The organism is Streptomyces sp. Y1, from assembly GCF_041053115.1.
Taxonomy (GTDB): domain Bacteria; phylum Actinomycetota; class Actinomycetes; order Streptomycetales; family Streptomycetaceae; genus Kitasatospora; species Kitasatospora rubellomurina.
In genome coordinates, this window is the sequence record NZ_CP163445.1 from 1594288 (window position 1) to 1648277 (window position 53990).

Sequence of the window (53990 nt, forward strand, 5' to 3'; positions counted from 1 at the left end):
CGTCATCGGCCTGGTGACCGTCATCGCGGTCGCCGTCGCCTCCTGGCGGATCAGCCGCTCGCTGCGCCGCCGCATCGGCGAACTGCACACCCAGGCCGAGGAGATGGGGCGCACCCTGCCCGAGGTGGTCGACCGCCTCGGCCGCGGCGAGCAGGTCGACGCCCGCACCCTCGCCCCCGAGGTCCGGGACGGCGCCGCGGGCCGGGCCCGCACCGACGAGCTCGCCCGTCTCGGCGACGCCCTCAACCTGGCCCGCTCCGCCGCCCTCGCCGCCGCCGTCCGGCAGGCCGAGCAGCACCGCGGCTTCGAGCGGCTGCTGCAGCGCATCGCCCGCCGCACCCAGCTGCTGATCGGACGCCAGCTGCGCAAGCTGGACGAGCTGGAGCGCAAGCACGAGGACCCGGAGGTCCTGGAGGGCCTGTTCGACCTCGACCACCTCACCGCCCGGCTGCGCCGCTACGAGGAGAACCTCGTCATCATGGCCGGCGGCCAGCCGCAGCGGCGCTGGCGCAAGCCCGTCCAGCTGCTGGACGTGCTGCGGGCCGCGCAGGGCGAGGTGCCGGACTACCGCCGGATCGTGCTGGAGGTCGAGGGACGGCCGTGGCTGTCCGAGCGGGCGGTCGGGCCGGTGGTGCACGTGCTCGCCGAGCTGATGGAGAACGCCACCACCTTCTCCAAGCCGCCCACCCCGGTGGACGTCCGGGCCGCCATGGTCGGGCGCGGGCTGGCGATCGAGATCGAGGACCGCGGCCTCGGCATGGAGCCCGACCAGTACCTCGCCGCCAACGAGCTGATGAACCGCCCGCCGCGCACCGACGTGCTCACCCGGGCCGAGGACGTCCGGCTCGGCTTCCACGTGATCGCCCGGCTCGCCGCGCACACCGGGCTGAAGATCGAGTTCCGGCCGTCCGCGTTCGGCGGCACCCGGGTCGTCGTGCTCGTCCCCGACGAGCTGGTCATCGACGGCGACACCTGGCTGCCGGAGGCCGTCCCGAGCGAGCCGGAGATCCCGCTGGTGGCGCAGTCGCGCCGGGAGCTGCTCACCATCGACGAGGACGGGGCCGGCGCGCCGGTCGGGCCGCTCCTGTCGCCGCTGGAGGCCACCCGGCGGCCGGACGGGCCGTCGCGGCAGCCGGCGCCGCAGCCCGCGAAGGCCGCCGAACCGGGGGCGCTCGGGGCGGCCCGCACGCCGGGGAAGCCCGCGCAGCCCGAGCAGCCGATCCAGCACAGCTCCCCCGCCTACCCCGACATCGCCTACGCCCGGATCACCGACGCCGAGGCCCCCTACGCGGACGAGCAGTACCGCCCCGCCGACCACTACCGGCTGGCCGAGCGGCGCACCGCCGAGCCCCCGCCCCCGCCGCCGCCCGGCCCGGTCTTCGGCGGGCAGCCGCCGCTGCCGCAGCGCGTCCGCCAGGCCAGCCTGGCCGCCGAACTGCGCGTGCCGCCGGCCACCCAGCAGTGGGTCGACGAGCCCGCCCCGGCGGAGGCGCCGCCCCAGCACCCGGTGCGGCGCTCCGGCGCCACCATCGGCGCCTTCCAGCGGCAGTCCCGCGCCGCCCGCGGCCGGGGCGGGGCCGCGGACCCGGACGGACTCCCGGCCACCGGGGCCGGCGCGCCCGCCCCCTCCCCGCGCGCCCACGCGGCCGCGGACCCCGGAACCACACGAACGGATGAGCAGGAATGAACCGCACCACCGCCACCCCGCAGGACCTCGACTGGCTGCTGGACGGACTCGTCGACGACGTGCCCGGCACCCGCAACGCCGTCCTGCTCTCCGACGACGGCCTGGTGGTCAGCCACTCCCGCAGCATCGAGCGGGCCGACGCCGAGCGGCTGGCCGCCGTCGCCACCGGCCAGCAGTCCCTCGCCCGGGGCGTCGGCCAGCTCTTCGACGGCGGGCCGGTGCACCAGGTGATCGTCGAACTCGCCGAGTGCTGGCTGTTCGTCATCGCCGCCGCCCAGGGCACCCACCTGGCGGTGATCGCCTCCCAGGAGGTCGACGCCGAGGTGATGTCCGTCGCCATGCACACCCTGGTGCAGCAGGTCGGGCAGAAGCTCACCACCCCGGCGCGCGACGGGGCCGGCTCCTTCGACGCCTTCGCCGCCCGGGCCCGGGGCTGACCCGGGTGGGCCCGCACGAGCCGGAGGGCCCGGACGGCGCGGTCGGCGCGGTCGGCGCGGCTGGCGCGGACGGGCGGGACGGCGCGGACGCTGACGCAGCGGACCGGGCCGTCCGGCCGCCGCACTGGAGCGAACTGGCCGAGCAGGACGCCGAGGACGACGGCGGCATCATGGTCCGCCCGTACACCATCACCCGCGGCCGCACCGCGCCCGAGCGCGACGACCTCACCCTCATCACCGTGCTGACCACCAACGGGGAGGCCGCCGACGCCGCCCTGGCCCGCGGCAGCCGGTCCGGGCCGCGCGCCCTGCAGCCCGAGCACCGGCAGATCCTCGACCGCTGCCGGCGCCCGGCCGCCGTGGCCGAACTCGCGGCCGCCCTCGACCTCCCGGTCTCGGTCACCAAGATCCTTCTCGGCGACCTGGTCGCCCAGGGCCTGCTCACCGCCCGGGCACCGCTCGCGGTGGCCCGCGCCGCCGGCGACGGCCGCGCGGGTACGGGCGGGGGCGCGGGCCGGGGCGCGGCCGGCCTGGACCACGGCCTCCTATCGGCCGTACGCGACGGACTCCGGAGACTCTGAACCACCATGGCAACACCCCACCCCAGCACCACCGTCGAAGCACCGGCCGCCGTCAAGATCCTCATCGCGGGCGGCTTCGGCGTCGGCAAGACCACGATGGTCGGCGCGGTCAGCGAGATCGCCCCGCTGCGCACCGAGGAGTACCTGACCCGGGCCAGCGTCGGCATCGACGACCTCGCCGGCGTCGACCAGAAGGACACCACCACCGTCGCCCTGGACTTCGGGCGGATCACCGTCAGCCCCGAGCTGGTCGTCTACCTGTTCGGCACGCCCGGCCAGGAACGCTTCTGGTTCATGTGGAACGACCTGGTCAACGGCGCCCTCGGCGGCGTCGTCATCGCCGACACCCGGCGCCTGGACACCAGCTTCGCCTCGATCGACTTCTTCGAGGGCCGCGGCATCCCCTTCGTGGTCGCCATCAACTGCTTCCACGGCCACAACACCCGCACCCCGGAGGAGGTCCGGGCCGCCCTCGACCTCGACCCGCAGGTGCCGATGCTGATCGGCGACGCCCGCGAACGCGCCTTCGGCCGGGACGTGCTGCTCGCCCTCGTCGACCACCTGATCGACCTCGCCGCCGCCGTCCCTGCCGTCCCCGCCGGCTGAGCCCGCCCGCCCGCTGTCGACCGTACGGAGAACCACCGCCCCATGACCCCACCCCTGCGCGTCCTCGTCCACGGCGGCGGCATCGGCGGCCTCACCGCCGCCACCGCCCTCGCCCGGAACGGCCACCACGTCGACGTCGCCGAACTGCGCGACGGGCCGGAGGCCCTCGGCGTCGGCATCATCCAGCCCTCCAACGCCCTGCACGTGATGCGCGAGATCGGCGTGCTCGACGCCTGCCTCGCCGCCGGCTTCGCCTGGGAGGCACTGACCGTCTGCGACCCGGCCGGCGCCGTCCTCGCCCGCATCCCCCAGCCCCGGATGGGCGAGGCGCCCGCCGCCAACGGCATTCCCCGCCCGGCCCTCGCCCGCGTCCTCGCCGAGGCCGCCGCGGCCGCCGGCGCCGCGCTGCGCTTCGGCACCACCATCGCCGAACTCGCCGAGGACGCCCGGGGCGTGGACGTCACCCTCACCGACGGCCACCACGCCCGCTACGACCTGGTGGTCGGCTTCGACGGCATCGGCTCGCCGCTGCGCCGCCGCCTCCACGGCGACGCCTACCGGCCCGAGTACACCGGCTTCGCCAACTGGCGCGTCACCCTGCCGCGTTCGCCCGGACTGGACGGCGTGCTGATGTCCACCGGCAACCTCAAGGCGAAGGCGCTGCTCACCCCGATCAGCGACGAACTCATGTACCTGGGCTCGGTGTTCGCCGAGGCCGAGGACTTCCGCCCCGACCCGCAGCGGGCCCACGAGCAGCTGCGCGAGCGCCTGGCCGGCTTCGGCGGCCCGATCGCCGACGCCCTCGCCCAGGTCACCGACCCGGCCGCCGTGGTGTACTCGCGGATCTCCCAGGTCACCGTCGAGGGGCCCTGGCACCTCGGCCGGATCGTGCTGGCCGGCGACGCCGCGCACGCCTCCACCCCGCACCTCGCCCAGGGCGCCGCGATGGCCGTCGAGGACGCCCTCGTCCTCGCCCAGGCCCTGGACGCCGCCCCCGACGTCCCGTCCGCGCTCACCGCCTGGGAGGAGCGGCGCAGGCCGCGCGCCCTGTGGGTCCAGGCGCTCTCCCGGGCCGTCCTCAAGCAGGAGACCGGCACCCCCACCACCGAGGAGGAGGACGCCCTGCTCGAGGTCGGCGTCCCCGGCGCGACCCACGTCCTCGTCCAGCCGTACTGAGGCCGGCCGCACTGAGCCCGGCCGGCCTGCTGACGCACCCCGGGGCTCCCGCGCGTACTTGCCACCGCGCGGGAGCCCGTAGCAGGCTGGCGGGCGACCTGAACGGCCATCAGTCCGGGGGGTTTCCGGTGACGCAGGCGTCCCTGTTCCGCATGCTCGACCTGCACGAGGAGATCGAACGCGAGCGGCAGCGGCCCGGCGGGCGGCTGTTCGTCTCCGACTACAACGGCGGCCACCCCTTCGTCGCCGACTACCTCGGCCCGCTCGCCGACACCCCGCCGCACCGCCTCACCGACGTCACCCGCTACGCCGCCCTCGACGAGGACCACGCGCTGCGCGCCAAGATCGCCCGGCTGCACAGCCGTTGGGACGGCGTGGCGATCGGCCCGGAACAGGTCATCCCGGCCGCCGGGTCCAGCGGCCTGCTCGGCACCTTCTGCACCTGGCTGCGGCTCACCGGCGTGCGCCGGGTCCACTACCTGCCGCCCGTCTACTACAAGTTCGCCTACTTCTTCCGACAGTTCGGCATCGAGCCCGTCCCGGTCAGCCCGCTGCACGCCCACCAGCCGGGCTTCACGGCCGAGTTGCCCGACGAGCGGAGCGTCCTGCTGCTCACCGACCCGCTCTGGTACACCGGGCGGCCCGTTCCGGCCGGGCTCCTCGCCCGGATCGCCGAGTGGCAACTGGCCACGGGCTCGACGGTGTTCGTCGACGGGACGTTCCAGTACCTGCGCTGGGACGGCGGCCGCCGCGAGGAGAGCGCCGCACTGCCCGCCGACCTCACCCTGCGCCTGGTCTGCCCCACCAAGTCCCTGTCGATCCACGGCTACCGCTGCGCCCACCTGATCACCCCCGCCGCCCTGCGCGAACCGCTCGCCGAGCTGCACCTCAACCTGCACGGGGACGCCACCGCCGCCGACCGGCTGTTCGCTCACCGCGCCGCCGACCTGATGCTCGACGGCGAGGGCAACCGGCGGCTGATCGAGCACGTCCGCGCCAACCACCGCCGCCTGCTGGCCGGTGGCGCGCTGCTCGCCGACAGCCCGGTCGACACCGGCTACTTCCTGTTCGCCCGCCCCGCCGCGCCCGCCGACCGGCTGCTCGCCCTCGACCAGCGCCACTTCGAACTCACCGGCCACGAAGGCTTCGTACGGATCAACCTGCTCAACGAGCCCGCGCTGGAGGGGCTTCGCACGCTCGGAATCCTCGGAACCATCGGAACCCCCGGAACCAACACTCGGGGCGCGCTCAGCGCGGGGTGATCTCCGCGCGCCGCCGCCACACCGCCGCCGAGACGCGGGCGAGCAGGCGGGCCGCCGGGTCGGTGCGGTCGCTGCCGTCGGCGAGCGGGCCGGTGTAGCAGACCGCGAGGAGGTAGGGCGGGCAGTCCGACGGGTGCACCAGGCCGACGCAGTGCCGGGCGCCGGGGACCCAGCCGTTCTTGAAGGCGATCCGGGTGCCCGGCGGCAGCCCGGCCGCGACGTCCACCCGGAAGGCGTTGCGCTCCAGCAGGGCCAGCAGCTCCGGCTCGTCGGCGAGCGAGCGCAGCAGCCGCACCAAGTCCCGCGCGGTGACCAGGTTGTGGATGCCGGCGGAGCGCGCCGCGTAGTCCTCGATGCCGCGCGGGCTGGCGCTGCGGGTCGCCCCGGCACGGCGCCACACCTCGGCCACCGCCCGCTGGTCGGTGCGGGTGAGGCACAGGTTGGTGGCCAGGTTGGAGGAGTGGGTGATCATCCGCTCGGCGAGCAGCCGCAGCGGGGCCCGGCCGCCGAGCAGCCGCCAGGGCAGCTCGTCGCTGTCCCAGTCCCGCAGGTTGCCGAACTCCCCGCCGACGACGGACTCGAAGCGGTTCTCCACCGGCACCTCGGCGTCGAGGTCGGCCCCGCCGCGGTGCAGCGCGGCGAGCACCGCGACCTTCATGGTGCTCGCCGCGTCGTACAGTTCGTCCGGGTGCCGGGTGAACACCGGCTCCGCGTCGCCCGCCCAGGGGGCCACCACGATGGACAGCATGGCGGCCAGCGTAGTGCGGGTGCGGGCGACGGCGGAAGGAGGCGCGAGGGCCTCAGCCGGCGCTCGGGCGGGCGGACGGGAGCGCCGCCGAGCCGCCGAGCAGCGGCCATTCGCGGTGGAACGGCGGCAGCGGGATCTTCTTCTCGAACAGCGGGGTGCCGAAGATCTTCAGGTGGGCGAGCAGGCTGCCGTTCAGGTCGACACCGCCGACCAGCGACCAACTGCCCTGCGCCTGCGGCGCCTTGCCCGAGGAGTCGGCGACCAGCGAGCCCTCGGCGCGGGCGCTCAGGTAGGGGGCGACGGTGGCCTCGACGCCGACCGTGTCGTACAGGCCGACGTTGACCTCGGCGCCCAGCGCGGCGCGCACCGCGGCCTTGCCGTTGAGCTTCACGTGCACCGGGGAGACCTTGGTGTCGGCGCTGGTCGTCGACGCCCAGCCCTTGCCGCCGGTGTAGTCGGCCTTCACGGCCCAGGTGCCGGCCGCGTCCTGCTCGGCCTCCAGGTGCACCTGGCCGTCCGCACCGACCTCCAGGTAGCAGGTGAGGCCGAGGTTGACCACGATCGGCAGGCCGGCGACGGTCAGCACCGGGCTGGCCTGCAGCTTGGCGAACGGCACCCGGACGGGCTGGGCGCCGGTGCCGCGGGCGGCGTCGCCCGTGACCTTCCACTGCGCGTGGGCGTCCACGTCGAAGCCGACCGAGGCGGTGCGCGGGCTGCCGCCGGAGGCGCCGTGGTAGGCGAAGTGCACGGCGGGGTGCAGCTGGAGGGAGCCGGCGGCCTCCAGGCTGAGGCCGTCCGGCAGCGGGACGGGCGCCTTGACGTCGATCTTCAGGGTGCCGGAGGCGTCCGCCTTGATGCCGCCGCTGACGCCGGCTCCGCCGTTGCCGCCGTTGCCGCCGTCCGCGAGGGCCGACTCCTTGAAGTCGGCCTGCACGGCGCCGTCAGTCTTCGGGCCGTCCGTCTTCGGGCCGTCCGCCTTCGGGCCGTCCGCCTTCGCGCCGGGGACGGCGTCCGCGCTGACCGTGGACGTGAGGTCCTTGACCAGCGGCGTGACGGTGATGCCGTGCGCGTCGACCGGCACCTGGCCGTCCGCCTCGGTGGCGCCGAGCAGTTCGCTCAGCGTGGCGGGGCGGGTGGTGAGGGCGAGGCTGTCGCCCACGCCCGGCTTGACGCCGGTGACGGCGACCAGCGCGCCCTGCGGCGCGGCGGCGGTGGGCGGGCTGGCGATCAGCTGGCCGGCCTGGACGGCGGGCGCCGCGCCCTGGCTCGGGGCCGTGCTCGGCGCCGGGGCCGTGCTCGGGGCCGCGCCGGAGCCGCCGGCCGACAGCACGGCCGTGCCGGCCGCCGCGTCGTACCCGGTGAGCTGCAGGTTGGTCGTGGTGGCGGTGACGGCACCGCCGTCCTTGCCCGGGTTGCCGATCGCGGCGTGGTGGTCGCCCGCCGGGGCGGCGGTGACCGGCGCCGCGCCGCCCTGCTGCGGGCGGCCGGTGGCGGGCGCCCCGGCCCGGGCGTGCGGCGTGCCGTTGGCGGGCGCGGCGGCGGCCGGGCTGCCCCCGGCGGTCGTGGTGCTCGCGGCGGCGGTGGCGGTCGGATCGGGCGCGGACTGCGCACCGGCGGGGGCACTGGCACGGCCGCAGCCGGCGGCCCCGACGAGGAGGAGGGAGAGGAGCGCCGGGCCGGCGGCCCTGGCTATCGAGGGTTTGAACACGCGGCGTCATGTTACTGACGAGGAATCATTTTGTCGAAGCGGGGTCAACGCGCTCGATGCGGACGATTCCGCAGGTCAGCCTACTAGTCGCGCCGCCGGGAGCGGCTCCGGATCCAGCGGTGTGAGATCCGCCTCGGCGGCCAGCTCCGCCAGGTACCGGGCGCGCGGCGCCGGCACCGCGCCGAGGCTGCGCACGTGCGGCCCGTCCCACTGGGCGTCCAGCAGCCGCCCGCCGGCCGTGCCGAACCGGGCCGCGAGGTCCGCGACGGCGACCCGGGCGGCGTCCGGGCGGCGGCGGAACATCGAGTCCAGGCTCAGCACGGGCCCGGCGACGACGCCGAACACGCCGCCGACCAGCTCCTCCCCCTCCCACACCTCCGCGCTGTGCGCCGCGCCCACCGCGTTCAGCTGCTCCAGCACGCCGCGCAACTCGGCGGTGAGCCAAGCCGGTTGACGCCCTTCGGCACAGGCCGCGAGGACCTGCCCGAAGGCGCGGTCCGCACTGGTCCACCAGGACACGCCGTTGCGCAGCCGCCGGGCGAGCCGGCTCGGCAGCCGCACGCCGTCCACGGGGATGACCGGCCGGGGGTCGGGCGACCACCAGGCGAGCCCGTACGGGTCGTCGGCGGCCGACGCGCCCGGCAGCAGGGCGATCTCCCCGGCGTCGACCGCGTCCCCGTACCGCGCCTCGGCGTAGGCCGCGACGAACTCGTCCGCGGCGGGCAGCGGGAACAGCCCGCACCGGTACGCGGCCAGCAGCTCCGCCGGCCCGAGCACCCCGCCGAACGCCACCGGCCCGTCCCCGGGGGCGTGTGGGAGGTCCAACCGGTCGAAGACGCTCGCCCCGGTGCCCCCGCTCATCCCGGCGCCCCCGCTCATCCCGGCGCTCCGAGGAACCCGTCCGCCGCCAGCCGGTCCAGGTAGTGGTCGAGCAGGGCGGCGTCGACGGCGGGCAGCTCGATGCCGCTGCCGGCCAGCGCCGTCTCGGTGTTCTCCCGGTCGAAGGTCGGGAAGGTCGGCCTGAAGTACAGCTCGCTGATGGTGAGTTCGCTCCCCGGCGCGCGGTCGACGAAGAGCGGGACGAACGGCGCGATCGGGTGGGTGGGGTGCCCGGCGGCGTAGCGGATCAGCCGTCGCACCCACTCGTCGTACGGGAGGCGCTCGATCCGGTGGCCGCGGGCGCGGAGCCGGTCGGCGAGGTCGGCGAGGTCGGCCGGTTCCGGGGAGGTGAGGTGGTAGACCTCGCCGTCGGCGGGGGCGTGTGCGGCGATGTGGGCGACGGCCTCGGCGAAGCGGTCGGCGGGGACGAAGTCGAGCGGCAGCCGGACGTCGGGGTAGCTGCCGCTGTCGGCGAAGTAGGCGATCAGCGCGCAGAGTTCGGTGCCGGTGTTCATGGCACCGGTGGTGCTGTCGCCGGTGACGTCGTTGGTGCGCAGGACGGTGACCGGCAGTCCGGCGGCCGCCGCCTGGTGCAGCAGCCGTTCGGCGACCCACTTGCTCTCGACGTAGCCGACGCCGAGCCGGTCGGGGTGGGCGAGCGGGGTGCGTTCGCTGACCTCGCCGATGCCGGCGGCGCCGAAGCCGGCGAGGACGGCGAGGGTGGAGAGGTAGTGCACGGGGACGCCCCGGCGGTGTCCGGCGAGCCGGACGACCTCCCGGGTGCCGGCGACGTTGGCGGCGCGCAGCTGGTGGTACGGGTAGAGGAAGTTGACCTGTCCGCCGAGGTGGTGGACGGCGTCCAGGTGGTCGGCCAGCCAGTCGAACTGACGGTCCGTCAGTCCGAGCGAGGGCCGGGTGAGGTCGCCGACCAGCGGCACCACCCGGGGGTCGGCGAGGTCGTGGCGCAGGAAGCGCTGGTGGGCGGCGCGCAGCCGTTCCAGGGCGTGTTCCTCGTCGGGGGCGCGGACGAGGCAGTGGACGCGGGCCCGGGTGGTGGCGAGCAGGGTGTGCAGCAGGTGGGCGCCGCAGAAGCCGGTGGCGCCGGTGAGCAGGATCTCGGCGGGTTCGGCGCGGCTGGGCGGGGGGCTCCAGGACTGCCGTACGGGCGTGGCGAGTCGGGCCTCGGTGGCCCAGTCGACGGCGCCCTCACCGCCGTCGTGTCCTTCGCGGGCGGCCCGCAGGGCGGTGGCGAAGGCGCGCAGGGTGGGGGCGCGCAGCAGGGCGCGGGTGAGGGTGCGGACGTGGCCGACGTCGAGGCCGAAGACGGTGCGGGCGCGGGCGAGCATCTCCATGGCGAGCAGCGAGGTGCCGCCGAGGGCGAAGAAGTCCTCGTCGGGGCCGACGCGTTCGGTGCCGAGGAGGTCGGCCCAGAGCTGTCCGAGGGTGGCCTCCGTCCCGCGGGCGGGTGCCCGGGGCTCGCGCGGGGCGGCCGTGTCCGGGGCGGCGCCGTCCGGGGCGGCCGTGCCCGGGGCGGTCGCGGCCTGCGGCAGCCGTCGCCGGTCGATCTTGCCCGCCGGGGTGAGCGGCATGGCCTCCAGGGGCACGAACGCCGCCGGGACGAGGTGCGCGGGCAGCCGTTCGGCGAGGTGGGTGCGCAGCTCCTCGGGGCGGGTGCGCGGCTGCCCGCCGTCGCGGGGGCCGCGCGGCGTGTAGTAGGCGGTGAGGGTGCGGGTGCCGTCCGGGCCGGTGCCGTCCGCGGCGATCCGGGCCTGGCGGACGTCGGGGTGGGCGGCGAGGACGGCTTCGATCTCGGCGGGGTCGACGCGGTGGCCGCGGATCTTCACCTGGTCGTCGAAGCGGCCGAGGATCTCCAGTTCGCCGTCCGGGCGCCAGCGTCCGGCGTCGCCGGTGCGGTACATCCGCTCGCCGGGGGTCGGCGCGTACGGGTCGGGCAGGAAGGATTCGGCGGTGAGGGCGGGGCTGCGCCAGTAGCCGCGGGCGAGGCCGGGCCCGGCGAGGTGGATCTCGCCCTTCTCGCCGGGCCGGACGGGGTTGAGCCGGGCGTCCAGGACGTGCACGCGCACGCCGGGCAGCGGGCGGCCGATCGGCACGGGCGCGGCGGGGCCGGCCGCGCCGCCGGGGGCGTCGAGCAGGGCGGGGGTGAGCTCGCAGAGGGTGGAGGTGACGGCCGCCTCGGTGACGCCGTAGGCGTTGAGCAGGCGGACGCCGGGCAGCCGGGCCAGGCCGGTGCGGCAGTCGTCGGCGTGCACGGTGTCCCCGCCGACGACGAGCAGCCGCAGGCCGTTCGGGGCGGGCCCGGCGGGCGGCAGCAGGTGCAGCAGCTGGTGCCAGTAGGCGGGGGTGAGGTCGGCGACGGCGAGGCGGTCGGTGCGCAGCCGGTCGGCGAGTTCGGTGGGCGCCCAGGCGGGGGCGCCGCCGAGGGTGACGGTGGCGCCGGCGAGCAGCGGGGCGAGGGCCTGTTCCAGGGCGGTGTCGAAGCCGAGTGCGGCGAGGTGCAGGACGCGTTCGCCGGGGGCGAGCCGGTAGGCGCGGATCACCCGTTGCAGGGTGAACAGCAGGGCGCGGTGGGTGACGGGCACGCCCTTGGGGCGGCCGGTGGTGCCGGAGGTGTAGATCAGGTAGGCGAGGTCGTCGGGGCCCGGCGGCTCGACGGGCACCTCCGGGCCGTCGGTGTCCACCGTCAGGTGGTCGACGCCCGGCAGCCCGGGGCCCTCGGTGACCGCGACCCGCGCCCCGCAGTCCTCGACCAGTGCGGCCAGCCGCCGCGCGGGGCTCGCCGGGTCCAGGGGCAGCAGCGCGCCGCCGGCGCGGAGCACCGCCAGCCAGGCGACCAGCAGGCCGGTGCCGCGTTCCAGGCAGACCGGCACCACCTGCTCGGGGCCGACCCCGCGGGCGCGCAGCGCGGCCGCCAATCGCTCGCTGCGCCGGTCGAGTTCGCGGTAGCTGAGGGTGCCGTCCTCGGCGTGGACGGCGGTCGCCTCCGGCTCGCGCGCGGCCCGGGCGCGGAAGAGTCCGGGCACGGTGTCCCCGCCGTCCCCGCCGTCCCCTCGGTCCGTCGTCCGGTCCGGGTCGCCGGGGAAGCCCAGGTCGACGGGCCGCCATTCGCGCTCGACCCAGGCCCGGCAGTCCTCGCGCCCGGCGGGGCCGTACACCGCCCGCCAGCCGTCCGGGACGGCCAGGTCACCGGGCCAGAGCGCGCACCGACCGTGGCCGTCGCGGACCACGGCGTGACGGGCGGTCCGCGCATCCTTGTCCGCGCCCCGTGCGCTGTCTGCTGCGTCGTCCACCGGCTTGACCTCGTGCTGTGGCGGCAGAATGCTGGGAGATGCGACATTTCCGACTATACGCACTCGCGCCGCACCGACGACACGCGAACGGCCCCACGGGGATCCGGGCGTGGCCCTGTCGGTGACGGACGCGCGGTGCGCACCACAGGGCACCGGAGCACGCCCGGCCGTCGACCCGTCGACCCGCCGGGCGCCGCTGGGCCGGTGCCGGCCCGACCCGCCCCCGCCCGTCCTCCCCGACCCGAGCGGCCGGGTGAAGTCGCGGAGGAGGTAGCCTCGTTGACCCGTCGGCGACAGCGACTGATGACCTGCTACCTCCTCTGGATGGTGGTGTTCACCGGCATCTACTACCTCGACCCGGCGCAGCGCATCATCTGGTGGACGGGCATCGGCCTCGGCGGCGTCGCCGCGATCGTGCTGGGCGTGCGGCTCAACCGCCCGGCGCACGCGTCCTGCTGGTACCTGCTGGCGCTGGCCAACCTGAGCTTCACGGCGGGCGAGGTGGTGCAGGCCGTCCAGTTGGACATCCTGCACCGGCCCAACCCGTTCCCGTCCGTCGCGGACGGCTTCTACCTGGCCGAGTTCGTGCTGTACGCGGCCGGCGCGCTCGGCTTCATCCGGTGGCGGACGGCCCGTCAGGACCACGCCGGGCTGCTGGACGCGCTGATCCCCACCATCGGCCTCGCCCTGCTGTCGTGGATCTACCTGATCCTGCCGTACGCCCGGAACCCGGACCTGTCCTGGCTGCAGAAGGCCGTCTCGATCGCCTACCCGCTCGGCGACATCCTGGTCCTCGCCCTGCTGCTGCGGCTGATCACCCCGCGCGGCGGCAGCTCCCGCTCGCTGCAGCTGCTCGCCGTGGGCACCCTGGGCATCCTGACCTCGGACGTGCTGTACGGGCTGATCCAGCTGCACGGCACCTGGCACATCGGCACCCCGGTGGAGCTGGGCTGGGCGGCGTTCTACACCGCGTGGGGCGCGGCGGCGCTGCACCCGTCGATGGTCGAGCTGACCCGGCCGGTGCCCACCCAGCAGCCGGACCTCGGCCCGGCCCGGTTCACCCTGCTCACGCTGGCCGCGCTGATCGCCCCGGCGATCCTGATCGTCGAGTCGCTGGACGGGAACACCACCAACGCGGGCGTGATCGGCGCGTTCTCGGCGGTGCTGTACCTGCTGGTGCTGGCCCGGCTGGCGGTCGTGGTCGCGGCCCGGCGGCAGGCCGTCGCCCGGGAGCGGACGCTGCGCGAGGCGGGCGCCCGGCTGACCGCGGCCGTCGCGGTGGAGGAGGTCGCGGCGGCGGTGCAGGCGGCCGCGGCCACGCTGATGCCCGCCGAGTCGGGGCACGCCGCCGTGCTGGCGGTCTCCCGGGCCGAGTCCGCCACCGGCCCCGACACGCCGGTCGACGCCGAGCTGCTGGCGCTGGCCGCCGACCGGGAGACCCGGCTGCTGCCCACCGCCGGGCTGCCCGGCACCCTGGCCGCCCGCCTCGGCGGCATGCCCGCCGCCCTGCTGAGCCCGCTCACCCTGGCCGAGCGCCCGTCCGGCGATCCGCTGATCGGCGCGCTGGTCGTCACCGGCACCGAGCAGGAGCTGACCAGCCTGTGGGGCTCGCTGGAGATCCTGGCCGCGCAGGCCGCGCTGGCCGTCGAGCGGGTGGTGCTGAGCCGGGAGGTGACCCGCCGCAACAGCGAGCTGTACTTCCGCACCCTGGTGCAGAACGCGAGCGACGTCATCCTGATCCTCGACGAGGACGACGGCGTGCGCTACGCCTCCTCCTCCGCCGAGCAGGTGCTCGGCTACCCGAGCCTGGACGGGCGGCGCTTCACCGAGCTCGTCCCGCCGGAGGACAGCCGGGAGGTCGGCAAGGCGCTCTCCCGGATGCGCGGGCCGGCCGACCCGCCGCCCGGCAGCCGCAGTGAGCAGCCGCGCGAGCACTGGCGGCTGCTGCGCCAGGACCGCACCCCGATCGAGGCCGAGGTCCGGCACACCGACCTGCGCGCCGACCCGACCGTCGCCGGCCTGGTGCTCACCCTGCGCGACGTGACCGAGCAGCGCCGGATGGAGCGCGAGCTGACCCACCGGGCCTTCCACGACTCGCTGACCGGGCTGGCCAACCGGGTGCTGTTCGCCGACCGGGTCGGCCACGCGCTGTCGCGCGGGGAGCGCAGCGGGGCCGTCACCGGGGTGCTGTTCATCGACCTGGACGACTTCAAGATGGTCAACGACACCCAGGGGCACGCGGTCGGCGACGAGCTGCTGGTGGCGGTGTCGCTGCGGATCTCGACGGCGCTGCGCAGCTCGGACACGGCGGCCCGGCTCGGCGGCGACGAGTTCGCGGTGCTGGTGGAGGACGCGCTGGCGCCCGGCGACGTGGACGCGATCGCGGACGTGGTGCTCGGGGTGTTCGCCGAGCCGTTCCGGCTGCGCGCGGGCGCCGTCCGGGTGGGGGCGAGCATCGGGGTGGCGACCACCGAGGACAGCGTGGACGCGGCCGAGCTGCTCACCCACGCCGACCTGGCGCTGTACGCGGCGAAGGCGGCCGGGCGCCGCCAGTGGCGCCACTACCGGCCCGCCCTGCAGGCGGGGCTGGTGGAGCGGCACGAGCTGAACGAGCACCTGGACGTGGCGATCGCCGAATCGGCCTTCCAGCTGTACTACCAGCCGATCGTCGACCTGCGCACGGGCGACCTGGTCTCCTTCGAGGCGCTGGTGCGCTGGCCGCACGACCGGCGCGGCATGGTGCTGCCCGACGAGTTCATCGCGCTCGCCGAGGAGAGCGGCCAGATCGTGCCGCTCGGCGCCTGGGTGCTGGAGCGGGCCACCCAGGAGGCGGCCGGCTGGCACGCGGTGAGTTCGGCCGTGCGGACGGCCGCCGGCCGGGCGCCGTTGCGGGTCAACGTCAACGTCTCGGCCCGCCAGTTCCGCGACCCGGGCTTCGTCGACGTGGTGCGGCACGCCCTCGGCACCTCCGGCCTGCCGCCGTGCTCGCTGGTCCTGGAGCTGACCGAGTCCGTGCTGATGCGCCGCGACGACCGGATCAACGACGACATGGCGACCCTGGACGGCCTGGGCGTCGGCATCGCCATCGACGACTTCGGCACCGGCTACTCCTCGCTGTCCTACCTGCGGGAGTTCCCGATCTCCATCCTCAAGATCGACAAGTCCTTCATCGACGGGCTCGGCCACTCCCCGCAGCAGCACGCGCTGGTCGAGGGCATCACCCGGATCGCCGAGACCCTGGGCGTCAGCGTCATCGCCGAGGGCATCGAGCAGCCCGAGCAGCGCGACCTGCTCGCCGCCATGGGCTGCCCGCTCGGGCAGGGCTACCTCTTCGCCCACCCGCTGACGGCCGGGCAGGCGCGCGCGCTCGTGCGCGACGCCACGCACGAGCCGCGCTGAGGCCGTCCGAACATTTCTCAGGTGCGGCTTGCGTCGAACCTGGCGGCCATGCCACCTTAAGGTTCGATCAGATCCTTACCTGGCCGCCGCGTGCGGCCCGGTCGAGCCTGCCTGGAGCCCCGCCGCATGAGCACACAGACCACGCCGCCGCCCACCGCCGTCGACGAACCGGCGCCCGGCCGGACCCTCACCCTCGCGGCCGTCCTGCTCGCGGTGTTCGTCGTCCCCATGTCCATCTCCGGCACCGCCGTCGCCCTCCCCGACATCGGCGCCGACACCCACGCCGGGCTCGCGCCGCTGCAGTGGGTCGTCAACGCCTTCAACGTCGCCTTCGCCTGCTTCACCCTCGTCTGGGGCTCCGTCGCCGACGTCGTCGGCCGGGTCAGGGCCTTCGCCGCCGGCGTCGCCCTCTACGCCGCCGGCTCGCTCGCCAGCGCCGCCGCCACCGACGTCCGCTGGCTCGACGCCGCCCGCGCCCTCACCGGCATCGGCGGCGCCGCGATCTTCTCCTGCGGCGCCGCCCTCCTCTCCACCGCCTTCGCCGGCCCCGCCCGCGCCCGGGCCTTCGCCCTGTTCGGCACCGTCGCGGGCCTCGGCGTCGCCCTCGGCCCCTCCCTCGGCGGCGCGCTCGTCCAAACCCTCGGCTGGCGCTGGGTGTTCGCCGCGCACGCCGTCGCCCTCGCCGCCGTCCTGCTCGCTGTGCCGGCCATCTCCCGTACGGTGCCCGCCGGTTCGGGCGGCGGCGGGCGGATCGACCTCCCCGGCAGCGCCCTGTTCGTCCTCGCCATGGTGCTGCTCACCACCGCCATCGTCCAGGGCTCCCAGTGGGGTTGGGGCAGCACCGGGGTGCTCGGCCTGCTGGCCGGCACGGCCCTCGCGCTCGCCCTGTTCACCGCCGTCGAACGGCGCAGCACCCACCCGCTGCTCGACCTGAGCGTGCTGCGCGACCGCCGCTTCCTCGGCCTGTGCCTCGTCCCCGTCGCCGCCTCCTTCGGCTTCGTCACCCTGCTCACCTACCTGCCGAGCTACCTCACCGCCGTCACCGGCCGCGACACCGGCTCGGCCGGGCTGCTCATGCTGCTGCTCACCGCGCCGGTGCTGGCCTGCCCGCTGCTCGCCGTCAAGCTGGTCGCCCGGGGCGTCTCGGCGCTCGCCCTGATCGTGCTCAGCCTGGCCTGCCTCGTCGTCGGGGACCTCGCCCTGACGCTGCTCTCACCGTCCGTCACCGTGCTGGCGCTGGCCGCGCCGATGCTCGTCACCGGCGCCGGCATGGGCCTGTCCGCCGGGCTGGTCGACGGCCAGGCGCTGGCCCTGGTCGACCCGGCCAAGGCGGGCATGGCGGCCGGATTCCTCAACACCCTGCGCCTCGGCAGCGAGGCCGTCGCCGTCGCCGCGTACGGCTCCGCGCTCGCCACCGCCCTCGGCGCCCGCATCCGCGACGGCATCGGCAGCCAGCCGGGCGCCGCCGCCCCGCTCGCCGGCCCCGTCACCGACCGCGCCGCCGGCGGCGACCTCGGCGGCGCCGCCCACCTGTCCGGCGCCACCGACCCCGAGGGCTTCACGGCCTTCCTCGCGCACGCCTACGATGCGGCGTTCCACTCCGTCCTGTGGGGCCTCGCGGCGGTCGGCCTGGCCCTCGGCGTGCTGATCGCCGTCCTCCTGCGGCCCACCCGCACCCGGTAGCCCGGGCCCGCACGCGGTTGACCTGGTCACTCACCCCCGGGTGACCACCCCACCGAAAAGTGCGTACTTGATCACCGACCGGTGCGCAACGGAGGCTGGTTCGCATGACGCACAACCCCGTTGAGACTCCTGCCAAGACCCCCGTCACCCTGCTCGGCCTCGGCGCCATGGGCGCCGCCCTCGGCCGTGCCTGGCTCGCCGCCGGACACCCGCTCACCGTCTGGAACCGCACCGCCGCCCGCGCCGAAGCGCTCGCCGCCGAGGGCGCCACCGTCGCCGCCACCGCCGCCGAGGCCGTCGCGGCGAACCGGCTGGTGGTGGTCTGCCTGCTCGACGACGCCTCCGTCGAACAGGCCTTGGCCGACGCGGAGTTGACCGGCAAGGACGTGGTCAACCTGGTCACCGGCACCCCCGCCCAGGCCCGCTCCCGCGCCGCCTGGGCCGCCGAGCGCGGCGCCCGCTACCTGGACGGCGGCATCATGGCCGTCCCCCCGATGATCGGCGTCCCGGCGGCCGGCCCGTACGTCTTCTACAGCGGCTCGGCCGCCCTCTTCGACGAGCACCGCGCCACCCTCGCCGCCCCCGCCGACACCCGCTACGTCGGCGAGGACGCCGGCCACGCGGCCCTGCACGACGTGGCCCTGCTCAGCGCCATGTACGGCATGTTCGCCGGCCTCACCCACGCCTTCGCCCTGATCCGCGACGAAACCGTCGCCCCCACCGACCTGGCCCCCCTCATCACCGACTGGCTCACCACCATGACCGCCGCCGTCCCCGACACCGCCCGCCGCCTGGAGAGCGGCGACTACACCACCGGCGTCGTCTCCAACCTCGCCATGCAGGCCGCCGGCCGCCACACCCTCCTCGGCACCGCCCAGGAGCAGGGCGTCAGCCCCGAACTCCTCACCCCCCTCTTCCACCTGATGCAGCGCCGCCTCGCCACCGGCTCCCCCGACGAGGACCTCACCGGCCTCGTCGACCTCCTGCGCCAGGGCGATCGCTAGGCACTGCCGAGGAGGCGGGCGAGGCGGTGGCCGTGGTCGGGGGCATCACGCGGCCGGGCCACCATGTGCCCGGCCGGCGCCGTGACGGCCGAAGTCGCCGACACCGAGCCGGAACTGCGCGCGGTCGCCGCGGAGGTGACGGAGGGCTGGATCGAGGAGGGCGGCCGGCACCTGGCGCGGCCCGTACACTGACGGACCATGGCATGCCGCATCAGTGAGTTGGTCATCGACGCCGCCGACCCCGAGCGGCTCGCCGCCTTCTGGAGCGCGGTCCTCGGATACGTCGAGATCGGCCGGGAGGACGACGGGAGCATCGAGATCGGGCCGCCCGGCGTCGGCTTCGGCGGCCCGCAGCCGACCCTGATCCTGGGCGCCACCGGCGACCCTCGGCCCGCGCGGAAGCTCCGGCTGCACATCGACGTCAACCCGACCGACCGCGACCACGAGGCGGAACTGGCACGGCTGTTGGCGCTCGGCGCCCGGCCGGTCGACATCGGCCAGACCGGCGCGGAGGCCTGGAACGTCCTGGCGGACCCGGAGGGCAACGAGTTCTGCCTCCTGCACCGCCGGATCGAGCCCGTCTGACCCGACGGGCGGACGGGGGACGGGGGACGGGCGGACGGCAGCACGGCGCAGGAAGTCGGACCCGCCGACTTCCTGCGCCGCCGTCGTGACAGGACTCAGGGCGAGGTGGCCCTGATCTCCGCCAGGGACTCGTCCAGCACCGCCCGGGCCCGGGTGAACCAGTCGGCGATCACCGCGATCTCGTCCGGCGCGTAGTCGGCGAACAGGGCGCCGATCCGCTCGTAGAACGGGCCGTACACCTGGAGGATCCGCTGCTGCGCGTCCTCGGCCATCACGACGCGCACGCGCCGCCGGTCGCCCGGGTCGGCCTCGCGGTGGGCGTAGCCGGCCTTCTCCAGGCGGTTGAGCACGCCGGTCACGGCGCCGGTGGTGAGCTGCGCCCGTTCGGCGAGGTCGCCGGCGGCCAGCGGCTCCCCGGCGATCGCCGCCTCGATGACGAAGCCGAGGCAGGTGAGGTCGGTGACGTTGAGCCCGAGCCGGGCGGCGATGTCCTGCTGCCCGAACTGGGCGAGCGCGATCATGCGGTCCATCGCGTACAGCGCCTGTTCGGGCGTGGCCCGGGGCGCGGCTTGCCCTTCACCCAGGATCTCCTTAGCATCTAAGTAACTTATCTCGTGAGATAAACGGTTCGGCCGCGATGACCGGGCCGTCCACCTCCACCTGCCCATCTCACACCACGGGAGCAGTCATGAGCACACACGGCGACCACGACATGGGGCACACCGTCGCGGGCTGGACCGGCTCCGTCCTCGCCGTCCTCGGCTTCGCCGTCGCCGGCGGCGCCCTCGTCCTCGGCTCGGCGGCCGGGCTCTGGGCCGGCGGCGCGCTCACCGCCCTCGGCGGCCTCGCCAGCTGGCTGCTCCACCTCGCCGGCCGGGGCAAACCCACCGGCCCGCGCCCGCCCCACCTCCGCCACTGGCGCACCCCCGACCCGGCCGGGCGCCACGGCCACCCCGACTGCCTCGGCTGCCGCCTCGCCGGCCGACGCGGCGGCGGCGCGGTGGCAGCAGCAGCAGCGGCCGTCACCGCTCGGCCAGCACCGACCCCGTCCGGTACAGCTCCAGCAGCAGCGGGCGCAGCGCCTCGCCGGTAGGCGTCAGCCGGTACGAGGTCCGCACCGGGAAGCCGACCAGCCGCTCCCGCACCACCAACTCCCGCTCCTCCAGGGCCCGTAGCCGCTCGGCGAGCACCTTCGGGCTGATCCGCGCCAGCCGTTCGCGCAACTGCCCGTACGAGGCCGGGCCGTGCATCAGCTCGCGCAGCACCAGCGTCGTCCAGCGCCCGGCGATCGCCGCCAGCGCCACCTCGACCGGGCAGTCCGGCTCCGGGCGGGCGGTGCGGCCGCGCCCGTCCGGCACCAACTCCTCGTCCCAGGCACGGGCGTCGCTTCCGGCCCGGTCGCTTCCGGCCCGGTCGCTTCCCGTTTGGTGACCCACGCGGGCCCCGGCTTCACTGCTCCCATGACTCACCCCGACACCCTCCCCCTCGCCACCGACCCGGCACAACACCCGGCCGTCTTCGCCGCCGCCTTCAACAGCGGCGACCCGGACGCCCTCGCCCGCGTCTACGAGCCCGGGGCGGTCTTCGTCCCCGGCCCGGGCCGGGCCGTGTACGGGCCCGAACTCGCCCGCGCCAGCGCGGAGTTCCAGGGCCTCGGGCTGCCGATCACCGTCCGCCCCCGGCACACGTACGTCGCCGACGACCTCGCGCTGCTGATCGTCGACTGGAGCATCGACGGCACCGCGCCGGACGGCGCCCCCGTCCACCTCACCGGCACCGCCACCGACGTCGCCCGGCGCGGGCCGGACGGGCGGTGGCGGTACGTGATCGACAACCCCTTCGGGACGGCCTGAACCGGTCCGCCGGGACCGCTTCTCAGACCGCCATGCCCGCCGTCGCGGCCGCGGTGGGCGGGGTGGTGCTGCCGGCCGTCGTGCCGAGGGTGCGTTCGACCTTGGCGACGGCGGTGCGGTACTGCATCGACGCCGTCTGCGAGGAGGTGTCGTCGCGCTGGAAGAAACCGAAGGCCATGCCGACCGTGCCGAAGCGCTCGATGCCGACGTAGGCGTTGAGCCGGACGCCGCCGACCGTGCCGTCGAGGCGGACGGCGGGGGCGTCCTGCCGGTCGCCGAGGGTGATCGGCGTGACGTCGAAGGTCACCGCGTCGGGTGTGCCCGCGTCGAGGGTGAGGGTGTGGCAGGTCTTGAAGGCGTCCACGGCCTTGGCGAAGTCGGCGGTGATCCGGTCGTTGTCCTCGGCCGTCAGGGACTCGGTCACCATCGGGTTGCCGCCCTGGCCGTCGAGTTCGACCTCGGCGTGCGGGACGGACGGGCCGGGCTGCCCGGCGTGCGCGTTGAGCAGGGCGCTGAGCGCGTCGCAGCCGCTGACCGGGGTGGGGGTCTCGCCGGGGGTGGGGCTCTCGGTGGCCGGCACCTCGGTGTAGCCGGACTGCGGGCCGAGGTCGTTCGCGGTGAGCAGGGCCGCCTTCAGCTGGTCGGCGGACGGCAGTTCCTGCAGCGGGGCGGCGGCCGCGAGGTGGGCCGGGCCCAGGAGGACCGCCGCGGCGACGGCTGCGGCGCTGAGGGCGTGGAGAGACCTCCGACGAGACATGCCGACCCCCGGTCGAGAGTGGGGACAGGGACAGTTCACCAGTGTCCCACCGGGGTCCGGGCAGGGCGCGCGGACGGGGATCGTCCCAGGTCAGCCTGCCTGGAACGACCCCCGCCGGCCGTACGTCGTCAGAGCGCCGCGGCCAGTTCGGTGCCCTGCTTGATGGCCCGCTTGGCGTCCAGTTCGGCGGCCACGTCCGCGCCGCCGATCAGGTGCGCGGTCACGCCGAGCGCGCCCAGCGCCTCGTGCAGGTCCCGGCGCGGCTCCTGACCGGTGCACAGCACCACGGTGTCGACGGGCAGCAGCTGGCGCTCGCCGTCCACGGTGAAGTGCAGCCCGGCGTCGTCGATAAGGTCGTAGCTCGCGCCCGCGACCATGGTGACGCCGCGGTGCTTCAGCTCCGTGCGGTGGATCCAGCCGGTGGTCTTGCCCAGGCCGGCGCCGACCTTGCTGGTCTTGCGCTGCAGCAGGTGGACCTGGCGCGGCGGCCGCGGCCGCTCGGGGGCGCGCAGGCCGCCGCGCTCGCGGTACTCCGCGTCGATGCCCCACTTCGCCTGGAACACCGGCGGGTTGAGGCTGGCCTCGTCGCCCTGGTCGGTGAGGAACTCGGCGACGTCGAAGCCGATGCCACCCGCGCCGAGGATCGCGACCCGCTCACCGACCGGCGCGCCGTCGCGCAGCACGTCGAGGTAGCCGAGCACCTTGGGGTGGTCGATTCCGGGGATGTCGGCGGGAGTCCGCGGGGTGACGCCGGTGGCGACGACGACCTCGTCGAAGCCCTCGGCGGCCAGCTGCTCGGCGGTGACGGCGGCGCCGAGCCGCAGGGTGACGGCCAACTCGGCCAGCCGGGTGCGGTAGTAGCGCAGCGTCTCGCCGAACTCCTCCTTGCCGGGGATGCGCCGGGCGATGTTCAGCTGCCCGCCGACCTGCTCGGCGGCGTCGAACAGCGTCACGTCGTGGCCGCGTTCGGCGGCGGAGACGGCGCACGCGAGACCGGCCGGGCCGGCCCCGACGATCCCGACGCGCTTGCGCGACCTGGTGGGCGCGAGGACGAGTTCGGTCTCGTGGCAGGCGCGCGGGTTGACCAGGCAGGAGGTGATCTGGAGGCTGAAGGTGTGGTCCAGGCAGGCCTGGTTGCAGCCGATGCAGGTGTTGATGGAGTCGGCGCGGCCCTCGCGCGCCTTGGCCACGAAGTCGGCGTCGGCGAGCAGCGGGCGGGCCATCGAGACCAGGTCGGCGCAGCCGTCCGCGAGCAGCTGCTCCCCGATCTCGGGGGTGTTGATGCGGTTGGTGGTGACCAGCGGGATGCCGACCTTGCCCATCACCTTCTTGGTCACCCAGGCGAAGGCGCCGCGCGGGACGGACGTGGCGATGGTGGGGATGCGGGCCTCGTGCCAGCCGATGCCGGTGTTGATGATCGTCGCGCCGGCGGCCTCGACGGCCTGGGCGAGCTGCACCACCTCGTCGAAGGTGGAGCCGCCGGGCACCAGGTCGAGCATGGAGAGGCGGTAGACGATGATGAAGTCCTCGCCGACCCGCTCGCGGACCCGGCGGACGATCTCGACCGGGAAGCGCATCCGGCGCTCGTACGGGCCGCCCCACTCGTCCTCGCGGCGGTTGGTCGCGGCGACGACGAACTCGTTGACCAGGTAGCCCTCGGAGCCCATGATCTCGACGCCGTCGTAGCCGGCCCGGCGGGCGAGTTCGGCGCAGCGGGCGAAGTCCTCGACGGTCTGCTCGACCTGCTCGGCGGTGAGCTCGTTGGGGACGAACGGGCTGATCGGCGCCTGGAGGGCGCTGGGGGCGACCAGGTTCGGATGGTAGGCGTAGCGGCCGAAGTGCAGGATCTGCAGGGCGATCTTCCCGCCGGCGGCGTGCACGGCGTCGGTGACGACGCGGTGCTTCTCGGCCTCCTCCTCGGTGGTGAGCATCGCGCCGCCGTCCCAGGGGCGGCCGGCCTCGTTGGGGGCGATGCCGCCGGTGACGATCAGGCCGACGCCGCCGCGGGCGCGCTCGGCGTAGAAGGCGGCCATCCGGTCGTAGCCGCCGGGGGCCTCCTCCAGGCCGACGTGCATCGAGCCCATGACCACCCGGTTGGGCAGGGTGGTGAAGCCGAGGTCGAGCGGGCTGAGCAGGTGCGGGTACGGGCCGGGCTCGGGGGTCATCGGCGTCTCCTGCGTACGTGCGTCTCCGGGGTGCTTGTTACCGAAGAGTAGGGGACGCCCGCCGGGCTATGCAACAAGTTGCATAGGGGGCTTCGGACGCGAAAGAGCCCCGGCGCCCGCACCGGGGCCGGGGCTCGATCGGTGGTGTCAGACGTTCACGCCGTAGTCGGTGGCGATGCCGCGCAGGCCGGAGGCGTAGCCCTGGCCGATGGCGCGGAACTTCCACTCGGCGCCGTTGCGGTACAGCTCGCCGAAGACCATCGCGGTCTCGGTGGAGGCGTCCTCGCTGAGGTCGTAGCGGGCGATCTCCTGGCCGTTGGCCTGGTTCACGACCCGGATGAAGGCGTTGCGGACCTGCCCGAAGTTCTGCAGCCGGGCGTCGGCGTCGTAGATCGACACCGGGAAGACCACCTTGGCGACGTCGGCCGGCACCCGGGCGAGGTCGACCTTGATCTGCTCGTCGTCGCCGTCGCCGCCACCGGTCAGGTTGTCGCCGCTGTGCTCGACCGAACCCTCGGGGCTGCGCAGGTTGTTGAAGAAGACGAAGTGCTGGTCCGAGACCACCTTGCCGAGCGCGTTGCAGAGCAGCGCGCTGGCGTCCAGGTCGTAGTCGGCCCCGGTGGTGGTGCGCACGTCCCAGCCGAGGCCCACGATCACGGCGCTCAGACCCGGCGCCTCCTTGCTCAGCGAGACGTTGCCGCCCTTGGCCAGCGAAACTCCCACAATGCCCTCCTCGGATCTCTCCCTGCGGACGAATCTACAACACTGTAGAGATCACGAGAATCCACCTGCGGGCGGGCTCCGCCCCGGGGATTTCCCGGGGTTCCTCAGGGACGCCGGGCGGAACCGCTCCGGGGCGCCGGGGATCGGCGGCGGACCTAGACTGGCGGTGGATTCCCCCCTCCCGTTGCCGGCACCGACGGAGGTCCCGATGCGCAGGCGGTACAGCTTCCACCTCGACGAGGGCGGGCACTCCGTCACCGTCAACGTCCGCTCCGGCTGGATCACCGAGACCGAGCTGCTGGTGGACGGCAAGGAGTGCGCCTTCCACCGCGTGCACGGCCACGGCGTGTACCCGCTGACGCTGGCCGCGCAGCTGGCCGAGGAACCGCCGGTGCCGGTCGCCGTCCGGCTGGACCGGACGGGCACGACGGAGCACCCGCTGGCCTGCGTGCTGGCGCTGGCGAACGGCGACCACCCGATGCCGGAGCGCACCTCGCGCTGAGGGCCGGGGCACCCCGGCCCTGCGGAAGCCGCCGAGCCCGCCGAGCCCCCGGACGGGGGCTCGGCGGCAGCGGCGCCGCCAAGGCTCAGCTGCGCTGGAGCCCCAGGCACTGGGCCACCAGCTCCTCGACCGCCGGGCGCGCCCGGTCGGCGTCCGCCGCGACCAGGCCGATCCGGGTCCGCCGGTCGAGCACGTCCTCGACGTCCAGCGCGCCCTCGTGGCTGACCGCGTACGCGATCTCGGCGCGCGTGACGTCCATGCCCTCGACGATCGGCGCCAACTCCCCCGCCTCCGTCACGTCCTGGGAGATCCCGGCGTAGCGGTACAGCAGCGAGGCCGGCACCGGCCCGACCGGCAGCGGGCGGCTGTCCCGGTGGGCGGGGGCGCCGATCAGCGGCAGCCGGTCGGTCCAGCAGGCGCGGGCGGGCAGGCCGCGCAGCCGGACGGCGGTGTCGACCGCGTCCTGGGCCATCCGCCGGTAGGTGGTGAGCTTGCCGCCGATCACGGTCACGACGCCGGACGGGGATTCCAGCACCGCGTGCTCGCGGGAGATGTCCGCGGTGTGCCCGTCGCCGCTGTCGATCAGCGGGCGCAGCCCGGCGTAGGCGCCGAGCAGGTCGTCCTTGGTGATCTCGGTGGCGAGGCCGTTGTTGATGGTGTCGAGGATGAAGGCGATCTCGGTGTCCGAGGGCTGCGGCACGTCCGGGATCGGCCCGGGGGCGTCCTCGTCGGTGAGCCCGATGGCGACGCGGCCGAGCTGCTGCGGCAGCGCGAAGACGAAGCGGCTGATGGAGCCGGGCACGGGCACGGTGAGCGCGCCGGTGGGGTGGCCGAGCTTGGCGGCGTCGACCAGCAGGTGGGTGCCGCGGCTGGGCCGCAGGCGGATCGACTCGTCGACCTCGTCGGCCCACACGCCGGTGGCGTTGACGACGGCGCCCGCGGTGAGGGTCAGCTCCTGCCCGGTGAGGGTGTCGACCAGCCGCGCCGAGGTGCCGGTGACGGCCTCGGCCCGCACCCGGGTGAGCACCCGCGCGCCGTACTGCGCGGCGGTGCGCGCCAGGGCGACCACCAGCCGTACGTCGTCGACGAGTTGGCCGTCGTGGGCGACGAGGGCGCCGCGCAGGCCGGCCGTCCGCACGCCCGGCACGAGCTGCCGGGTGCGGGCCGCGCCGACCCGGCGCACGCGCGGCAGGACGGTGCCCGAGGTGCCGGCGCTGCGGCGCAGCGCGTCGCCCGCGTGGAAGCCGGCCCGGATGAGCGAGGCCTGGCCGGTGCGCTGCAGGCCGGGCAGCAGCGGCACGACCTGCGGCATGGCGCGGGTGAGGTGCGGGGCGGTGCGGGTCATCAGGATGCCGCGCTCGACCGCGCTCTCCCAGGCGACGCCGATCCGGCCGGTGGCCAGGTAGCGCAGGCCGCCGTGGACGAGCTTGGAGCTCCAGCGGCTGGTGCCGAACGCGAGGTCGCGGGATTCGACGAGGACGGTGCGCAGGCCGCGCGAGGCGCCGTCGAGGGCGGCGCCGACGCCGGTGATGCCGCCGCCGATGACGAGCAGGTCGACGTGCGGGTCGTCGCCGAGGGCTTCGAGGTCGAGCGTGCGCCGTTCGGCGTTGAGGCGGGAGGTGCCGGTGTACTGGTGGTCGATGGGCATCATGGCGCGAGGTATCCGTTCAGTGCTCTGGCCAGTTCGCGCCGCCAGGCGGCCTCCGGGAGCAGGGAGGCGACCATGCGGTGGGACTGGACGGTGGACTGGGCGATCAGCAGGACCATGGCGGCGAGTTCGATCGGCTCGCCGGCCCGGACCGAGCCGTGGGCCTGGCCCTGCTCGATGCCGGCGCGCAGCGCCTCAAGGAGGCCGCGCTGGCTGGTGCCGAGCCGTTCGACGACGTACCGCAGCAGCAGGTCGGAGTCGTCGGAGCGCAGGAGCACGCCGAGCACCGGGTGGTCGCGCAGCCGCACGGCGACCTCGACGACGCGCTCGACGAAGGCCTCGCGGTCGTGGACGGCCAGGTCGACGCCCTCCAGGGTGGCGAGGATCTCCCGGGTGAGCAGCGCGCCGATGACCGCGCCGACGTCCGGCCAGCGCCGGTAGACGGTCGGCCGGCTGACCCCGGCGCGGCGGGCGATCTCCGCCAACTGGGTTCTGCGGACGCCGAGATGGACGATCAGCTCGGCGGCGGCGTCCAGGATGGCGTCGTCGGTGCTGCGCGGCTGTGGTTCCGAGCTCCCGGGCTCGGCGTTACTACTTGACATGATGTGTGAAACTGTAACGCATGGCACCTGAGACGCAAGGGCAGACGCACGACCACCCGGCCGAGGCCGCGCTGCCGCTCCCCCCGATGAAGTGGGACGCCTGGGGCGACCCGGCCCTCGCCAAGGAGCTGCCCCCGGACGTCAAGGGCCTGCTCGCCGCCGCCCTCGGCATCACCGGCGACGCCGCGCCCGGGCCCGCCCTCGACGAGGTCCGGCTGCACCCGTCCCGGCTCGCCGCCGACGACCTCGCGGCGCTCGCCGCCCTCGTCGGCGAGGCGCACGTCAGCGCCGCCGACGCCGACCGCCTCCCCCGCGCCGGCGGCAAGTCCACCCCCGACCTGCTGCGCCGCCGCAGCCGCGACCGCCAGGACGCGCCCGACGCCGTCGTGCTGCCCGGCGGCGAGGACGAGATCACCGCCGTCCTCGCCCTGTGCGCCGAGCGCCGCATCGCCGTCGTCCCGTTCGGCGGCGGCACCAGCGTCGTCGGCGGCCTCGACCCCGAGCGCGGCCCGCTGCGGGCCGTCGTCTCGCTCGACCTGCGCCGCCTGGACGCCCTGATCGACCTGGACGAGACCTCCGGCGAGGCCGTCCTCGGCGCCGGCCTCACCGGCCCCGCCGCCGAAGCCCTGCTCGCCGAGCGCGGCTGGGAGCTCGGCCACTACCCGCAGAGCTTCCGCTACGCGACCATCGGCGGCTTCGCCGCCACCCGCTCCTCCGGCCAGGACTCCGCCGGCTACGGGCGCTTCGACGACATGGTCCGCGGCCTGCGCGTCGTCACCCCCGCCGGCACGCTCGACCTCGGCCGCGCCCCCGCCTCCGCCGCCGGCCCCGACCTGCGCCAGCTGTTCCTCGGCTCCGAAGGCACCCTCGGCGTCATCACCGCCGTGCGCCTGCGCGTCCACCCGCTGCCCGCCCTGAAGGCGTACGAGGCGTGGAGCTTCCCCGACTTCGCCACCGGCAGCGCCGCGCTGCGCGCCGTCGAGCAGCAGGGCACCGGGCCGACCGTCATCCGGCTCTCCGACGAGGCCGAGACCATGGTCAACCTCGCCATGACCGAGCAGATCGGCGGCGCGCCCGCCGTCAGCGGCTGCCTGGCCGTCACCGTCTTCGAGGGCAGCGCCGAACAGGTCGCCGCCCGGCAGGAGTTGACCCGCGCGGCGCTGCTCGCCGCCGGCGGCACCTCGCTCGGCGAGGCCCCGGCCCGCGCCTGGGAGCACGGCCGGTTCAACGCCCCCTACCTGCGCGACTCCCTGCTCGACGCGGGCGCCCTGTGCGAGACCCTGGAGACGGCCACCAGCTGGAGCCGCCTCCCGGGGCTGCGGGCCGCCGTCACCGAGGCGCTCACCGGCGCCCTGCCCGGCGCCCTCGTGCTCTGCCACATCTCGCACGTCTACCCGACCGGCGCCTCGCTCTACTTCACCGTCGTCGCCGCCCTCGGCGACGAGCCGCTGGACCGCTGGGCCGCCGCCAAGCACGCCGCCGGGGACGCCATCCTCGCCGCCGGCGGCACCATCACCCACCACCACGCGGTCGGCGCCGACCACCGGCCGTGGATGACCGCCGAGATCGGCGACCTCGGCGTCCGCATCCTGCGCGCCGTCAAGGCCGAGCTCGACCCGGCCGGCATCCTCAACCCGGGCAAGCTGATCCCATGACGGGCCTCCCGAGAGCGCCCCGCCGGGTCACCGTCCTCAGCAATCCGGCGGCGGGGGTCGGCCACGCCGGCCCCGCCGCCGACCGGGCCGTCGCCCGGCTGCGCGCCCTCGGCGCCGAGGTGCGCCCGCGCGCCGGGCGCGACGCCGCGGACGCCACCCGGCTCGCCCGCGAGGCCGTGGCGGAGGGCGTCGACGCCGTCGCCGTGGTCGGCGGCGACGGCATGATCAACCTCGCCCTGCAGGCCCTCGCCGGCACCGGCGTCCCCCTCGGCGTCATCCCCGCCGGCACCGGCAACGACCAGGCCCGCGAGTACGGGCTGCCGCTCGGAGACCCCGAGGCCGCCGCCGACGTCGTCGCCGCCGGCCGCACCCGCACCGTCGACCTCGGCCGGATCACCGGCCCGGACGGCGCCGTGCGGTACTTCGGCTCCGTCCTCGCCACCGGCTTCGACTCCCTGGTCAGCGACCGCGCCAACCGGCTGCGCTGGCCGCGCGGCCGGATGCGCTACAACCTCGCCATCCTCGCCGAGTTCGCCAACCTGCGGGCCCTGCCGTTCCGCGTCACCCTCGACGACGGGACGGTCGTCGACCGCGCGCTCACCCTCGCCGCGATCGGCAACACCCGCAGCTACGGCGGCGGCATGCTGATGTGCCCCACCGCCCTCCCGGACGACGGGCTGCTCGACGTCACCCTCGTCGACGCGATGCCCCGGGCCCGGATCGCCCGCTTCTTCCCCACCGTCTTCAAGGGCACCCACACCAGCTACCCCGAGGTCACCACCCTGCGCACGCGGTCCCTGCGGATCGAGTCACCGGGCATCACGGCCTACGCGGACGGCGAGTTCATCGCCCCCCTGCCGGTCGACGTGGCGGTCGAGCCCGCCGCCCTGACCATCCTCGTCCCGTGAGCACACCCCCGCCCGCGTGCCGGGCCCACGGCCCCGGCCTCGCCCCCTCCGCCCTGATCGGGCGGAGGGTGGTGGCGGTCGCCGCCGCCCGGCACGAGCACGAGGGCCGGCAGGACCCGATCCCCGTCGACGTGTGGCTGCTCGACGGGCAGGGCGGGGCCGTCCGGCTCGGCGCCGGAACCGACTGGTGCCTCGAAGTCGAGGCCGAACCCCCGTACGAGGGTTACGACATGGGCGACTGGGGCCGCATCGCTGTCGGCCCCGCCGACGACCGGACCCCCTTCGCCCCGCATCTCGGCCACCCCGTCCTCGCCGCCCGCCCCGAGCACCACCCGCTGACCGGCCGCACCGCCCTGGAGCTGGACTTCCCGCACGGCACCGTCCGTTGCGAGAGCACCGGCGGCGAACTCCTGCTCCACGCCGTCCCGGTCACAGGTGCGCCCTGATCCGCCGCACCGGGTGGCCGAGTTCGGCCGCGACCGCGGCCACCCTGGCACGCGCCGCCCAGAGTGCGGACCGGTCAGGCGGGCTACTGCGCCAGGGAGTGGGAAGTCGGCCGGTCCGACTTCCCACTCCCGTCCGACCGGCCGACCGGCCGGCCGCTACTCGACGACGCGCAGGACGATCTTGCCCTGGAGATGGCCCTCCGCCGCCCGGCGGTGGGCGGCCGCGGCGTCCCGCAGCGGGTGGACGCTGTCGACGGCCACCCGCAGGCGGCCGGCGGTCAGCAGGTCGGCGACCTCGGCGAGGTCGGCGCCGCTGGAGCGGACCATCCAGCGCCCGAGCTGCACGGTGACGCCGAGCGCGGCGGCCTCCGCCGGGCGGTAGTCGCCGAGGTAGACCGGGACGATCTGGCCGCCCCGGCGTACGGCGGGCAGCAGGCGGTACGCCTCGGGGCCGCCGACCGTGTCGACGATCAGCTCGGCGTCGCGGACGGTCTCGGCGACCGGGGTGCGGGTGTAGTCGACGAAGCGGTCGACGCCGAGCTCGCGCAGGAACTCCTCGTGGCGCCCGGAGGCGACCGCGACCACCTCCTTCGCCCCGGCGTTCCTGAGCAGCTGGACGGCGACGTGGCCGACGCCCCCGGCCGCGCCGACCACCACGGCCGTGCCGCCCCCGGCGTACTCCACCTGCTTGGCCAGGAACTGGTAGGCCGTCAGCGCGGCCATCGGCACGGCGGCGGCCTCGACGTGCCCGAGGCCGGCGGGCTTGCGGGCGAGGTCGGCGGTGCGGACGACCGCGTACTCGGCGTAACCGTTGCCGCTGCCGGGGAAGTTGACCAGGGCGAACACCTCGTCGCCGACCTGCCAGTCGGCCACCCCCGCGCCGAGCTCCGCCACCACGCCGGAGATGTCGCTGCCCAGGATCACCGGCGGCTTGCGGTCGGGCCGCAGCTCCGGCGGGATGTTGTCGAAGCCGCGCCGGCCGAACCAGTCGGCCGGGTTGACGCCGGCCGCGTGGACCCGCACCAGCACCTCGCCCGGCCCGGGCTCGGGACGGGCCACCTCCTCGTACACCAGCACCTCGGGCCCGCCGAAGGCGTGCAGCCGAACCGCCCCCATGGTCTTGTGCGCCGTTGCCATGCCACTCCCCTGATCGCCCGGGTCGACCACCGACTAGAATCCGGAGCACCGCTCCGTTCCGGGGGAAAACTCAATCGGAACGCCGATCCGCTTGTCAACGGCCAAGCCTGTCGAGCTCGTCAACGACCAAGCTCATCAACGGCCAAGCCTGCCAACGGCCGAGCTTGTCGACGGCCGAGAACCGAACGAAGACCGACGAGGACCCGCCCCGATGCCGACCGAGCCCCGCGCCATCCGCCCCGACGCCCGGCGCAACCGCGACCGGATCCTGGTCGCGGCTGCCGCCCTGGTCGCCGAGCAGGGCACCCAGGCCTCGCTGCGCGACGTCGCCCGCCGCGCCGAGGTCGGCCTCGGCACCCTCTACCGGCACTTCCCCACCCGGGAGGACCTGCTGGCGGCCCTGCTCGGCCGCCGCTTCGAGGAACTCGCCGAACGGGCCGACGCCCTCGCCGCCACCGCCCCGCCCGAGCGGGCCCTCACCGACTGGCTGCACGAGTTCACCCTCGGCGCCGCCGCCTTCCACGGCCTCCCCGCCGCCCTGCTGGCCGCCCTCCACGACCCCGACTCCGCCCTGCACGCGAGCTGCGACCGGATGCGCACCGCCGGCGGCCGCCTGCTGGCCGCCGCCCAGCAGGGCGGCCTGATCCGCCCGGACGTCACCCCCGTCGACCTCTTCGCCCTCGCCAACGCCCTGAGCTGGATCGCCGACCAGGCGCCCACCCTGGCCGAGCGCAGCGACCACCTGTTCCACCTCGTCCTGGACGGCCTGCGGGCCCGCGGCTGACCCGTTGCCCCGCTCGCGGGGGAGGCGGCCCGGCCGGGCCTCGGCCGGCGGGCGGAGCGGCAGGGCGCCGGGATCCCCTCGCCGAGGGAGGAGGTGAAGTCCCGTGACGGAGGCGCCCGTTCGCCCCTCGACGGCAGGATCGGAGCCATGACGACGGCAGCGAACCGCGCACCCGAGCAACCGTCACCCCGGATCCGCCGGGCCGCCTACGCGGGCGCCCTCGCGCTGGTCCCGTACGCGACGATGAAGCAGTACTGGGCGCTCGACGGCTCCTGGGGCCTCCCGGCCGGGTACGCCACCCTGGGGGACAAGATGGCGGCCGACACGCGCGGCAGGGACCTGGGCCCGGTCAACGGCGCGGCCCTGTGGCTGTACGAGCACGGGGTGGACGTCACGGTGGTGCTGGCCGCGCTGGGGATCTTCCTGCTGCTGGGGCTGGTCCGCCCGTGGGGCCTGGTCTTCCCGCGCCGGCTGCCGCTGCTGGCCGGCCGGCCCGTCCCCCGGTGGCTCCCGCTGGCCCCGGCCTGGGCGACGGCCGCCGTGCTGGCGCCGGTGTTCGGCGTCCTCGCCCCGGTCAACGGGGTGCTCGCGGTCCTCGGGCTCTCCCACCCGAACACCGCCGGTTTCTCACCGTTCGCCTTCACCATCGCCTACGGGGGTTTCGGCCCGTTCGGCCTGGCCCTGGGCGCCGCCGCCTGGTCCTACCAGCGCCGCACCGGCCGAACCCGCCGGACCGCGGCCCTCACACCCCCCGCGTCGCCGTGATCCGCCCGTCCGCGATGGCGTCCGTCAGCTCCTCGTGGTCGAGCACCGTCCGGTCGGCGTAGCGGACGGCGAAGTCGGCGATCGCCTCGGCGAAGGTGTCGGCGCCGCCGAGGTAGCCGGCGATGGCGAGGCGGTCGCCGGTGCGGGCGTGGGCCCGGGCGAGGGTGCGGCCGCACAGGTCGGCGTAGGCGCGCAGGCCGGCCGGGCGCATCGTGGCGACGTCCACCGAGCCCTTCATGTCGCGCAGTTGGCGGCCGTAGTAGTGCCGGCCGGCGGGGCCGGTGGTCCAGCCGAGGAAGATGTCGCTGGCGGCCTGCATCAGCCGCTGCCCGGTGACGACGCGGCGCCCGCCCCAGTGGGCGGCGACCTCCGCGTCGACCCGGGCGGGCGGCAGGTGGTCCTCCAGGACGGACCGGCCGGCCTCCTTGAGCTGCAGGAACAGCGGGTCCCGGGTGTCGCGACCCTCCAGCAGGACGATGTGGCAGCGGGTGCCGACGCTGCCGACACCGACCACCTTCGTCGCCGCGTCGACGAGGCGGAAGCGGTCGAGCAGGACCCGGCGGTCCTCGGCGAGGGTGGCCCGGTAGTCGCTGAACACCTGGCCGAGGCCGCGCAGTTCGGCCTCCTTCAGCGGTTCGATCAGCGGCGGCGCGCTGATGATCCGCCGCCGCCCGTCGCGTTCCTCGGTGAGCTTGTCGAAGGCCTGCAGGCTGGTGCGCCGCCGGGCGTGGGCGAGGTCGGCCTCGACCCGCCGGCGCCGCCGGGGCTTGCGCAGCAGCGGGAGCAGGTCGGCGGTGTCGATCCGGGCGTACCAGACGTCGAGTTCGCCGAGCCCGGCGAAGCGGCGCATGGCCGCGGCGTAGCCGTGGGCGGCGGCGAGGGCGGCGCGGCGGGGGCGGTCGCCGTCCTGGCCGTTGTCGCGGGCGGCGACGGCGACGCTGGCGGCCAGCCGTTTGACGTCCCACTCGAAGGGGCCGGGGTAGGTCTCGTCGAAGTCGTTGACGTCGAAGAGCAGCGCCCGTTCCGGGGAGGCGTAGACGCCGAAGTTCACCAGGTGGGCGTCGCCGCAGAGTTGGACGGTGAGGCCGGTGTCGGGGACGGCGGCGAGGTCGGCGGCCATCACGGCGGCGGCGCCGCGCAGGTAGCTGAACGGGGTGTCGGCCATCCGCCCGTACCGGATCGGCAGCAGCCGCTTGACCCGGTCCTCGCCCTGCCGGACGAGGACGGCCAGCGGGTCGGGCCGGTCGGCGGCGGGGATCCACCGGCCGTGCGCCGAGCGGGAGATCCGCTCGCGGGCGGCCCGGCCGTGCCGGCGGCGTTCGGCGGGGGTGGTCATGGCGCGGCTCCGTCCGTCCAGCTGTGGCACCTCCCGCCGAACGTAGCGCCCGCGGCGGCCCGCCCCCTGCGGCGCTCGGCCGTTCGAGTGACGCGGGGCGCCGCTAGGTCACCGTGAAGTCCGCCATCATCGCCATGTCCTCGTGCTCCAGGTTGTGGCAGTGCAGCATGTACGTCCCCGGGTAGTCGGTGAAGCGCACCAGCACCTCGACGGCCTCGGCCGGCCGCAGGTCGACGGTGTCCTTCCAGCCGGCGTCGTACGGCCCCGGGTCCTTGCCGTTGCGCCGGAGCACCTGGAACTGGTCGAGGTGGACGTGCACCGGGTGGTGCAGGTCGCTGGTGAAGCGCCACAGCTCGGTGGTGCCGAGGGCGGGCGCGGCGACGTCGCGGCCGGGCTGGTACGGGTCCCCGTTGATGGTCCAGCCGTCGCCGCGGCTGCGGCGGAAGGCGAAGTCGCGGGTGACGGTGGCGGCGGCGGGGTCGAGGGCGGGGAGGGCGGAGAGCGTGTCGGGCACCCGGGCGTCGTCGGCGACCGGGCGGGCGGAGACGTCGAAGCGCATCACCTCGGCGGTGCGGTCGCTGCCGAAGCGGTTGAGCAGCCGCACCCGGGCGCCGGGGGCGTAGCGGGAGAAGTCGACGACCACGTCGAAGCGTTCGGCGGGGGCGATCTCCACCGCGTCGTGGCCGACCGGCGCGGCGAGCAGGCCGCCGTCCGAGCCGATCTGGACGAACGCGTCGCCGCCGTCCGGCGGCGGGTCGAGTTCGAGCCGGTAGGGGCGGGTGTTGGAGGCGTTGAGCAGGCGCAGCCGGTAGTGGGCGCGGTCGACGTCGTGCCGGGGCCAGGGGGCGCCGTTGACCAGGATGACGTCGCCGAGGACGCCGTTGAGGTAGCCGCTCTCGACGCCCGGCCGGGCGAGGGTGGGGTCGGCGGCGGGGTAGTGGAAGGAGCCGTCCGCGGCGAACGAGCGGTCGGCGATCATCAGCGGGAGGTCGCGCTCGCCGCGCGGCAGCGGGAGGGCGTCCTCCTCGTCGTCGTGGACGAGGTGGAAGCCGGCCAGGCCGCGCCAGACGCCGGGGCCGGTGAAGCCCATCCGGTGGTCGTGGTACCAGAGGGTCGCGGCGCGCTGGCGGCCCGGGTAGGTGTGGGTGCGCTCGCCGACGGCGTTCCGGCCGGCCACGGGCGCCATCCCGGGCATGTCCGCCATGTCGGGCATGCCCTGCCCCGCGTCGGTCGAGCCGACCGGCAGCAGCAGGTCGGCCGGGTAGCCGTCGCTGTCGGCCGGGGTGTGCCCGCCGTGCAGGTGGACGACGGACGGCACCGGCAGCTCGTTGCGGTGCTTGACGACGACGGCCCGCCCGGAGCGGGCCACGATGGTCGGCCCGGGGAAGGTGCCGCCGTACGTCCACGCCTCGGTGGTCACCCCGGGCAGGATCTCCAGCTTCGCGACCTGCTGGGTGATCTCGAAGTAGTCCGAACTCGCGTCGCTGCGCACCGGTTTGAGGACGGCCGGCCGCGGCAGCGGCACCTGGAAGGCGTCCGGCCGGTCGAGGTCGCTGTCGAGCAGCCGGCCGGGGATGGTGTCGGCGAGCAGCAGCGCGGCCGAGGGGACGGCGAGGGCGGCCAGGGCGCCCGCACCGAGGGCGCCGGCGCCGATCCCGAGGAACCGGCGGCGGTTCACTGGGCGACCTCCAGCGGCCCGCCGGGGCGCGGCAGCCGCCCGCCGCCGTCGCCCTCGCCCTCGCCGTCCGCCCCGTCCTTCGCCGGGTGGCCGGCCCGGGCGGGCAGCGGCAGCCGCCAGGCGTCGACCAGGGCGAACAGGACGCCGCTGACCAGCAGCGTGCCGAGCACGACGTGCACGCCGAGCGCCCGCCCGTAGCCCGCGCCGATCTGGCCGACGACGGCGGCGGCGAGCCCGGCGGCGGCCCCCAGCGGCCGGAGCGGGCCCCGGCCGGGCCACCGCACCAGGACGGCCGCCGCCAGCTGGACCAGGACGGCGGCGGCGAGCGCCGTCGCCGTGTGCGCGTGCGCCGCGAGGGCGTCGAAGGCGCCGTTGAGGAAGCTGCCGGCCGACTCGACCTGGAGCAGCGCCAGCAGGGCGACCGCGGTGGCGGCGGCGCGCAGCAGGATCAGCGGCCAGCGGGGCGCGGCGGCAAGGGCAGGGGCGGGCGCGGCGGCGGGGGGACTGGGGCTCATACGGGGCTACGCTCCGGCTCTCGGCGGGGTGGGGGTGAAGCGGGCGAGAGCGTAGCTGAGTGATCGTCAGATTCGGCCGACCTGGGGGCCGTTGGAGTGACGCGGCACCCGTACGGGTTCGTCCTGCGCCGAGCGCCCTCACCTGTTCGGGTGAGGGCGCTCGGCGCGCCCTACACCGGTTCGGCCGCCACTCCCCGGTAGGCGGCGCGCAGTTCGGCGAGCAGCGGGTGGGCGGTGTCGAAGGCGGTGCCGTCGACGGCGGCGAGCGGCCGCAGGCCGGCGCCCGCGTTGACGGCGAACGCCGCCTGGTAGCCGCCCAGTTCGTCCCGGCGCACCGGCCGGCGGGTCTGCGGGCCGCGGTACGCGCCGGCCAGTAGCGCCTCGGTCACGCCGGGCAGGCTCGGGCCCTCCGGCCGGACCAGCCGGTCGCCGTCCAGGAAGCCGACGTTCCAGGTGGCGCCCTCGACCACCAGGCCGTCCGCCTCGGTGAGCAACACGTCGTCGAAGCCGGCGAGTTGGGCTTGCCGCCGGTGGTGGACCAGGCCGAACAGGCCGGTGTGCTTCACCTCCGGCAGCTCCCGCCGGTACGCGACCGTGCGCACCCGCAGCGGGCCCGGCTCGGCGGCCGGCGCCGGGCGGGTGGTGACCAGCAGCGCGGGCGCGGCCGGGGCGGAGGGGCGCTCAAGGCCGAGCGCCGGGTCGTACACGGTGACCCGGACGATCACCGGCGCGCCGTCCGCGGGCAGCACCGCGCGGATCCGCTCGCGGACGGCCGCCCGGTCCAGCTCGGCGGCGAACAGGGCCCGGCAGTCCCGCTCCAGCCGGTCCAGGTGCAGCGCCAGGCCCCGCACCCCGCCCGCCTCGACGCGCAGGGTGGTGAAGTGCCCGTAGTTGAGCAGCCCCAGGGCGGCCAGCCGCGCCGGGTCGGCGGGTGCGCCGTCGATCTCGATGTCAGCCATCCGTCGAGTCTGCCAGCCGCCCGGCCGAGGCCTGCCGCGGGGGCTCGGCGCGCTGCGGGGTCGCGGCCTGCTGCGGGGTCACGGGCTGGCGCGGGGTCACGGGCTGGCGCGGGGGCTCGACGGGCCGGGGCGTCGCGGCGGGCTGCGGGGGCTCGGCGGGCTGCTGGGCCGGCACCGGCCGGTAGGGACTCGCCAGCGGCCGCCCGGCCTCCCGGGCCAGCCGCTCGAAGTGCTCGATCTTGTACGCCAGCCCCTCCGGCTCGCCGACGTCCGCCCAGCGCCACGCCTCCGCCCACCACTGCGGCCCGCGCACCAGCGGCCGACCGGCCAGCGCCAGGTGCAGGGCGAGCGTCGAGCGGGCGTAGCCGTGCACCCAGCCGTCGGCGCCCCGGTACTCGGCGGTCTCGTCCAGCCGCAGCCGGCCGCCCTCCGCGCCGGCGGCCAGTATCGGCACCCAGCCGCGCCGCGGGTCCTCGACCAGCAGGAGCAGCCGCCCGTGCTCCTCCCGCACCCGGTAGGGCGGGAGTTGGGGCATCCGGGCGAAGGACAGCGCGCGCTTCCAGCCAACCACCCACAGGCCCCGGCGCAGGTAGTAGCGGACGGCCTGCTGCCAGCTCCAGTGCGCCTCCAGCCGGAACCCCGGCAGGCCCTCGGCGGCGGCCGCCGCGTACACCGCGTCCAGCACGCCGGCGGCCAGGCCCGCACCGCGCGCGCCGGGCCGCAGGTAGAGGGAGGAGACGGCGAGTTGGCCGCGCCCCTGGGTCCAGTTGTCCACGGCGACGGTGCCCGCGACGGCGCCGTCCGCGTCCAGCACCCAGTAGCGGCGGCGGTACAGCTCGCCGCCCGGCCACTCCCGGCCGCTCTCCCCCAGCCGCTCGCGCCAGGCCCGCTCGACCGGCGGCGCCAGCCCGTCCGGGTCCACCGGCTCGCCGAGCTCACCCTCCACCAGGGACGCCAAGTCCCAACGGGCGAACCGCCGTTCGTCCTCCGCCTCACGCAGCCGCGGCCCCGCCGCCAGCCGCTCCTGCGCGCGCTCCAGCGCCGCGTCCCACGACCTCACCACGCGGCCAGCCTACCGGGCGTTCGAGCACCATCCGTCACCGGCCGGCCACCGAACGTCAGTTCGCGTCCTGTTCATTCCGGGAGGCCGCGCACCAGCCGGACCCGCCGCGCCACCGCCTGCGCCCCGCCGCTGCCCCGCACCACCCCGACGTAGCCCGCCGCCTCCGCGGCCAGCGCCTCCGGGTTCGGGCAGAGGAAGCCGAACAGCCAGACGTGCTGCGCGCTGTCGCGCTCCGGCAGCGCCCGCCAGCCGTCGCCCCAGGCCGCCGCCAGCGCCTCGGCGCAGCGCTCGACCGCGAGCGGCGAGCGGTCGTCCCACTCCTCCCGCAGCCACCGCTCGAAGTTGCGGCCCGCCGCCCGGGCGTCCCGCAGGGTGCCCTGCCCCGAGAGCAGCCGGTCGACGATGGCTCCCTGCGGCTCCGCCTCGTGCTCCGCCTCGTGTTCCACCTGGTGCTCCGCCCGTTCCGTCATGGCGGCCATGCTTCGGCAATCCGGGCGGGCGGGCAAGACCGCCCGGGCCCGATGGTGGGGAAAACCCGACCACAGGACTCGACTTGACCCCGCTGACCCGGCTGACCTGCGCCGATGCAATGGAGGGGTGAGACATCGAACGCGATGGTGGTGGTGCGGCGGGTGGCTGCTCGCGGCCGGCTGGGCGGGGGCCTTCCCGCTGCTCTCCGGCCTCGGCCCGCACCGGAGTTGGGGGTCCTGGGCGGCCCTCGGGTACCTGGCGGCGGCACTCGCCGCGGTGACGCTGCGGCGGTACGAGCACGTCGTCCTCGCCTTCGCCGGGGCGGTGGTGCTGCCGCTGCTCGCCCTGGTGCTGACCGGGCGCGGGCAGAGCGAGGTCGGCGTCATCGAGCGCTCCGGCACGCTGCTGCTGCACACCGGCACGCCGTACCTCGCCGAGCCGCGGTCCGTCGCCGAGTACACGCCGTACCTGCCCGCGATGGCGCTGCTCGGACTCCCCCGGGCCGTCCTCGGCGCGACCCCGCTCGGCGACGCCCGGCTGTGGTGCGCGGCGGTGTTCGCGCTCTGCGTGCTGCCGACCGTCCCCGCCGGACGCCGGCTCGGCCTGGCCGCGCTCACCGCCTCGCCGGTGATCGCGCTGCCGCTGGCCGTCAGCGGCGTCGACCTGCCGCTCACCGGGCTGTGCTGGTACGCCGTCGTCCGTGCGGCCCAGGGCCGGGCGGGCGCCGCCGGGTGGGCGCTCGCCGTCGCCTGCGCGCTCAAGTGGACGGCCTGGCCCGCCGTCGCGGTCGTCGTGGCGCTGCTCGCGGCCACCGCCGGGTGGCGGGCCGCGCTGTCCGGGGCGGCCCGCGCCGCGGGCGGGGCGGCGCTGCTGGTGCTGCCGTGGGCGCTGCGCTCGCCGGGGCCGCTCGTCCAGCAGGTGTTCGCCTTCCCCACCGGGCGCGGCGACCTGCCCACGCCCGCCGCCAGCCCGCTGCCCGGACGGCTGCTCGCCGACCTCGGCCCGGCCGGCTGGTGGGCGGCCACCGGGCTGCTGCTGGCCGCCGGGCTCGCGGTCGGGGCGTCGCTGCTCGCCCGGCCGCCCCGGGACGCGGCCGGCGCCGCGCGGCGGCTGGCCCTCGGCCTCACGGCCGCGTTCCTGCTCGCCCCCGCCGGGCGGTTCGGCTACCTCGCGCTGCCGCTCGTCCTGTTCCTGCTCTCCGTGTTCTGCCTACCGAATCGAGGCGCGTTCCCGTCATGGACACCACGCTCGTCGTCACCAACGACTTCCCGCCCCGCCAGGGCGGCATCGAAACCTTCGTCCACGCGATGGCGACCCGCCTCCCCGGCCACCGCGTCGTGGTCTACACCTCCGCCGAACCGGGCGCGGCCCGCCACGACGCGGCCCTCCCCTTCCCGGTGATCCGCGACCGCGCCCGCACCCTGCTGCCCACCGGCCGGGTCACCCGCCGGGCCGCCGAACTCGCCCGCGCGCACGGCTGCGACCGCGTCTGGTACGGCGCGGCCGCGCCGCTCGCCGCCATGACACCCGGGCTGCTGCGCCTGGCCCCCGGCGTCCGCCGCACCGTCGCCACCACCCACGGCCACGAGATCTGGTGGGCCCGCACCCCCGGCGCCCGGCGACTGCTGCGCCGGATCGGGCGCAGCGTCGACGTGGTCACCTACCTCGGCGCGTACACCCGCGCCCGGATCGCCCCCGCCCTCGGGCCGGACGCCCACCTGGCCCGGCTCGTCCCGGGCGTCGACCCGGCCGTGTTCCGGCCGGCCGGGCCCCGCTCCGGCGGTCCGGTGATCCTGTGCGTCGCCCGGCTCGTCCCGCGCAAGGGCCAGGACGTGCTGATCCGCGCCCTGCCCGCGATCCGCCGGGCCGTCCCCGGCACGGAGCTGGTGCTGGTCGGCCGCGGCCCGGACGAGGACCGGCTGCGGGCCCTGGCCCTGCGGCACACCGACCCGGGCACCGTGCGGTTCACCGGCGGCCTCGACCACGCGGACACCGCCGCCTGGTACGCGCGGGCCGACGTGTTCGCCATGCCCTGCCGCACCCGCCGGCTCGGCCTGGAGGCCGAAGGCCTCGGCATCGTCTACCTGGAGGCGGCCGCCGCCGGCCTCCCGGTGGTGGCCGGCCGCTCCGGCGGCGCCCCCGACACCGTCCTGGACGGCGTCACCGGCCACGTCGTCGACGGCCGCGACCCCGCCGACGTCGCCGCCACCCTCACCCGCCTCCTCCTCGCCCCGCCCGCCGAGCGCGCCCGGATGGGCACGGCGGGCCGACGCTGGGCCCGGGAGCACTGGTCCTGGGACGCCTCCGCCGACCGCCTCGCCCAACTCCTGGATCCGGCGCACCCGTTGGACGGCCTCACGGCGAACACCCCGGCCCTGCACGCCTGATCGCGCGTGGGATCAGGCGACCGGGTGAACGCAGAGCCGGTTCACATCCCCGTCGAAGGTCTCCGCCAGCAGCCGCGCCTCCCAGCCGTTCCCGGCGAAGAGCCCCCGCGCGTCGACGTGGATGACCAGGGTGTCGTGACTGTCGATCACCTCGGAGATGCCCCGGGTGTCGATGGTGTCCGACCACGCGTCCAGGTTCCGGCCGAACCAGCCCGGCAGGCCGCAGGGCTCGTCGAGGGCGTCCCAGAAGTCCTTCATCGTCTCGATCCGTCGACCGCGCAGGTCGACCCGCAGCTCCGTCATCGCGGGTCCTCCGGGCTCGGCGCGGCGGCCGCGAGCAGGGCGGCGAACACGAGCGGGGCGAGCGCCTGGTAGCCGATCCACACCTCGCCCCCGGCGCCGCTGCCCCGCCGGGTGAGCAGCAGGCCGGCCAGCGCCGCCAGCACCCAGCCGGCGTCGTAGCCGACCATCAGCCGGGTGTACAGGCGCAGCGGCCGCCTCCGCGCGTACCCGAGCTCGGCCCCGCCGCCGACCAGCAGTGCCACGCCGCAGCTCACCATCAGCCACACCGGCACGCCGAGCCGGTCCCCGAGCGGCGCGGCGCCGGCTCCGAAGACGGCGGCGAGCAGCAGCTTGAAGCCGCCGTCCGCGAGGATGCCCGCCCTCCGGCGGGCCTCGGTCCTGGTCTGCGTCATGTGCCATGCCTCCCCGTGCGGCGACTTCTCTCGTAATGAGATTACGGTAATAATGAACCTATGCGCATGACGAGGGCCGAGTCCAAGGAACGCAACCGCCGCGCCCTGTTGGACGCCGCGTTCGAGGTCGTCTCCCGGGACGGCTACCGGGCCCGGCTGGAGGAGATCGCCGAGCGGGCCGGGGTGACCACCGGCGCCGTCTACTCGCTGTTCGGCAGCAAGAACGGCCTGGTCGTCGCCCTGGTCGCCGACTACTTGCGCCCGCACTACGCGGAGATCGAGCGGGCCGTCCCGGCCGAGCTGGACCTGCTCGCGGCGGTCGACGCCTTCGCCCGGTACTACCGCCGCACCTGCGACGCCGCCGACGCGCTGCCCGCGCTGTCGCTGCAGGTCACCCTGCTCGACATGGCCGTCCACGACCCGGACCTGCGGGCGCGCCTCGCCGAGTCCGTCCGGGCCCAGGAGCAGCACCTGATCGAGCTGTTCACCGGGCGGCCCCACGGCGGCGGCGCCGTCACGCCGGAGCAGGCGCGGCACCTGGTCACCGCGCTGCGGGCGCTGTTCGTCGGCCTCTGCCAGGGCGTCGTCCTGGGCCTCGCCCCGGACGCCGACGAGCAGTTCTTCGCCGACGCCGCCCGCGCCCTGACGCCGCGACCGTAGAGGTCACTCCGCCCGCAGGTGGGCCAGGACGGCCAGCACCCGCCGGTTCCCCTCGGTCGGATCGAGGTCGAGCTTGGTGAAGATGTTGCCGCAGTGCTTCACCACCGAGGCCTCGGTGATGCACAGCCTCCCCGCGATCGCCTGGTTGTTCAGCCCCTCCGCCATCAGCGCCAGCACCTCGCGCTCGCGCGGGGTGAGCCGGGCCAGCGGCCGGTCGGCGGACCGGGCGCGCAGCAGGACGCGGACGACCTCCGGGTCGATGACCGTCTCCCCGGCGGCGACCCGGCGCAGCGCGTCGAGGAAGTCGGCGACGTCGCCGACGCGGTCCTTCAACAGGTAGCCCAGGCCCGCCGGTTGGGCGCCCGCGGCGGCGAGCAGGCCGGTGGCGTACGGGGTGGCCACGTACTGGGAGAGGACGAGGACGGGCAGGCCGGGGTGGCGCTCGCGCAGGGTGAGGGCGGCGCGCAGGCCTTCGTCGGTGTGGTCGGGGGGCATCCGGACGTCGGTGACGACGATGTCGGGCCGCTCGGCGTCGACGGCGGCGACCAGTGCCCGCGCGTCGCCGACCGCCGCGACGACCCGGTGGCCCCCGAGGGCGAGGAGTTCGGCGAGGCCGGCCCGCAGCAGCACGGCGTCCTCGGCGATCACGATCCGGAGCACGGCACCTCCAGGCGCAGGGTGGTGGGGCCGCCGGTCGGGCTGGTCACCATCAACCGCCCGCGCAGCAGGGCGACCCGGTCGGCGAGCCCGGCGAGGCCGGCCCCGGCGGACGGGTCGGCGCCGCCGCGGCCGTCGTCGGTGACCCGGACGACGAGCCGGCCGCCCTCGACCCGTCCGTGGACGGTGATCGCGGTGGCGCCGCTGTGCTTGGCGGCGTTGGTGAGCGCCTCGGTGACGGTGAAGTAGGCGGTGGTCTCGACGGGTTGGGGCAGCCGGCCGGGCAGGTCGATGTCGGCGGTGACCGGGATCGGGTGGCGCAGCGCGACCTCGGCGACGGCGGCGGCGAGGCCGTGGTCGGTGAGCACCTGCGGGTGGATGCCCCGGACGAGGGCGCGCAGCTGCTCCAGCGCCTGCCGGGCCTCGCCGCGCGCCCGGGTGACCAGCTGCACCGCCCGCCCGTCGCTGTCGCGCAGCTCGTACTCGGCGAGCCCGAGGGTCATGCTGAGCGCGACCAGCTGCTGCTGCGCGCCGTCGTGCAGGTCGCGTTCGATGCGGCGCCGTTCGGCTTCGAAGGCATCGGCCAACCGGGCCCGGGAGCGGGTGAGTTCGATGACCTGGCGGCCGAGGTCGTCCTCCCGGGGCCCGAGCAGCAGGCGGGCGAGCGCGACCTGGGCGCCGGTGAGCAGCGCCCCCGCGTAGGCGCAGAGCAGCAGTCCGGCGAGCCCGGCGGCGGTGAACGGCAGGGCGGCGAGCGGGCCGGCGACGGCCTGCCCGGGGATGAGCATGACGGTCTCCGGGGCGAGCGCCCACACCACCAGCGGGGAGACGGTGAACGCCCCGGCGAGCAGCAGCGCGGCCGTGAAGCCGAGCGAGGCGGCGGCGAGGACGGTCGCCGCCAGTGCGGCGTGGGCGAGTTCGCGCCAGGTGGCGCGCTCGCGCAGCCGGGTGCGGACCACGGCGCGGCGCCCGGCCCCGGGCAGCCGCCGGTGCGGGTCGGACAGCGGGACGGGTTCGACGATCCGCAGCCGCCACCGCTCCACGGCCCCGGCCGGGATGCCGGCGAGCGCCACGGCGAGCAGCACCAGCAGGCCCACGCCGACCACGGAGAGCAGCAGGCCGAGCGCCAGCAGCAGGGCGAGCACGGCCAGCAGCAGCACCCCGGACAGCCCGCCGACCAGCAGGTACGCCCAGCAGCGCGGCGTCCAGCGGCTGAACGGGAAGCGCAGCGGGTGGGCCCGCAGCGCGGCCCAGACGGCCACCGGCTGCGGATCCTCGTTCACCCGTCCAGCCTAACCCGCCGACTGACGGGCCCTCGGCGCGGGCGCGGTCGCCGGCGCGGCCGCGGGCGCCCGGCGGGGGCGGGTGAGGGCGACGGCGGCGATCACCAGGGCGCCGCCGGCCAGGGCGTTCCAGCCGACCGGCTCGTCGAGCACGGTGGCGCCCAGCGCCGTCGAGAACAGCGGCACGGCGTAGGTGACGGCGGAGGCCACGGTGGTGCCGGCCGCCCGGACCAGGCCGAGGTTGAGCAGGTAGGCCACCCCCGTGCCGAAGGCGCCGAGCGCCAGCAGGGCGGCGGCCGCGCCCGCGCCCGGCCAGTGCGGGGCGCCCGCCGCGAACGGCGCGACCAGCGCCAACTCGGCTGCGGCGCAGCCGATCTGGAGCGCGGAGAGCACGGTGACGGACTCCGTCCGGCCGGACAGGAAGCGGCGCAGGTAGGCGAAGCCGGCGCCGTAGCAGCAGGCGGCGGCCAGGCAGGCGAGGGCGCCGGTGGTCGCGCCCGCGCCGAGGCCGTGCCAGACGCCGAGCACGGTGAGCACGCCCGCGAAGCCGAGCGCCAGGCCGAGCAGCCGGCGGGCGCCGGGGCGGCGCTCCTCGCGGACGGTGAGCACCGTGAACAGCACGGTGAACAGCGGGGTGGTGGCGTTCATCACCCCGGCGAGGACGGTGGAGACCTCCGTCTCGCCGAAGGAGAACAGGGTGAACGGCACGGTGTTCAGCAGCACGGCCACCGCCGCCGAGTGCCCCCACAGCGCCCGGTCGCGCGGGGCCCGCTCGCCGCGCGCCAGCAGGATCGCCCACAGCGTGGCCGCGCCGAGCACGCAGCGCCAGGCCGCCACCCACACCGGCGGGACGCCCGCGTCGACCGCCACCTTGATCAGGGCGAAGCTCGCGCCCCAGATCGCCGACAGGGCCGTGAAGCCCGGCAACCAGCTCCGCACCCCGACCACCTCCCTCTCCGCGTTGTCGCTGGACCCTCCCGCGTTGTCGCTGGACAGAGCGTGGCCCGGGTGCGCAGCATGAGTCCAACAAGTGGCGGTGCGAGGGGGATGAGGAACTCTCATGAGTGCGGACGTCAACCTGGCCCAGCTGCGCGCGCTGGTCGCGGTGGCCGACACCGGAGGCTTCGGCACGGCCGCCGACGAGCTCGGCATCAGCCAGTCCGCCGTCTCGCACGCCGTCGCCGCACTGGAACGCTCCCTCGGCGCGCCCGTCCTGCGGCGCGGCAGCCCGTGCCGGCCCACCCCGCTCGGCGAGCAGGTGCTGCCGCACGCCCGCACCGCCGTCGCCTCGGCCGCCGCCGTGCGCGCCATCGCCACCCGGCACTGCGGCGGCCTGACCGGGACGGTCCGGCTGGCCGCGCCGGTCACCGTCTGCCAGGCGCTGCTGCCCCGGATGCTCGGGGACTGGAAGGCCGCCCACCCGAAGGTCACCGTACGGGTCTTCGAGGGCGAGGACGCCGAACTACCGGTGTGGTTGGACGCGGGCACGGTGGACGCCGCCGTCCTGGTCGACGCCGGGCCGCTGCCGCCCGGGGCGGTCTCCCTCGGCGCCGACTCCATGCACGCGCTGCTGCGCCGCGACCACCCGCTCGCCGGCCAGGAGACCGTGCACGTCTCGGAGTTGGAGGACGACGACTTCCTGCTCTCCTGCGGCGGCTGCGAGGTGCACATCCAGGAGGCCTACCGGCGCGCGAAGGTCCGCTTCACGCCCCGGCACCGCATCCGCGACCTCAACACGCTGATCGGCATGGTGCACGCGGGCGTCGGGGTGTCGATGACGCCCGCGCTGGCGCTGCCCATGCTGCCCGCCGACTGCGTGCTCGTCCCGATCCGGCCCGCCGTCCACCGCACGCTCACCCTCACCGGGCCGGCCAACCGGCCCTGGTCCCCGGCCGTCGCCGGGCTGCTGGCGACGGTGGCGGCGTCGGGCACGTCGGGCACGTCCGGCACGTCGGGCGCGGACCTGGCGGCCCGCGTGCCCGCGTAGTCCTGCGGTGGACGATTTCCCCGCCGCCGGCCCGTCCCGTGGACGATTCCACCGATCCTGGCCCGGCGGCTGGTAGCACGGGCGCCCCGCCGCGCAGGGTGGCGGCGTTCCGATGCCGTCCCCACCCGGGAGCCCCCTTGTCCCCCATGCCTTCCCTCCACCCCCGCCGCTGGTGGGCGCTGGCCGCGCTGCTGACCGCCGAGGCGATGAACCTGCTGGACGCCACCGTCGTCCAGGTCGCCGCGCCGCGGATGCACGCCGACCTCGGCGGGCCGGCCGCCGCCGTGCCCTGGCTGACCTCCGCCTACACCCTGCCGTTCGCCGTCCTGCTGCTGACCGGCGGCCGGCTCGGGGACCGGTACGGGCGGCGGCGGCTGTTCCGCGCCGGCGTCGTCGGCTTCGCGCTGGCCTCGCTGGCCTGCGCCTGCGCCCCGGCGCTGGGCGCGCTGCTGGTGTTCCGGGCGGTGCAGGGCGCGGCGGCGGCGGTGATCGTGCCGCAGACGATCGGACTGGTCAAAGCGATGTTCCGGGGCCCCGAGACGGGCCGGGCGCTCGGCACGATCGGCCCGGTGATGGGGCTGGCGGCCGTCGCCGGGCCGGTGCTGGGCGGGGTGCTGACCCACGCGGACCTGTTCGGCTCCTCCTGGCGCTCGGTGTTCCTGGTCAACCTGCCGCTGTCGGCCGCCGTCCTGGCGCTCGCCCCGCTGCTGGTCGAGGACCGCGCCCCGCACCGCCCGGGCCTGGACCCGACCGGCGGCGCGCTCGCCGCGCTCGCCACCGGCCTGCTGGTGCTGCCGCTGCTGCGCACCGGCGGCCTCACCGACCGAACGGCCCTGGCCGAGGCGGCCGCGGGCGCGCTGCTCGCCCTCGGCTTCGCCGCCCACCAGCGGCGCGGCGCCCGGCGCGGCGCGGACACCCTGGTGGAGGCGAGCCTGTTCGCCTCCGTCCGCTTCCCGGCGGCGCTGACGGCGCTGGCGGCGGCCTTCGCGGCGACCACCGGACTGACCGTGGTGGTCGTCCTGCAGCTCCAACTGTCCTCCGGCGCCGACGCGTTGGCCAGTGGCCTGACCCTGCTGCCGATGTCGGCGGGCCTCGGCGCGGGCTCGCTGTGGGCCGGGGCCCGGCTGCTGCCCCGGTTCGGGGCGCGGCTGATGCCCGCCGGGCTCGCGGTCCTGGCGGGCGGCCTGCTGGCGATCGTCGGCGCGTACGCCACGGGCGAGCGGCCGGCGGCGCTGCCGGTCGCGCTCGCGGTGGTGGGCCTCGGCCAGGGGCTGTTCACCCCGGCGTTCTTCACCACGGCGCTGGCACCGTTGCGGCCCGAGGAGATCGGCTCGGCGGCCGGACTGCTGAACGCGGTCCAGCAGTTGGGCGCCACGCTGGGGGTCGCGGCGCTCGGCCGGGCGCACCTCGCCGAGCCGAACGCGGCCGGTGCGCGGACGGCCTGCTGGATCGCGCTCGGCGCGGTGCTGCTGGCGGGCGCGGCCGTCCGGTGGATGACGGCAGAATCGGAACCCCGACAGGGACTCCAGGAACCCACCCATGCTCGATGACCTCGACCGCGCCCTCGTCCACGCCCTGCGGGTCGACGGGCGCGCCCCGTTCAGCCGGATCGGCGCCGTGCTGGGCGTCTCCCCGCAGACCGTCGCCCGCCGCTACGGCCGCCTGCGCGCCGAGGCCGGGCTGCGGGTGGTCGGGCTCGCCGACCCGCGGCGGGCCGGGCGGACGCAGTGGCTGCTACGGCTGACGGCCGGCCCGCACGCCGCGCAGAACCTGGCGCAGGCGCTGGTGCGGCGCCCCGACACGGCGTGGGTGAAGCTCGCCTCGGGCGGGACGGAGATCACCGCGATCGTCGACACCGACTCCGACGACCACGCCCTCCTCCTGCGCGACATCCCCCGCACCGCCGCCGTCACCGCCGTCTCCGCCCACTGCCTGCTGCACACCTACCGGGGCGGCCCGTCCGCCTGGCCGGGCAGCACCGAGGCACTGTCCGCCGACCAGCAGGCCGCGCTACGGCCCGAGACCGTCGCACCCGCCGCGACCGGCGGCCGCCTGGAACCGGCCGACCGCGCCCTCCTCACCGCCCTGCACCACGACGGCCGCACCCCCCTCGGCGAACTCGCCGCCACCACCGGCCGCACCCCGGCCACCGTCGCCCGCCGACTCGCCGAACTCCGCGCGGACGGCACGGTGTTCCTCGACGTCGAGCTGGACACCCGCCAACTCGGCTCCGCCATGCACGCGTTGCTGTGGCTCACCGTCACCCCGGCCCACCTCGACCGGGTCGGCCGCGCGCTCGCCACCCACCGCGAACTCGCCTTCCTCGCCGCCACCACCGGCCCCAGCAACCTCGCCGCCATCGCCCTCTGCACCGACCCCGCCGACCTCCACCGCTACCTCACCACCCGCCTCGCCGACCTCCCGGGCATCACCGCCCTGGAATCCGCCCCGATCCTCCGCACCCTCAAATCCGCCGGCCCCGTCCCGGCGCCCATCCGGAGGCCCTGACCCGACCCACAATGCCAAGCGCGATCTGAAGTAGTTCAGATACAATTTCTCCATGGCTGTCCAGACCTTCCCCTATAGCGCCTTCCTGCGCGGCCCCTCCCAGGTGCTGCCCTCCCTCGACGACGCCGACGTGATACTGGAACGCCGAGACGACGAGAACCTCGTCCTGATGCGGGCCGAGCGGTTCGAAGCGACGGCGTCGGGTCTGCGGTTCGCGGCGCGATCCCTGGCGATCCTCGCCCGCCGCCAGCTGGACCTGGCCGAGGAGGTGCTCGCCGAGGAGCTGCCCTGGCTGCACTGGCTCCCCGAGAACGAGCGCGCCGCCTGCGTGCGGGAACTGCTCGCCGACCTGGTCGCCGGCGCCGACACCGGCCTCCTGCTGCCGTTCGCCCGGAACCTCGCCTCCTGGCGCGCCACCGCCGAGGTGTGGTCCGATCCGCAACTGGCCCACGACCTGCAGGGCCCCTTCCCCGGCGACGGGCCCGAGCTGGACCGTCCGCAGCCTGAGGGCTCCGAGTGAGCGGCCGCGGAGAGGACCTTCCTCGGCCGAATCCGTGGAGCGTGCGCGCCGCCGACCGCCAGGCGCACGCCGGCTGGCAGCAGTTACTGAAGCAGGTGCCGGAGAACCTCGACCGCGCCTGGGTCGCCATCACCGGTGAGCCACGCCGTGTCGACCAACGGCAGCACCCGCTCAAGGGCACGCTCGGCACCGCAAAGGTCGCAGGCGCACTCCTGGAACAGTGGCAATACGAGGTGTCCGGAGGGGGTCGCATCTGGTACGCCATCGACGACGAGCGACGTACGTTGTGGATCACGCGAGCCGGCGCAGGCCACCCCAAGCAGACCGAGACTCGCGGCCACCGCTGACTGAGGCGGTCCGGAGCCGTACGGGTACGATCGCGGCCACCGACCCCGAGGAGTGCCCCTGATGGAACAGCCCAGCATGCTTCTCGCGCAGGGGAGTTCATGGCTGGAGCTGACCCGGGTCGGCGAGGGTAGCTGGCGGGTCACCGCCGACTGGGCCTCGGCACTCACGGCCGACTACACCGCCCACCTCACCGACGACGAGGTCGCCGCCTTCGCCCGCCGGATGCTCGCCTGGCTGCGCGACCCGGACCTCGAACCCCGCTTCACCGAGCGGGTGACGTCGGGCCGCACCAACCCGCTCACCCTGCGCACCACCCTGGTGGACGGCGCCGGGTACGCACTGTTCGCCTACCTGACACCGAACGGCGACGACACCGCATGCCACCTGCAGCTGGAGATCAACCCCATCCCGATCGCCGAACTTGAAACCTCCTTCGAGGAGTTGTGCTCTGTGCTGAACGGGATGCGGCAGTGACCACGTGCGCGCAGGAAGTCGGCCGCGTCGACTTCCTGCGCGTTCTCGTCACAGCGATCCGCCGGGCCGGACCAGCGCGCCCAGGTGGGCCTGGGCGGCGGCGAGGGTGTAGAAGCGGCGGATGCGGTGGGTGGAGCCGGGGGCGCGCAGGTAGTCGTGGCGGGTGCGGTCCCAGATGCCCCAGCACTCCAGGAGGAGGAAGTGGGGGCTGCAGGCGTCGATGAGGCGGGTTTCGTAGCGGGGGCGGGGGTTCACGGGGTGGGCTGCTCGTTCTTGTGGACCCAGGCCTGGGCGTGGGCGTAGGAGTAGAAGCGGAGCGGTTCGGGGCGCGGCGGGAGGGCCTTGACGAGGTCCCCGGTGCGGTGGTCGCGGACGACCCAGACGGAGAAGGAGACGCCGGCCGGCGGGTCGGCGGGGATGATCCCGTAGCGGCTCATCGGGTGGCCACCTGGACGAAGCCGCCGGCCTTCTCGACCTGCCGGGAGAACTCGTCGAACTCGCCGACGATCGGGGAGATGGCGGACCTGGCGGGGACGAGGATCGCGTCGGCGTCGCGGGTCCGGATGCGGTGGAGGGCCGCCTGGAGCATGGGCCGACGCTCGGGCGCGGTGGTGTGGATGGAGTCGTCGACCACGATCAGGGAGACGTTCCAGTTGAAGGCGAGCGCGTAGGACTCGCAGGCCCTCAACTCCTCCTCCGGGAAGGTGGATCCGGCCCTGGCCAGGTAGACGACGGCCTGGAAGGTGCGGGTGGGGTTGGTGATGGACATGGGTGTCTCCATGGTTGCGCATCGCGTCCGGATTCTCACCGGGTGTAGCCATGGTGGCCCGCCGCGCCCTACGATCGGAAGGCGATCTGAAACTTGAAGTTAGTACGCGGCAAGTAGGAGAAGCCTCGTGAATCTCAAGGAACTTGATCCAACGTCAAGCCCCTGGGCAGCTTTCGGGATCCAACTCCGCAGGTCACGACGTGCGGCCGGACTCACACAAGGGCAGCTCGCGAGACTCGTCGGGGTCGACGCCTCCTACGTCTCCTACGCTGAACTTGCCCCACCTGGCCGGACGCCGCCGAGCGAGAAGTTCGCCCGAGACGTCGATCGGGTGCTGGAGACGGGCGGAACACTGCTCCTGATGTGGCTTCAGGCCAAGCATTCGGCCATGCTGGAGGGCTTCCCCGAGTTCGCAAACCAGGAGCAGAAGGCTGCCGAGATAAGGATCTACGAGGCAGGTGTTGTGCCTGGCCTGTTCCAGACCGAGGCCTACGCGCGTGCGCTGGCCGCCGGTGATGTTCGGAGGGGGTCGATCACCCAGAGCCAGGCAGACCAGCGAGTCGCCTTTCTGCTCGCGCGGCAGGAGGTGCTTCGGGGAAAGCGCGCTCCACTTGTCCATGCAGTGCTCGACGAAAGTTGTCTTCGGCGCCCCATCGGGGGGCGCGAGGTGATGGATGAGCAACTTGCTCGCCTGGAAGCCCTGTATGCCGTGAACAACGTCATCCTTCAAGTCGCGCCGTTCGCCCTGGCGGAAGAGAGACCGTTCGCCTTGCCGATGGTTCTCCTCACGCTGCCCGATCAGTCCTTGCTGGGGTACTCGGAGTCCGAGGGGCGGAGCCACCTTGAACGGGATACCGAGAGGCTGGCGACCTGGAAGAAACACTACGATCGGCTTCAGGTGGGAGCGCTGGCCGAGACGGCGACTCTCGAATGGTTGCGCGCTACTCGGAAGGGAATCGAATGTCCAACATGAACTTGACCGACGCCCAGTGGGTGAAGTCGAGCTTCAGCCAACAAGGTGGCAACTGCATCGAATTCGCTCCCGGCTACGCGGGCGTCATGCCGGTCCGCGACTCGAAGGACCCGCAGGGGCCGGTCCTCGTCTTCCCGGCTGACGCCTGGCGGGCCTTCGTCACCGCCACTGCCGCAGGCGAGTTCGGCGCCATCTGACTCGGATGCGCGCCATTCGGAAGGGGATCGGATGTCCAACATGAACCTGGCCGGCGCTCGGTGGGTGAAGAGTCGCCACAGCGGCAACGGTGGCGAGTGTGTCGAGGTGGCCTCGAACTTCCCCGAGGTCATGCCCGTGCGCGACTCGAAGGACCCCGAGGGGCCGGTCCTCGTCTTCCCCGCCGACGCCTGGCGGGCCTTCGTCGCCGCCGCTGCCGCAGGCGAGTTCGGCTCCATCTGACTCGGATGCGCGCCACTCGGAAGGAGATCGAATGTCCAACATGAACCTCGTCGGCGCCCGGTGGGTGAAGAGTCGCCACAGCGGCAACGGCGGCAACTGCATCGAGGTGGCCCCGGACCTCCCCGGCGTCATGCCCGTCCGCGACTCGAAGGACCCCGAGGGGCCGGTCCTCGTCTTCCCCGCCGACGCCTGGCAGGCCTTCGTCACCGCCACTGCCGCAGGCGAGTTCGGCTCCATCTGACTCCACCTCACGCGATGAGCCCCCAGGACCGGTCGGTCCTGGGGCTCATCGCATGTGTGACACAGGGGTTGACCGAGTCTCCCAACAGGTCTATACCAGTGGCAGTCCGTGCCGTCCCCCACGCTCGGCGCAGGCATCCCCCACCGCCGTTTCCTGGAAAGGCCTCCGATGGAACGCGCTACTCCCCCACAACCGGGACGCCGCCGGGTCGCCCTTGCCCTGGCCGGGGTGCTCGGGCTGCTCGCCGGCGGCGCCGTCGCCTTCACCGCCACCGCGTCCACCACCAACACCGGCCTGGGCAGCAACTGGTACGCCTCCGCGCCCTACCTGATGCCCGAGGACAACAGCCCGCCGGATGCCGCCGCCGTCATGGACGCCACCGGGCAGAAGGCCTTCCAACTGGCCTTCATCCTCGCCCAGGGCGGCAACAGCTGCGCCCCCGCCTGGGGCGGCACCTCCTCGATCGACTCCGACACCACCATGCCGGCCGTCATCCAGACGATCCGCGCCAAGGGCGGGGACGTCTCCGTCTCGGTCGGCGGGTACGGCGGCACCAAGCTGGGCCAGGTCTGCGGCACGCCGGAGGCCACCGCCGCCGGGTACCAACAGGTCGTCACCAAGTACGGCCTCAAGGCGGTCGACTTCGACCTGGAGGAGCCGGAGTACGAGAACACCGCCGCCATCCACAACGAGATCGGCGCGGCGAAAATCCTCCAGCAGAACAACCCCGGCCTCTACGTCTCGATCACCACCGCCGGCACCAACGCGGGCACCGGCTGGTTCGGCACCCAGATGCTCAACGAGGCCAAGTCCCAGGGCTTCACGCCGAACAACTACTCGATCATGCCGTTCGACGGTGGCTTCAACGGCGCCGCCGCCCAGACCGACGCGCTGGTCAAGTTCAACCAGATCCTGCAGACCACCTTCGGCTGGAACGAGGCCACCGCGTACGCCCACGAGGGCGTGTCGATGATGAACGGCCGCACCGACGCCGCCGAGTACTTCCACCAGTCCGACTTC

General features: G+C 75.3%; 58 protein-coding genes (2 of these 58 only partly in view). 32 read left to right on the plus strand and 26 right to left on the minus strand.

All coding sequences use genetic code 11. From position 1 onward, the window contains the following. From AB2U05_RS06720 to AB2U05_RS06745, 6 genes are all read left to right on the plus strand, one after another. Positions 1–1687, plus strand: the 3' portion of a protein-coding gene (locus AB2U05_RS06720; protein ID WP_063889700.1) for a nitrate- and nitrite sensing domain-containing protein. 899 nt of this gene lie to the left of the window's left edge; 1687 of the gene's 2586 nt are visible here — the last part of the coding sequence; the start codon falls outside the window, past its left edge; its stop codon occupies positions 1685–1687. Beyond that, the gene (locus tag AB2U05_RS06725; RefSeq protein ID WP_045699096.1) at positions 1684–2124 is read left to right on the plus strand and encodes a roadblock/LC7 domain-containing protein; all 441 of its coding nucleotides are present in this window, start codon (positions 1684–1686) and stop codon (positions 2122–2124) included. The genes AB2U05_RS06720 and AB2U05_RS06725 overlap by 4 nt, the downstream gene beginning before the upstream one ends. Before the next feature lie 170 nt (positions 2125–2294). Continuing rightward, the gene (locus tag AB2U05_RS06730) at positions 2295–2705 is read left to right on the plus strand and encodes a DUF742 domain-containing protein (RefSeq protein WP_045699130.1); all 411 of its coding nucleotides are present in this window, start codon (positions 2295–2297) and stop codon (positions 2703–2705) included. Positions 2706–2711: 6 nt separating this feature from the next. Further along, a complete protein-coding gene (locus AB2U05_RS06735; RefSeq protein ID WP_369182711.1) occupies positions 2712–3311 on the plus strand; it encodes an ATP/GTP-binding protein in 600 nt (199 codons plus the stop codon). A 42-nt stretch (positions 3312–3353) separates the two neighbouring features. Continuing rightward, a complete protein-coding gene (locus tag AB2U05_RS06740) occupies positions 3354–4487 on the plus strand; it encodes an FAD-dependent monooxygenase (RefSeq protein WP_369182712.1) in 1134 nt (377 codons plus the stop codon). 128 nt (positions 4488–4615) lie between these two features. Further along, entirely contained in the window at positions 4616–5749 is a 1134-nt protein-coding gene (locus AB2U05_RS06745; protein WP_369182713.1) for an aminotransferase class I/II-fold pyridoxal phosphate-dependent enzyme, read from the plus strand. Here AB2U05_RS06745 and AB2U05_RS06750 read toward each other — a convergent pair. The 4 genes from AB2U05_RS06750 to AB2U05_RS06765 all read right to left on the minus strand — a co-directional run bounded on the left by AB2U05_RS06750 (position 5736) and on the right by AB2U05_RS06765 (position 12392). Then, the gene (locus AB2U05_RS06750) at positions 5736–6497 is read right to left on the minus strand and encodes a serine hydrolase (protein WP_369182714.1); all 762 of its coding nucleotides are present in this window, start codon (positions 6495–6497) and stop codon (positions 5736–5738) included. The two genes, AB2U05_RS06745 and AB2U05_RS06750, sit on opposite strands and share 14 nt — an antisense overlap. Before the next feature lie 52 nt (positions 6498–6549). Next, on the minus strand, positions 6550–8205 hold the full coding sequence (locus tag AB2U05_RS06755) for a hypothetical protein (protein WP_369182715.1): 1656 nt from the start codon (positions 8203–8205) through the stop codon (positions 6550–6552). Positions 8206–8280: 75 nt separating this feature from the next. Beyond that, on the minus strand, positions 8281–9066 hold the full coding sequence (locus tag AB2U05_RS06760) for a leucyl/phenylalanyl-tRNA--protein transferase (protein WP_369182716.1): 786 nt from the start codon (positions 9064–9066) through the stop codon (positions 8281–8283). Between the two features lie 14 nt (positions 9067–9080). Continuing rightward, the gene (locus AB2U05_RS06765) at positions 9081–12392 is read right to left on the minus strand and encodes an amino acid adenylation domain-containing protein (RefSeq protein ID WP_369182717.1); all 3312 of its coding nucleotides are present in this window, start codon (positions 12390–12392) and stop codon (positions 9081–9083) included. Between the two features lie 279 nt (positions 12393–12671). On the opposite strand from AB2U05_RS06765, the gene AB2U05_RS06770 reads away from it, so the two are divergent. The 4 genes from AB2U05_RS06770 (at position 12672) to AB2U05_RS06785 (ending at position 19063) form a co-directional block, all read left to right on the plus strand. Then, positions 12672–15791 (plus strand): putative bifunctional diguanylate cyclase/phosphodiesterase, encoded by a 3120-nt coding sequence (locus AB2U05_RS06770; protein WP_369182718.1) that lies wholly within the window; start codon positions 12672–12674, stop codon positions 15789–15791. Positions 15792–15917: 126 nt separating this feature from the next. Then, positions 15918–17474 carry an MFS transporter gene (locus tag AB2U05_RS06775; protein ID WP_369182719.1) on the plus strand — a complete coding sequence of 519 codons (1557 nt, stop codon included), beginning with the start codon at positions 15918–15920 and terminating at the stop codon, positions 17472–17474. A gap of 104 nt (positions 17475–17578) precedes the next feature. Further along, positions 17579–18478, plus strand: a complete 900-nt coding sequence (locus AB2U05_RS06780) for an NAD(P)-dependent oxidoreductase (protein WP_369182720.1) — start codon at positions 17579–17581, stop codon at positions 18476–18478. A gap of 198 nt (positions 18479–18676) precedes the next feature. After that, on the plus strand, positions 18677–19063 hold the full coding sequence (locus AB2U05_RS06785) for a VOC family protein (RefSeq protein WP_369182721.1): 387 nt from the start codon (positions 18677–18679) through the stop codon (positions 19061–19063). 95 nt (positions 19064–19158) lie between these two features. Here AB2U05_RS06785 and AB2U05_RS06790 read toward each other — a convergent pair whose 3' ends face one another. Continuing rightward, a complete protein-coding gene (locus tag AB2U05_RS06790) occupies positions 19159–19593 on the minus strand; it encodes a MarR family transcriptional regulator (protein ID WP_369182722.1) in 435 nt (144 codons plus the stop codon). A gap of 158 nt (positions 19594–19751) precedes the next feature. Between AB2U05_RS06790 and AB2U05_RS06795 the strand changes: the two genes are divergently transcribed. Then, on the plus strand, positions 19752–20156 hold the full coding sequence (locus AB2U05_RS06795; protein WP_078861043.1) for an HGxxPAAW family protein: 405 nt from the start codon (positions 19752–19754) through the stop codon (positions 20154–20156). On the opposite strand, the gene AB2U05_RS06800 is transcribed toward AB2U05_RS06795, so the two are convergent. Beyond that, positions 20086–20499, minus strand: a complete 414-nt coding sequence (locus tag AB2U05_RS06800; protein WP_369182723.1) for a winged helix-turn-helix transcriptional regulator — start codon at positions 20497–20499, stop codon at positions 20086–20088. The two genes, AB2U05_RS06795 and AB2U05_RS06800, sit on opposite strands and share 71 nt — an antisense overlap. 24 nt (positions 20500–20523) lie before the next feature. Between AB2U05_RS06800 and AB2U05_RS06805 the strand changes: the two genes are divergently transcribed. Beyond that, positions 20524–20916: a DUF4440 domain-containing protein gene (locus tag AB2U05_RS06805; RefSeq protein WP_369182724.1), complete on the plus strand. Its 393-nt coding sequence runs from the start codon at positions 20524–20526 to the stop codon at positions 20914–20916. Positions 20917–20938: 22 nt separating this feature from the next. On the opposite strand, the gene AB2U05_RS06810 is transcribed toward AB2U05_RS06805, so the two are convergent. The 3 genes from AB2U05_RS06810 to AB2U05_RS06820 form a co-directional block, all read right to left on the minus strand. Beyond that, positions 20939–21673, minus strand: coding sequence for a hypothetical protein (locus AB2U05_RS06810; RefSeq protein ID WP_369182725.1), 735 nt, complete (start codon positions 21671–21673; stop codon positions 20939–20941). A 128-nt stretch (positions 21674–21801) separates the two neighbouring features. After that, complete coding sequence (locus tag AB2U05_RS06815; protein ID WP_045709214.1) at positions 21802–23838, minus strand: NADPH-dependent 2,4-dienoyl-CoA reductase; 2037 nt, start codon at positions 23836–23838, stop codon at positions 21802–21804. Positions 23839–23985: 147 nt separating this feature from the next. Then, positions 23986–24561: a TerD family protein gene (locus AB2U05_RS06820; protein WP_045709215.1), complete on the minus strand. Its 576-nt coding sequence runs from the start codon at positions 24559–24561 to the stop codon at positions 23986–23988. Positions 24562–24769: 208 nt separating this feature from the next. Between AB2U05_RS06820 and AB2U05_RS06825 the strand changes: the two genes are divergently transcribed. After that, positions 24770–25063 (plus strand): hypothetical protein, encoded by a 294-nt coding sequence (locus tag AB2U05_RS06825; RefSeq protein WP_045709216.1) that lies wholly within the window; start codon positions 24770–24772, stop codon positions 25061–25063. 85 nt (positions 25064–25148) lie between these two features. Here AB2U05_RS06825 and AB2U05_RS06830 read toward each other — a convergent pair whose 3' ends face one another. Next, a complete protein-coding gene (locus tag AB2U05_RS06830) occupies positions 25149–26714 on the minus strand; it encodes a glycerol-3-phosphate dehydrogenase/oxidase (protein WP_369182726.1) in 1566 nt (521 codons plus the stop codon). Beyond that, a complete protein-coding gene (locus AB2U05_RS06835; protein ID WP_045703351.1) occupies positions 26711–27313 on the minus strand; it encodes a TetR/AcrR family transcriptional regulator in 603 nt (200 codons plus the stop codon). The genes AB2U05_RS06830 and AB2U05_RS06835 overlap by 4 nt, the downstream gene beginning before the upstream one ends. A gap of 86 nt (positions 27314–27399) precedes the next feature. Between AB2U05_RS06835 and AB2U05_RS06840 the strand changes: the two genes are divergently transcribed. From AB2U05_RS06840 to AB2U05_RS06850, 3 genes are read left to right on the plus strand one after another with little or no spacing between them, the layout of a single operon-like run. Then, entirely contained in the window at positions 27400–28968 is a 1569-nt protein-coding gene (locus tag AB2U05_RS06840; protein WP_369185916.1) for an FAD-binding oxidoreductase, read from the plus strand. After that, a complete protein-coding gene (locus AB2U05_RS06845; RefSeq protein ID WP_369182727.1) occupies positions 28965–29876 on the plus strand; it encodes a diacylglycerol kinase in 912 nt (303 codons plus the stop codon). Before AB2U05_RS06840 ends, AB2U05_RS06845 begins: the two co-directional genes overlap by 4 nt. Next, the gene (locus tag AB2U05_RS06850; protein ID WP_369182728.1) at positions 29873–30322 is read left to right on the plus strand and encodes a hypothetical protein; all 450 of its coding nucleotides are present in this window, start codon (positions 29873–29875) and stop codon (positions 30320–30322) included. The genes AB2U05_RS06845 and AB2U05_RS06850 overlap by 4 nt, the downstream gene beginning before the upstream one ends. A gap of 156 nt (positions 30323–30478) precedes the next feature. On the opposite strand, the gene AB2U05_RS06855 is transcribed toward AB2U05_RS06850, so the two are convergent. After that, the gene (locus AB2U05_RS06855; protein WP_369182729.1) at positions 30479–31459 is read right to left on the minus strand and encodes an NADP-dependent oxidoreductase; all 981 of its coding nucleotides are present in this window, start codon (positions 31457–31459) and stop codon (positions 30479–30481) included. 211 nt (positions 31460–31670) lie between these two features. Here AB2U05_RS06855 and AB2U05_RS06860 point away from each other — a divergent pair, with 211 nt between their 5' ends. Next, positions 31671–32243 (plus strand): TetR/AcrR family transcriptional regulator, encoded by a 573-nt coding sequence (locus tag AB2U05_RS06860; protein ID WP_369182730.1) that lies wholly within the window; start codon positions 31671–31673, stop codon positions 32241–32243. 147 nt (positions 32244–32390) lie between these two features. Beyond that, entirely contained in the window at positions 32391–33008 is a 618-nt protein-coding gene (locus AB2U05_RS06865; RefSeq protein ID WP_369182731.1) for a hypothetical protein, read from the plus strand. Here the strand turns inward: AB2U05_RS06865 and AB2U05_RS06870 are convergent. The 6 genes from AB2U05_RS06870 to AB2U05_RS06895 form a co-directional block, all read right to left on the minus strand. Beyond that, a complete protein-coding gene (locus AB2U05_RS06870; protein WP_369182732.1) occupies positions 32986–34344 on the minus strand; it encodes a DUF2252 domain-containing protein in 1359 nt (452 codons plus the stop codon). The genes AB2U05_RS06865 and AB2U05_RS06870 overlap by 23 nt on opposite strands. 103 nt (positions 34345–34447) lie before the next feature. Continuing rightward, positions 34448–36022, minus strand: a complete 1575-nt coding sequence (locus AB2U05_RS06875) for a multicopper oxidase family protein (RefSeq protein ID WP_369182733.1) — start codon at positions 36020–36022, stop codon at positions 34448–34450. After that, positions 36019–36537 (minus strand): hypothetical protein, encoded by a 519-nt coding sequence (locus tag AB2U05_RS06880; RefSeq protein WP_369182734.1) that lies wholly within the window; start codon positions 36535–36537, stop codon positions 36019–36021. Before AB2U05_RS06880 ends, AB2U05_RS06875 begins: the two co-directional genes overlap by 4 nt. A 170-nt stretch (positions 36538–36707) precedes the next feature. Next, a complete protein-coding gene (locus AB2U05_RS06885; RefSeq protein ID WP_045709224.1) occupies positions 36708–37496 on the minus strand; it encodes an aminotransferase class IV in 789 nt (262 codons plus the stop codon). Beyond that, positions 37489–38559: a GNAT family N-acetyltransferase gene (locus AB2U05_RS06890; protein ID WP_369182735.1), complete on the minus strand. Its 1071-nt coding sequence runs from the start codon at positions 38557–38559 to the stop codon at positions 37489–37491. Before AB2U05_RS06890 ends, AB2U05_RS06885 begins: the two co-directional genes overlap by 8 nt. Positions 38560–38630: 71 nt before the next feature. Then, positions 38631–39029 (minus strand): hypothetical protein, encoded by a 399-nt coding sequence (locus AB2U05_RS06895; protein ID WP_157882253.1) that lies wholly within the window; start codon positions 39027–39029, stop codon positions 38631–38633. A 127-nt stretch (positions 39030–39156) separates the two neighbouring features. Between AB2U05_RS06895 and AB2U05_RS06900 the strand changes: the two genes are divergently transcribed. After that, positions 39157–40431 (plus strand): hypothetical protein, encoded by a 1275-nt coding sequence (locus AB2U05_RS06900; RefSeq protein WP_369182736.1) that lies wholly within the window; start codon positions 39157–39159, stop codon positions 40429–40431. Continuing rightward, the gene (locus tag AB2U05_RS06905) at positions 40338–41417 is read left to right on the plus strand and encodes a glycosyltransferase family 4 protein (RefSeq protein ID WP_369182737.1); all 1080 of its coding nucleotides are present in this window, start codon (positions 40338–40340) and stop codon (positions 41415–41417) included. The genes AB2U05_RS06900 and AB2U05_RS06905 overlap by 94 nt, the downstream gene beginning before the upstream one ends. Before the next feature lie 12 nt (positions 41418–41429). On the opposite strand, the gene AB2U05_RS06910 is transcribed toward AB2U05_RS06905, so the two are convergent. Beyond that, complete coding sequence (locus AB2U05_RS06910; RefSeq protein ID WP_045703372.1) at positions 41430–41720, minus strand: barstar family protein; 291 nt, start codon at positions 41718–41720, stop codon at positions 41430–41432. Further along, positions 41717–42112: a hypothetical protein gene (locus AB2U05_RS06915; protein ID WP_045703374.1), complete on the minus strand. Its 396-nt coding sequence runs from the start codon at positions 42110–42112 to the stop codon at positions 41717–41719. Before AB2U05_RS06915 ends, AB2U05_RS06910 begins: the two co-directional genes overlap by 4 nt. 66 nt (positions 42113–42178) lie before the next feature. Here AB2U05_RS06915 and AB2U05_RS06920 point away from each other — a divergent pair, with 66 nt between their 5' ends. Beyond that, positions 42179–42772: a TetR/AcrR family transcriptional regulator gene (locus AB2U05_RS06920; protein ID WP_045703376.1), complete on the plus strand. Its 594-nt coding sequence runs from the start codon at positions 42179–42181 to the stop codon at positions 42770–42772. Between the two features lie 3 nt (positions 42773–42775). On the opposite strand, the gene AB2U05_RS06925 is transcribed toward AB2U05_RS06920, so the two are convergent. Genes AB2U05_RS06925 through AB2U05_RS06935 form a run of 3 tightly spaced genes read right to left on the minus strand, consistent with a single transcriptional unit; the run spans position 42776 to position 45651 of the window. Next, entirely contained in the window at positions 42776–43432 is a 657-nt protein-coding gene (locus AB2U05_RS06925; RefSeq protein WP_045703377.1) for a response regulator transcription factor, read from the minus strand. Further along, positions 43417–44712 carry a sensor histidine kinase gene (locus AB2U05_RS06930; protein WP_369182738.1) on the minus strand — a complete coding sequence of 432 codons (1296 nt, stop codon included), beginning with the start codon at positions 44710–44712 and terminating at the stop codon, positions 43417–43419. The genes AB2U05_RS06925 and AB2U05_RS06930 overlap by 16 nt, the downstream gene beginning before the upstream one ends. 9 nt (positions 44713–44721) lie before the next feature. After that, positions 44722–45651, minus strand: coding sequence for a DMT family transporter (locus tag AB2U05_RS06935; protein WP_369182739.1), 930 nt, complete (start codon positions 45649–45651; stop codon positions 44722–44724). A gap of 121 nt (positions 45652–45772) precedes the next feature. Between AB2U05_RS06935 and AB2U05_RS06940 the strand changes: the two genes are divergently transcribed. The 6 genes from AB2U05_RS06940 to AB2U05_RS06965 all read left to right on the plus strand — a co-directional run bounded on the left by AB2U05_RS06940 (position 45773) and on the right by AB2U05_RS06965 (position 50549). Continuing rightward, the gene (locus tag AB2U05_RS06940; RefSeq protein WP_369182740.1) at positions 45773–46699 is read left to right on the plus strand and encodes a LysR family transcriptional regulator; all 927 of its coding nucleotides are present in this window, start codon (positions 45773–45775) and stop codon (positions 46697–46699) included. 146 nt (positions 46700–46845) lie between these two features. Further along, on the plus strand, positions 46846–48249 hold the full coding sequence (locus tag AB2U05_RS06945; protein ID WP_369182741.1) for an MFS transporter: 1404 nt from the start codon (positions 46846–46848) through the stop codon (positions 48247–48249). Further along, positions 48239–49207: an Lrp/AsnC family transcriptional regulator gene (locus tag AB2U05_RS06950; RefSeq protein ID WP_369182742.1), complete on the plus strand. Its 969-nt coding sequence runs from the start codon at positions 48239–48241 to the stop codon at positions 49205–49207. Before AB2U05_RS06945 ends, AB2U05_RS06950 begins: the two co-directional genes overlap by 11 nt. A gap of 52 nt (positions 49208–49259) precedes the next feature. Continuing rightward, the gene (locus AB2U05_RS06955) at positions 49260–49727 is read left to right on the plus strand and encodes a hypothetical protein (protein ID WP_369182743.1); all 468 of its coding nucleotides are present in this window, start codon (positions 49260–49262) and stop codon (positions 49725–49727) included. A 41-nt stretch (positions 49728–49768) separates the two neighbouring features. Next, positions 49769–50074 carry a hypothetical protein gene (locus AB2U05_RS06960; RefSeq protein WP_369182744.1) on the plus strand — a complete coding sequence of 102 codons (306 nt, stop codon included), beginning with the start codon at positions 49769–49771 and terminating at the stop codon, positions 50072–50074. A gap of 61 nt (positions 50075–50135) precedes the next feature. Then, positions 50136–50549 (plus strand): hypothetical protein, encoded by a 414-nt coding sequence (locus AB2U05_RS06965; protein WP_369182745.1) that lies wholly within the window; start codon positions 50136–50138, stop codon positions 50547–50549. A gap of 48 nt (positions 50550–50597) precedes the next feature. Here AB2U05_RS06965 and AB2U05_RS06970 read toward each other — a convergent pair whose 3' ends face one another. From AB2U05_RS06970 to AB2U05_RS06980, 3 genes are read right to left on the minus strand one after another with little or no spacing between them, the layout of a single operon-like run. Next, positions 50598–50804 carry a hypothetical protein gene (locus AB2U05_RS06970; protein WP_369182746.1) on the minus strand — a complete coding sequence of 69 codons (207 nt, stop codon included), beginning with the start codon at positions 50802–50804 and terminating at the stop codon, positions 50598–50600. After that, on the minus strand, positions 50801–50986 hold the full coding sequence (locus AB2U05_RS06975; protein WP_369182747.1) for a hypothetical protein: 186 nt from the start codon (positions 50984–50986) through the stop codon (positions 50801–50803). The genes AB2U05_RS06970 and AB2U05_RS06975 overlap by 4 nt, the downstream gene beginning before the upstream one ends. Next, entirely contained in the window at positions 50983–51318 is a 336-nt protein-coding gene (locus tag AB2U05_RS06980; RefSeq protein ID WP_369182748.1) for a recombinase family protein, read from the minus strand. Before AB2U05_RS06980 ends, AB2U05_RS06975 begins: the two co-directional genes overlap by 4 nt. Positions 51319–51445: 127 nt before the next feature. Here AB2U05_RS06980 and AB2U05_RS06985 point away from each other — a divergent pair, with 127 nt between their 5' ends. From AB2U05_RS06985 to AB2U05_RS07005, 5 genes are all read left to right on the plus strand, one after another. After that, on the plus strand, positions 51446–52291 hold the full coding sequence (locus AB2U05_RS06985; RefSeq protein ID WP_369182749.1) for a Scr1 family TA system antitoxin-like transcriptional regulator: 846 nt from the start codon (positions 51446–51448) through the stop codon (positions 52289–52291). Continuing rightward, positions 52279–52488: a DUF397 domain-containing protein gene (locus tag AB2U05_RS06990; RefSeq protein WP_369182750.1), complete on the plus strand. Its 210-nt coding sequence runs from the start codon at positions 52279–52281 to the stop codon at positions 52486–52488. The genes AB2U05_RS06985 and AB2U05_RS06990 overlap by 13 nt, the downstream gene beginning before the upstream one ends. 31 nt (positions 52489–52519) lie before the next feature. Further along, positions 52520–52729, plus strand: coding sequence for a DUF397 domain-containing protein (locus AB2U05_RS06995; protein ID WP_369182751.1), 210 nt, complete (start codon positions 52520–52522; stop codon positions 52727–52729). Positions 52730–52760: 31 nt separating this feature from the next. Continuing rightward, entirely contained in the window at positions 52761–52970 is a 210-nt protein-coding gene (locus tag AB2U05_RS07000) for a DUF397 domain-containing protein (RefSeq protein ID WP_369182752.1), read from the plus strand. 219 nt (positions 52971–53189) lie between these two features. Beyond that, positions 53190–53990: the 5' portion of a carbohydrate-binding protein gene (locus AB2U05_RS07005; RefSeq protein WP_369185917.1), read on the plus strand. It continues 396 nt past the right edge of the window; only the first 801 of its 1197 coding nucleotides appear in the window; the start codon lies at positions 53190–53192; the stop codon falls past the right edge of the window.

Coding starts and splice junctions, on each gene's coding strand:
- AB2U05_RS06980 (WP_369182748.1), bottom strand. CDS start 51,318: ATGTCCATCACCAACCCCACCCGCACCTTCCAGGCCGTCGTCTACCTG.
- AB2U05_RS06855 (WP_369182729.1), bottom strand. CDS start 31,459: ATGGCAACGGCGCACAAGACCATGGGGGCGGTTCGGCTGCACGCCTTC.
- AB2U05_RS06990 (WP_369182750.1), top strand. CDS start 52,279: ATGTCCAACATGAACTTGACCGACGCCCAGTGGGTGAAGTCGAGCTTC.
- AB2U05_RS06750 (WP_369182714.1), bottom strand. CDS start 6,497: ATGCTGTCCATCGTGGTGGCCCCCTGGGCGGGCGACGCGGAGCCGGTG.
- AB2U05_RS06995 (WP_369182751.1), top strand. CDS start 52,520: ATGTCCAACATGAACCTGGCCGGCGCTCGGTGGGTGAAGAGTCGCCAC.
- AB2U05_RS06740 (WP_369182712.1), top strand. CDS start 3,354: ATGACCCCACCCCTGCGCGTCCTCGTCCACGGCGGCGGCATCGGCGGC.
- AB2U05_RS06840 (WP_369185916.1), top strand. CDS start 27,400: ATGAAGTGGGACGCCTGGGGCGACCCGGCCCTCGCCAAGGAGCTGCCC.
- AB2U05_RS06860 (WP_369182730.1), top strand. CDS start 31,671: ATGCCGACCGAGCCCCGCGCCATCCGCCCCGACGCCCGGCGCAACCGC.
- AB2U05_RS06815 (WP_045709214.1), bottom strand. CDS start 23,838: ATGACCCCCGAGCCCGGCCCGTACCCGCACCTGCTCAGCCCGCTCGAC.
- AB2U05_RS06910 (WP_045703372.1), bottom strand. CDS start 41,720: ATGACGGAGCTGCGGGTCGACCTGCGCGGTCGACGGATCGAGACGATG.
- AB2U05_RS06950 (WP_369182742.1), top strand. CDS start 48,239: ATGCTCGATGACCTCGACCGCGCCCTCGTCCACGCCCTGCGGGTCGAC.
- AB2U05_RS06725 (WP_045699096.1), top strand. CDS start 1,684: ATGAACCGCACCACCGCCACCCCGCAGGACCTCGACTGGCTGCTGGAC.
- AB2U05_RS06790 (WP_369182722.1), bottom strand. CDS start 19,593: ATGGACCGCATGATCGCGCTCGCCCAGTTCGGGCAGCAGGACATCGCC.
- AB2U05_RS06975 (WP_369182747.1), bottom strand. CDS start 50,986: ATGAGCCGCTACGGGATCATCCCCGCCGACCCGCCGGCCGGCGTCTCC.
- AB2U05_RS06940 (WP_369182740.1), top strand. CDS start 45,773: ATGAGTGCGGACGTCAACCTGGCCCAGCTGCGCGCGCTGGTCGCGGTG.
- AB2U05_RS06915 (WP_045703374.1), bottom strand. CDS start 42,112: ATGACGCAGACCAGGACCGAGGCCCGCCGGAGGGCGGGCATCCTCGCG.
- AB2U05_RS06825 (WP_045709216.1), top strand. CDS start 24,770: ATGCGCAGGCGGTACAGCTTCCACCTCGACGAGGGCGGGCACTCCGTC.
- AB2U05_RS06830 (WP_369182726.1), bottom strand. CDS start 26,714: ATGATGCCCATCGACCACCAGTACACCGGCACCTCCCGCCTCAACGCC.
- AB2U05_RS06965 (WP_369182745.1), top strand. CDS start 50,136: ATGGAACAGCCCAGCATGCTTCTCGCGCAGGGGAGTTCATGGCTGGAG.
- AB2U05_RS06955 (WP_369182743.1), top strand. CDS start 49,260: ATGGCTGTCCAGACCTTCCCCTATAGCGCCTTCCTGCGCGGCCCCTCC.
- AB2U05_RS06730 (WP_045699130.1), top strand. CDS start 2,295: ATGGTCCGCCCGTACACCATCACCCGCGGCCGCACCGCGCCCGAGCGC.
- AB2U05_RS06735 (WP_369182711.1), top strand. CDS start 2,712: ATGGCAACACCCCACCCCAGCACCACCGTCGAAGCACCGGCCGCCGTC.
- AB2U05_RS06805 (WP_369182724.1), top strand. CDS start 20,524: ATGACTCACCCCGACACCCTCCCCCTCGCCACCGACCCGGCACAACAC.
- AB2U05_RS06845 (WP_369182727.1), top strand. CDS start 28,965: ATGACGGGCCTCCCGAGAGCGCCCCGCCGGGTCACCGTCCTCAGCAAT.
- AB2U05_RS07000 (WP_369182752.1), top strand. CDS start 52,761: ATGTCCAACATGAACCTCGTCGGCGCCCGGTGGGTGAAGAGTCGCCAC.
- AB2U05_RS06785 (WP_369182721.1), top strand. CDS start 18,677: ATGGCATGCCGCATCAGTGAGTTGGTCATCGACGCCGCCGACCCCGAG.
- AB2U05_RS06865 (WP_369182731.1), top strand. CDS start 32,391: ATGACGACGGCAGCGAACCGCGCACCCGAGCAACCGTCACCCCGGATC.
- AB2U05_RS06895 (WP_157882253.1), bottom strand. CDS start 39,029: ATGACGGAACGGGCGGAGCACCAGGTGGAACACGAGGCGGAGCACGAG.
- AB2U05_RS06945 (WP_369182741.1), top strand. CDS start 46,846: ATGCCTTCCCTCCACCCCCGCCGCTGGTGGGCGCTGGCCGCGCTGCTG.
- AB2U05_RS06880 (WP_369182734.1), bottom strand. CDS start 36,537: ATGAGCCCCAGTCCCCCCGCCGCCGCGCCCGCCCCTGCCCTTGCCGCC.
- AB2U05_RS06810 (WP_369182725.1), bottom strand. CDS start 21,673: ATGTCTCGTCGGAGGTCTCTCCACGCCCTCAGCGCCGCAGCCGTCGCC.
- AB2U05_RS06780 (WP_369182720.1), top strand. CDS start 17,579: ATGACGCACAACCCCGTTGAGACTCCTGCCAAGACCCCCGTCACCCTG.
- AB2U05_RS06795 (WP_078861043.1), top strand. CDS start 19,752: ATGAGCACACACGGCGACCACGACATGGGGCACACCGTCGCGGGCTGG.
- AB2U05_RS06920 (WP_045703376.1), top strand. CDS start 42,179: ATGACGAGGGCCGAGTCCAAGGAACGCAACCGCCGCGCCCTGTTGGAC.
- AB2U05_RS06870 (WP_369182732.1), bottom strand. CDS start 34,344: ATGACCACCCCCGCCGAACGCCGCCGGCACGGCCGGGCCGCCCGCGAG.
- AB2U05_RS06885 (WP_045709224.1), bottom strand. CDS start 37,496: ATGGCTGACATCGAGATCGACGGCGCACCCGCCGACCCGGCGCGGCTG.
- AB2U05_RS06905 (WP_369182737.1), top strand. CDS start 40,338: ATGGCGACCCGCCTCCCCGGCCACCGCGTCGTGGTCTACACCTCCGCC.
- AB2U05_RS06835 (WP_045703351.1), bottom strand. CDS start 27,313: ATGTCAAGTAGTAACGCCGAGCCCGGGAGCTCGGAACCACAGCCGCGC.
- AB2U05_RS06775 (WP_369182719.1), top strand. CDS start 15,918: ATGAGCACACAGACCACGCCGCCGCCCACCGCCGTCGACGAACCGGCG.
- AB2U05_RS06760 (WP_369182716.1), bottom strand. CDS start 9,066: ATGAGCGGGGGCACCGGGGCGAGCGTCTTCGACCGGTTGGACCTCCCA.